The sequence below is a fragment of the Fictibacillus barbaricus genome, assembly GCF_031457135.1.
In the GTDB taxonomy this organism is placed as follows: Bacteria; Bacillota; Bacilli; order Bacillales; family Fictibacillaceae; genus Fictibacillus; species Fictibacillus barbaricus_A.
The window spans coordinates 230,686-288,356 of record NZ_JAVDWA010000001.1 but is presented as its reverse complement, the minus strand read 5'-3'; the positions used below and the strand labels follow the sequence as shown (position 1 = coordinate 288,356).

General features: G+C 38.5%; 59 protein-coding genes, 1 tRNA gene, 3 pseudogenes and 1 riboswitch (2 of these 64 only partly in view). Of the genes and pseudogenes, 22 read left to right on the top strand and 41 right to left on the bottom strand.

Going from position 1 to position 57,671, the window contains the following annotated elements; genetic code table 11:
- On the top strand, positions 1 to 84 hold the final stretch of the coding sequence (locus J2X07_RS01490; RefSeq protein ID WP_310255849.1) for a TIGR03943 family putative permease subunit. The gene continues 774 nt to the left of window position 1, outside the view; 84 of the gene's 858 nt are visible here — the last part of the coding sequence; its start codon lies off the left edge, out of view; it ends in the stop codon at positions 82 to 84.
- Positions 85 to 129: 45 nt separating this feature from the next.
- Here J2X07_RS01490 and J2X07_RS01485 read toward each other — a convergent pair whose 3' ends face one another.
- The gene (locus J2X07_RS01485) at positions 130 to 840 is read right to left on the bottom strand and encodes a vanadium-dependent haloperoxidase (protein WP_310255847.1); all 711 of its coding nucleotides are present in this window, start codon (positions 838 to 840) and stop codon (positions 130 to 132) included.
- 231 nt (positions 841 to 1,071) lie between these two features.
- Here J2X07_RS01485 and J2X07_RS01480 point away from each other — a divergent pair, with 231 nt between their 5' ends.
- From J2X07_RS01480 to J2X07_RS01470, 3 genes are all read left to right on the top strand, one after another.
- The gene (locus J2X07_RS01480) at positions 1,072 to 1,863 is read left to right on the top strand and encodes an FkbM family methyltransferase (RefSeq protein ID WP_310255845.1); all 792 of its coding nucleotides are present in this window, start codon (positions 1,072 to 1,074) and stop codon (positions 1,861 to 1,863) included.
- Positions 1,864 to 1,981: 118 nt separating this feature from the next.
- A complete protein-coding gene (locus J2X07_RS01475) occupies positions 1,982 to 2,683 on the top strand; it encodes an rRNA adenine N-6-methyltransferase family protein (RefSeq protein ID WP_310255843.1) in 702 nt (233 codons plus the stop codon).
- 526 nt (positions 2,684 to 3,209) lie between these two features.
- Positions 3,210 to 3,332 carry a hypothetical protein gene (locus J2X07_RS01470; RefSeq protein ID WP_310255841.1) on the top strand — a complete coding sequence of 41 codons (123 nt, stop codon included), beginning with the start codon at positions 3,210 to 3,212 and terminating at the stop codon, positions 3,330 to 3,332.
- Between the two features lie 96 nt (positions 3,333 to 3,428).
- On the opposite strand, the gene J2X07_RS01465 is transcribed toward J2X07_RS01470, so the two are convergent.
- On the bottom strand, positions 3,429 to 3,863 hold the full coding sequence (locus J2X07_RS01465; protein ID WP_310255840.1) for a MarR family winged helix-turn-helix transcriptional regulator: 435 nt from the start codon (positions 3,861 to 3,863) through the stop codon (positions 3,429 to 3,431).
- A 283-nt stretch (positions 3,864 to 4,146) separates the two neighbouring features.
- Between J2X07_RS01465 and J2X07_RS01460 the strand changes: the two genes are divergently transcribed.
- Positions 4,147 to 4,374: an XRE family transcriptional regulator gene (locus J2X07_RS01460; RefSeq protein ID WP_310255839.1), complete on the top strand. Its 228-nt coding sequence runs from the start codon at positions 4,147 to 4,149 to the stop codon at positions 4,372 to 4,374.
- A 42-nt stretch (positions 4,375 to 4,416) separates the two neighbouring features.
- Here the strand turns inward: J2X07_RS01460 and J2X07_RS01455 are convergent.
- The 8 genes from J2X07_RS01455 to J2X07_RS01420 form a co-directional block, all read right to left on the bottom strand.
- A tRNA-Arg gene (locus J2X07_RS01455) sits at positions 4,417 to 4,492 on the bottom strand.
- Between the two features lie 61 nt (positions 4,493 to 4,553).
- Complete coding sequence (locus tag J2X07_RS01450) at positions 4,554 to 5,048, bottom strand: hypothetical protein (protein WP_310255836.1); 495 nt, start codon at positions 5,046 to 5,048, stop codon at positions 4,554 to 4,556.
- 145 nt (positions 5,049 to 5,193) lie between these two features.
- Positions 5,194 to 6,216, bottom strand: a complete 1,023-nt coding sequence (locus J2X07_RS01445) for a fatty acid desaturase (protein WP_310255834.1) — start codon at positions 6,214 to 6,216, stop codon at positions 5,194 to 5,196.
- 289 nt (positions 6,217 to 6,505) lie between these two features.
- On the bottom strand, positions 6,506 to 10,843 hold the full coding sequence (locus J2X07_RS01440) for a S8 family serine peptidase (protein ID WP_310255832.1): 4,338 nt from the start codon (positions 10,841 to 10,843) through the stop codon (positions 6,506 to 6,508).
- Between the two features lie 612 nt (positions 10,844 to 11,455).
- Positions 11,456 to 12,067: a flavin reductase family protein gene (locus J2X07_RS01435; RefSeq protein WP_310257359.1), complete on the bottom strand. Its 612-nt coding sequence runs from the start codon at positions 12,065 to 12,067 to the stop codon at positions 11,456 to 11,458.
- A gap of 14 nt (positions 12,068 to 12,081) precedes the next feature.
- Positions 12,082 to 12,690 (bottom strand): alpha/beta hydrolase, encoded by a 609-nt coding sequence (locus tag J2X07_RS01430; RefSeq protein WP_310255830.1) that lies wholly within the window; start codon positions 12,688 to 12,690, stop codon positions 12,082 to 12,084.
- Positions 12,691 to 13,632 (bottom strand): ring-cleaving dioxygenase, encoded by a 942-nt coding sequence (locus tag J2X07_RS01425; protein ID WP_396193556.1) that lies wholly within the window; start codon positions 13,630 to 13,632, stop codon positions 12,691 to 12,693.
- Between the two features lie 414 nt (positions 13,633 to 14,046).
- Complete coding sequence (locus tag J2X07_RS01420; RefSeq protein WP_396193555.1) at positions 14,047 to 14,883, bottom strand: aldo/keto reductase; 837 nt, start codon at positions 14,881 to 14,883, stop codon at positions 14,047 to 14,049.
- Positions 14,884 to 15,035: 152 nt separating this feature from the next.
- Between J2X07_RS01420 and J2X07_RS01415 the strand changes: the two genes are divergently transcribed.
- Positions 15,036 to 15,230, top strand: a complete 195-nt coding sequence (locus tag J2X07_RS01415; protein WP_310255824.1) for a hypothetical protein — start codon at positions 15,036 to 15,038, stop codon at positions 15,228 to 15,230.
- Here the strand turns inward: J2X07_RS01415 and J2X07_RS01410 are convergent, their stop codons facing one another.
- Both J2X07_RS01410 and J2X07_RS01405 read right to left on the bottom strand, forming a co-directional pair.
- Positions 15,231 to 15,401 (bottom strand): aspartyl-phosphate phosphatase Spo0E family protein, encoded by a 171-nt coding sequence (locus J2X07_RS01410; protein ID WP_310255822.1) that lies wholly within the window; start codon positions 15,399 to 15,401, stop codon positions 15,231 to 15,233.
- A gap of 294 nt (positions 15,402 to 15,695) precedes the next feature.
- Positions 15,696 to 15,989 (bottom strand): hypothetical protein, encoded by a 294-nt coding sequence (locus tag J2X07_RS01405; protein ID WP_310255820.1) that lies wholly within the window; start codon positions 15,987 to 15,989, stop codon positions 15,696 to 15,698.
- A 228-nt stretch (positions 15,990 to 16,217) separates the two neighbouring features.
- Between J2X07_RS01405 and J2X07_RS01400 the strand changes: the two genes are divergently transcribed.
- Entirely contained in the window at positions 16,218 to 16,373 is a 156-nt protein-coding gene (locus tag J2X07_RS01400; protein ID WP_396193572.1) for a YjcZ family sporulation protein, read from the top strand.
- A 54-nt stretch (positions 16,374 to 16,427) separates the two neighbouring features.
- On the opposite strand, the gene J2X07_RS01395 is transcribed toward J2X07_RS01400, so the two are convergent.
- Both J2X07_RS01395 and J2X07_RS01390 read right to left on the bottom strand, forming a co-directional pair.
- Positions 16,428 to 17,018, bottom strand: a complete 591-nt coding sequence (locus J2X07_RS01395; protein WP_310255818.1) for a YitT family protein — start codon at positions 17,016 to 17,018, stop codon at positions 16,428 to 16,430.
- Positions 17,019 to 17,379: 361 nt separating this feature from the next.
- On the bottom strand, positions 17,380 to 17,631 hold the full coding sequence (locus J2X07_RS01390; RefSeq protein ID WP_310255815.1) for an HPr family phosphocarrier protein: 252 nt from the start codon (positions 17,629 to 17,631) through the stop codon (positions 17,380 to 17,382).
- A 187-nt stretch (positions 17,632 to 17,818) separates the two neighbouring features.
- Between J2X07_RS01390 and J2X07_RS01385 the strand changes: the two genes are divergently transcribed.
- A complete protein-coding gene (locus J2X07_RS01385; protein WP_310255814.1) occupies positions 17,819 to 18,070 on the top strand; it encodes a hypothetical protein in 252 nt (83 codons plus the stop codon).
- A gap of 76 nt (positions 18,071 to 18,146) precedes the next feature.
- Here the strand turns inward: J2X07_RS01385 and J2X07_RS01380 are convergent, their stop codons facing one another.
- The 4 genes from J2X07_RS01380 to J2X07_RS01365 form a co-directional block, all read right to left on the bottom strand.
- Entirely contained in the window at positions 18,147 to 18,308 is a 162-nt protein-coding gene (locus J2X07_RS01380; RefSeq protein WP_310255812.1) for a tRNA U-34 5-methylaminomethyl-2-thiouridine biosynthesis protein, read from the bottom strand.
- Between the two features lie 44 nt (positions 18,309 to 18,352).
- The gene (locus J2X07_RS01375; RefSeq protein WP_310255810.1) at positions 18,353 to 18,691 is read right to left on the bottom strand and encodes a VOC family protein; all 339 of its coding nucleotides are present in this window, start codon (positions 18,689 to 18,691) and stop codon (positions 18,353 to 18,355) included.
- 489 nt (positions 18,692 to 19,180) lie between these two features.
- Complete coding sequence (locus J2X07_RS01370; RefSeq protein ID WP_310255808.1) at positions 19,181 to 19,474, bottom strand: hypothetical protein; 294 nt, start codon at positions 19,472 to 19,474, stop codon at positions 19,181 to 19,183.
- A gap of 346 nt (positions 19,475 to 19,820) precedes the next feature.
- Positions 19,821 to 22,226, bottom strand: coding sequence for a penicillin acylase family protein (locus tag J2X07_RS01365; protein WP_310255806.1), 2,406 nt, complete (start codon positions 22,224 to 22,226; stop codon positions 19,821 to 19,823).
- Between the two features lie 209 nt (positions 22,227 to 22,435).
- Here J2X07_RS01365 and J2X07_RS01360 point away from each other — a divergent pair, with 209 nt between their 5' ends.
- Positions 22,436 to 22,621 (top strand): hypothetical protein, encoded by a 186-nt coding sequence (locus J2X07_RS01360; RefSeq protein ID WP_310255805.1) that lies wholly within the window; start codon positions 22,436 to 22,438, stop codon positions 22,619 to 22,621.
- Between the two features lie 253 nt (positions 22,622 to 22,874).
- Here the strand turns inward: J2X07_RS01360 and J2X07_RS01355 are convergent, their stop codons facing one another.
- Positions 22,875 to 23,507, bottom strand: coding sequence for a hypothetical protein (locus J2X07_RS01355; RefSeq protein ID WP_310255802.1), 633 nt, complete (start codon positions 23,505 to 23,507; stop codon positions 22,875 to 22,877).
- 420 nt (positions 23,508 to 23,927) lie between these two features.
- Here J2X07_RS01355 and J2X07_RS19945 point away from each other — a divergent pair, with 420 nt between their 5' ends.
- Positions 23,928 to 24,011 carry a putative holin-like toxin gene (locus J2X07_RS19945; RefSeq protein ID WP_226536613.1) on the top strand — a complete coding sequence of 28 codons (84 nt, stop codon included), beginning with the start codon at positions 23,928 to 23,930 and terminating at the stop codon, positions 24,009 to 24,011.
- A 446-nt stretch (positions 24,012 to 24,457) separates the two neighbouring features.
- On the opposite strand, the gene J2X07_RS01350 is transcribed toward J2X07_RS19945, so the two are convergent.
- Both J2X07_RS01350 and J2X07_RS01345 read right to left on the bottom strand, forming a co-directional pair.
- Positions 24,458 to 26,599 (bottom strand): ATP-dependent Clp protease ATP-binding subunit, encoded by a 2,142-nt coding sequence (locus J2X07_RS01350; RefSeq protein WP_310255800.1) that lies wholly within the window; start codon positions 26,597 to 26,599, stop codon positions 24,458 to 24,460.
- Positions 26,600 to 27,073: 474 nt separating this feature from the next.
- Positions 27,074 to 27,625 carry a BsuPI-related putative proteinase inhibitor gene (locus J2X07_RS01345; RefSeq protein ID WP_310255798.1) on the bottom strand — a complete coding sequence of 184 codons (552 nt, stop codon included), beginning with the start codon at positions 27,623 to 27,625 and terminating at the stop codon, positions 27,074 to 27,076.
- A gap of 149 nt (positions 27,626 to 27,774) precedes the next feature.
- Here J2X07_RS01345 and J2X07_RS01340 point away from each other — a divergent pair, with 149 nt between their 5' ends.
- The 3 genes from J2X07_RS01340 to J2X07_RS01330 all read left to right on the top strand — a co-directional run bounded on the left by J2X07_RS01340 (position 27,775) and on the right by J2X07_RS01330 (position 29,740).
- Positions 27,775 to 29,118 carry an FAD-binding oxidoreductase gene (locus J2X07_RS01340; protein ID WP_310257355.1) on the top strand — a complete coding sequence of 448 codons (1,344 nt, stop codon included), beginning with the start codon at positions 27,775 to 27,777 and terminating at the stop codon, positions 29,116 to 29,118.
- A gap of 71 nt (positions 29,119 to 29,189) precedes the next feature.
- Positions 29,190 to 29,510 (top strand): YbjQ family protein, encoded by a 321-nt coding sequence (locus J2X07_RS01335; RefSeq protein ID WP_310257353.1) that lies wholly within the window; start codon positions 29,190 to 29,192, stop codon positions 29,508 to 29,510.
- The gene (locus J2X07_RS01330; RefSeq protein WP_310255797.1) at positions 29,507 to 29,740 is read left to right on the top strand and encodes a hypothetical protein; all 234 of its coding nucleotides are present in this window, start codon (positions 29,507 to 29,509) and stop codon (positions 29,738 to 29,740) included. The genes J2X07_RS01335 and J2X07_RS01330 overlap by 4 nt, the downstream gene beginning before the upstream one ends.
- Positions 29,741 to 29,937: 197 nt before the next feature.
- Here the strand turns inward: J2X07_RS01330 and J2X07_RS01325 are convergent, their stop codons facing one another.
- The 12 genes from J2X07_RS01325 to J2X07_RS01270 all read right to left on the bottom strand — a co-directional run bounded on the left by J2X07_RS01325 (position 29,938) and on the right by J2X07_RS01270 (position 44,491).
- Entirely contained in the window at positions 29,938 to 31,626 is a 1,689-nt protein-coding gene (locus tag J2X07_RS01325) for a methyl-accepting chemotaxis protein (RefSeq protein WP_310255796.1), read from the bottom strand.
- A 13-nt stretch (positions 31,627 to 31,639) separates the two neighbouring features.
- Positions 31,640 to 32,077 (bottom strand): chemotaxis protein CheW, encoded by a 438-nt coding sequence (locus tag J2X07_RS01320; protein ID WP_310255794.1) that lies wholly within the window; start codon positions 32,075 to 32,077, stop codon positions 31,640 to 31,642.
- A 166-nt stretch (positions 32,078 to 32,243) separates the two neighbouring features.
- The gene (locus J2X07_RS01315) at positions 32,244 to 34,004 is read right to left on the bottom strand and encodes a metallophosphoesterase family protein (RefSeq protein WP_310255792.1); all 1,761 of its coding nucleotides are present in this window, start codon (positions 34,002 to 34,004) and stop codon (positions 32,244 to 32,246) included.
- A gap of 119 nt (positions 34,005 to 34,123) precedes the next feature.
- A complete protein-coding gene (locus J2X07_RS01310; protein ID WP_310255790.1) occupies positions 34,124 to 34,567 on the bottom strand; it encodes a helix-turn-helix transcriptional regulator in 444 nt (147 codons plus the stop codon).
- Between the two features lie 72 nt (positions 34,568 to 34,639).
- Positions 34,640 to 34,888, bottom strand: coding sequence for a hypothetical protein (locus tag J2X07_RS01305; RefSeq protein WP_310255788.1), 249 nt, complete (start codon positions 34,886 to 34,888; stop codon positions 34,640 to 34,642).
- Positions 34,889 to 34,935: 47 nt separating this feature from the next.
- Positions 34,936 to 36,780, bottom strand: coding sequence for a PAS domain S-box protein (locus J2X07_RS01300; RefSeq protein ID WP_310255786.1), 1,845 nt, complete (start codon positions 36,778 to 36,780; stop codon positions 34,936 to 34,938).
- A 169-nt stretch (positions 36,781 to 36,949) separates the two neighbouring features.
- Positions 36,950 to 37,228 carry an HU family DNA-binding protein gene (locus J2X07_RS01295; protein WP_066286854.1) on the bottom strand — a complete coding sequence of 93 codons (279 nt, stop codon included), beginning with the start codon at positions 37,226 to 37,228 and terminating at the stop codon, positions 36,950 to 36,952.
- A gap of 407 nt (positions 37,229 to 37,635) precedes the next feature.
- On the bottom strand, positions 37,636 to 38,406 hold the full coding sequence (locus J2X07_RS01290; protein ID WP_310255783.1) for an SDR family NAD(P)-dependent oxidoreductase: 771 nt from the start codon (positions 38,404 to 38,406) through the stop codon (positions 37,636 to 37,638).
- 33 nt (positions 38,407 to 38,439) lie between these two features.
- A complete protein-coding gene (locus J2X07_RS01285) occupies positions 38,440 to 39,372 on the bottom strand; it encodes a hypothetical protein (RefSeq protein ID WP_310255780.1) in 933 nt (310 codons plus the stop codon).
- Between the two features lie 32 nt (positions 39,373 to 39,404).
- A complete protein-coding gene (locus tag J2X07_RS01280) occupies positions 39,405 to 40,091 on the bottom strand; it encodes a hypothetical protein (RefSeq protein WP_310255779.1) in 687 nt (228 codons plus the stop codon).
- Between the two features lie 315 nt (positions 40,092 to 40,406).
- Positions 40,407 to 43,190 (bottom strand): DEAD/DEAH box helicase, encoded by a 2,784-nt coding sequence (locus tag J2X07_RS01275; RefSeq protein ID WP_310255777.1) that lies wholly within the window; start codon positions 43,188 to 43,190, stop codon positions 40,407 to 40,409.
- A complete protein-coding gene (locus tag J2X07_RS01270) occupies positions 43,187 to 44,491 on the bottom strand; it encodes a hypothetical protein (protein WP_310255775.1) in 1,305 nt (434 codons plus the stop codon). The genes J2X07_RS01275 and J2X07_RS01270 overlap by 4 nt, the downstream gene beginning before the upstream one ends.
- 242 nt (positions 44,492 to 44,733) lie before the next feature.
- Positions 44,734 to 44,820: riboswitch (cyclic di-GMP riboswitch) on the top strand.
- A 41-nt stretch (positions 44,821 to 44,861) separates the two neighbouring features.
- Here J2X07_RS01270 and J2X07_RS01265 point away from each other — a divergent pair.
- Entirely contained in the window at positions 44,862 to 45,023 is a 162-nt protein-coding gene (locus tag J2X07_RS01265) for an aspartyl-phosphate phosphatase Spo0E family protein (RefSeq protein WP_310255773.1), read from the top strand.
- Between the two features lie 106 nt (positions 45,024 to 45,129).
- Here the strand turns inward: J2X07_RS01265 and J2X07_RS01260 are convergent, their stop codons facing one another.
- Entirely contained in the window at positions 45,130 to 46,707 is a 1,578-nt protein-coding gene (locus J2X07_RS01260) for a cation:proton antiporter (protein ID WP_310255771.1), read from the bottom strand.
- 221 nt (positions 46,708 to 46,928) lie between these two features.
- Here J2X07_RS01260 and J2X07_RS01255 point away from each other — a divergent pair.
- The 7 genes and pseudogenes from J2X07_RS01255 to J2X07_RS01225 all read left to right on the top strand — a co-directional run.
- Positions 46,929 to 47,048, top strand: a pseudogene (locus J2X07_RS01255) (aspartyl-phosphate phosphatase Spo0E family protein); the annotation flags it as partial.
- 263 nt (positions 47,049 to 47,311) lie between these two features.
- Positions 47,312 to 47,575, top strand: a pseudogene (locus J2X07_RS20015) (peptidoglycan-binding domain-containing protein); the annotation flags it as partial.
- A 36-nt stretch (positions 47,576 to 47,611) separates the two neighbouring features.
- A pseudogene (locus J2X07_RS20010) lies at positions 47,612 to 47,899 on the top strand (3D domain-containing protein); the annotation flags it as partial.
- 152 nt (positions 47,900 to 48,051) lie between these two features.
- On the top strand, positions 48,052 to 48,999 hold the full coding sequence (locus J2X07_RS01240) for an AAA family ATPase (protein ID WP_310255769.1): 948 nt from the start codon (positions 48,052 to 48,054) through the stop codon (positions 48,997 to 48,999).
- Between the two features lie 2 nt (positions 49,000 to 49,001).
- Complete coding sequence (locus tag J2X07_RS01235; protein ID WP_310255767.1) at positions 49,002 to 50,225, top strand: DUF58 domain-containing protein; 1,224 nt, start codon at positions 49,002 to 49,004, stop codon at positions 50,223 to 50,225.
- The gene (locus J2X07_RS01230) at positions 50,219 to 51,442 is read left to right on the top strand and encodes a hypothetical protein (RefSeq protein ID WP_310255765.1); all 1,224 of its coding nucleotides are present in this window, start codon (positions 50,219 to 50,221) and stop codon (positions 51,440 to 51,442) included. The genes J2X07_RS01235 and J2X07_RS01230 overlap by 7 nt, the downstream gene beginning before the upstream one ends.
- A gap of 94 nt (positions 51,443 to 51,536) precedes the next feature.
- Complete coding sequence (locus J2X07_RS01225) at positions 51,537 to 52,469, top strand: ATP-grasp domain-containing protein (protein ID WP_310255763.1); 933 nt, start codon at positions 51,537 to 51,539, stop codon at positions 52,467 to 52,469.
- A 287-nt stretch (positions 52,470 to 52,756) separates the two neighbouring features.
- On the opposite strand, the gene J2X07_RS01220 is transcribed toward J2X07_RS01225, so the two are convergent.
- The 7 genes from J2X07_RS01220 to J2X07_RS01190 form a co-directional block, all read right to left on the bottom strand.
- Positions 52,757 to 53,680 carry a DNA-3-methyladenine glycosylase family protein gene (locus tag J2X07_RS01220; RefSeq protein WP_310255761.1) on the bottom strand — a complete coding sequence of 308 codons (924 nt, stop codon included), beginning with the start codon at positions 53,678 to 53,680 and terminating at the stop codon, positions 52,757 to 52,759.
- Between the two features lie 32 nt (positions 53,681 to 53,712).
- Positions 53,713 to 53,898, bottom strand: coding sequence for a YtzI protein (gene ytzI, locus J2X07_RS01215; protein WP_310255759.1), 186 nt, complete (start codon positions 53,896 to 53,898; stop codon positions 53,713 to 53,715).
- A 111-nt stretch (positions 53,899 to 54,009) separates the two neighbouring features.
- Positions 54,010 to 54,621 (bottom strand): nitroreductase family protein, encoded by a 612-nt coding sequence (locus J2X07_RS01210; RefSeq protein ID WP_310255757.1) that lies wholly within the window; start codon positions 54,619 to 54,621, stop codon positions 54,010 to 54,012.
- A 94-nt stretch (positions 54,622 to 54,715) separates the two neighbouring features.
- Positions 54,716 to 55,360, bottom strand: a complete 645-nt coding sequence (locus tag J2X07_RS01205) for an FMN-dependent NADH-azoreductase (RefSeq protein WP_310255755.1) — start codon at positions 55,358 to 55,360, stop codon at positions 54,716 to 54,718.
- A 215-nt stretch (positions 55,361 to 55,575) separates the two neighbouring features.
- Positions 55,576 to 56,133: a DJ-1/PfpI family protein gene (locus J2X07_RS01200; protein ID WP_310255753.1), complete on the bottom strand. Its 558-nt coding sequence runs from the start codon at positions 56,131 to 56,133 to the stop codon at positions 55,576 to 55,578.
- A 261-nt stretch (positions 56,134 to 56,394) separates the two neighbouring features.
- A complete protein-coding gene (locus J2X07_RS01195; protein WP_310255751.1) occupies positions 56,395 to 56,604 on the bottom strand; it encodes a hypothetical protein in 210 nt (69 codons plus the stop codon).
- Between the two features lie 381 nt (positions 56,605 to 56,985).
- A complete protein-coding gene (locus J2X07_RS01190; protein ID WP_310255749.1) occupies positions 56,986 to 57,210 on the bottom strand; it encodes a hypothetical protein in 225 nt (74 codons plus the stop codon).
- Between the two features lie 320 nt (positions 57,211 to 57,530).
- On the opposite strand from J2X07_RS01190, the gene J2X07_RS01185 reads away from it, so the two are divergent.
- Positions 57,531 to 57,671, top strand: partial view of a phosphatase PAP2 family protein gene (locus tag J2X07_RS01185; RefSeq protein WP_310255747.1) — the start only. It continues 531 nt past the right edge of the window; only the first 141 of its 672 coding nucleotides appear in the window; the start codon lies at positions 57,531 to 57,533; its stop codon lies off the right edge, out of view.

The window sequence follows — 57,671 nt, the reverse complement described above, 5'->3', positions numbered from 1 at the left end:
AAATCAAACATCCCATATGTTAAGGTAAAAAGCTGGAAAGCCATAGATAAACCAAAAGAAGAATACGTCTATAGAAAAAACTAAGAAAACCGGATGCTTTTGTCCGGTTTTTTATTTGATTCAAATGATTTATTGAACATTTTGTTCTTTAATTAGCGCAACGACGATTTCCCCGATCTGTCTGCCTAATGATAATCCTTCATCATTATCCACCTTAAAATGGACTCCTGCATACAAACGTGACAATGCGCATTCTTCCATGATTTGATGAATCCTCATACTCTCTTGCGGAAAATAATAACTCAATATTACTTCAGTGCAACCCGCCATCGTTGCATGTGCAGATGGATAACCGGGAAAGCGCGGTGTGAATAAAACGGTCTTCATGTTCCAGTCATATTGACACGGTCTGGCGACATCCCATAAATATTTAAAATACCAAGTGATTACAAAAACATCATTTATTGCTGCTTGATACATACCCATTAGTCTTGCAGCACTTGTTGATCCAATACCATACGTTTCCATTAAGTTATAAATGATCGGTGTGACCTTTCTGCTAACTTCTCCTGTTCCCCAATATTGCGCTATCTGTATTTGCTGCGGCGTTATATTACGCATTGTATTTTGAACAATAATGAGTTCGCTTGCCCAATCTATCAAGTTTGGGTTTCTGATTTTCCAATTGACCGGCTTTCCAAAAGGATCAAAGAACTTCTGACCTCTTCTCGTAAAAAAGAACATCGGCCAAGATCCAGCTTGAGGTGTAACTGGATTTAAAGGCGGATATTGTTCTCCCGCATATGGATGCTCAGACCATTTTAAATAATCCCTTTCCATGGCGGTCCCCCTTTTTCTTCGTATCCCACTCTCACATCATATGAAATAGAAGAAAAAGAATAGAACACATATATGAATAGGTTTATGGTTTAACCAACATTTTTTAAATTATCATCTGAATTAAACAAATAGCCGTTTCGGTAAGTAAAGAAGCTTCATAGTATAATGTAAAGTTGGCCAAGCATAACCGCTTATGGCTGGCTTTTTTTAAATGGAAGTTGGTGAACGATTTTGAAAAACGTTGTAAAGAATAATGTTACCTTTATCGTATCCTCCTCTGAACAGTTCGCATCATTTTGGAATATGATCTTTCCTAACCATTGGGAAAATTTCACCTTTGAGGTGCTGGATCATTACTTGCATCCTGAAAAAAATTATTTAGATATTGGGGCATGGATAGGTCCAACCGTTCTTTATGCTGCAAACAAAGCAAACCATACTTTTGCTATAGAACCTGATCCTATAGCCTTTCAAGAGCTAGATAAGAACATCAAATACAACTCCTCCACAGAAGAAAAAATCACGATTATTAACAAAGCTTTATCCCATAAATCAGGGACCAAAAAATTGTTTAAAAGAGTGCGTTTTGGAGATTCAAGCTCCAGCTTAATACCGACCTTATCAGAAGACTTTCATCATGTTTCTGTCTTTACGATGAAAGAATTAATAAGAGAATTCGGGGTAGCAAATCTTTCCTTAATTAAAATGGATATTGAAGGTGGAGAATATATTTTAGTTCCTGCAATAAGAAGCTATTTGAAGAAACACAAAGTTCCTCTCTATTTATCTCTTCATCCAAACTTCTTAAAAAGTTTCCTCGAAAAAAAATGCTCAAAAGAAAAAGAACGAAAAAAATCTTATCAAAAATTCATTAATCGATTTGTAAATAGTCTGGATATATATGAATTTATTTACGATTCCACCGGCAAGCAAATCGAAACCAAAAACATCCTGCAACTATTCATGAACCTTGAGGAACCAGCAGAGTTCCTTTTTACAACAACACAATGGAACAAAAAATAAGACAGGGGTCTGTCCCGGGTCAGACCCGGGACAGACCCCTGTAACATTTTACACTTTTCAATCCCTCTTCTATTTGGTATCATTTTCCTTAATTCTATTTGAGGGGTTGTTGTGACTTATGAGTTCTCTTAAACAATCGTTTAATAATGTCGCTTCTTCTTATGAAAAATATCGTCCATCCTATCCAAATGAAATGTTCACACATATTTTTAATTATGCGAATCTAAATAAAAATGACTCATTGCTGGAAATTGGCTGCGGAACAGGTAAAGCAACAGAAGGATTTTTAAACCATGGCTATGAACATATAACCTGTATTGAATATGGCGACAAATTAGCACAGCTTACAAAAGAAAAATTTTCAAGCTATTCTAATGTTCAAGTCATCCATTTGAAGATAGGGAATCTAACAAAAATCAGTACTCACTTGCTTTTTCCGGGACTGCTTTTCATTTTATGGTTTGTCCACATCCCTTCAAAAGAGCCTGTCTATGAAGATATAAACCTTCTTTACAAAAAGTACGCACCTTATCTGGATGACAGAGATGTTCCTGCATTAGAAAAGGAAATAGAAGAACGAAGCCGTCTAACAATGGAATCCGGCCACTTTCATCAATTAAAAGTACACACATACCATTGGGAACAAACATACAAACCCGAAGAATATATAGGATTACTCAACACCCATTCAGGTCATCAAGTTTTACAAGAAGAGCAAAAACAAGCATTATATCAAGGCATCGAGAAGGCTATTTTGAATCATGGAGGATACATAACAAAGCAGCACGCTGTCGCCCTTTATTTAGCACGAAAAAAATAGCCTAACAAACCAACCATCCATAACGTTTTGAACGTTTCGGTTGGTTTTTCTTTTATTTTTAGGCTCTTTTCTAATAGATTGTTGCTAATTATGAGATTTTGAAGTGTTCTTCTTTGAACAGTTAATGGAAGAGCGGAATGCTGACGAGACTCCTGCATACCAGCTACCTGAATATTCATCTAGAAAGGTATGGATATGCGACGAGGAAGCTAACTTCGGCAGGATTTTCTTGCAGACGCAGGAGCAGGATTCATTCATCCTCTAACAAGTGCTCACCGCACACCCCCAGGATAGCGAGTATCCTGGAGCGGAAATCAACCACTTTCAAGAGAAAAAAAGTTTACGAAAACAGCCAATTATTTTAACAGCCATTTAGCCATTAAAGATCTATCTATATCTTACGTCCCGTAAAGAAGCCTTACTACAAAAAACTAGGGAACGAGTACTATTGTTTCGACATTTAAGAGGGTTTTTATCGATTAAGCTAGAATTATGGAGAAAGCAAAAAAGAAAGGGGGAAAAGAAAATGAGTGAAGTGATAATCCGCAATTTAATAAAACGTCATTTCACCAAGAAAAACATTCATGATCCACAATTGCAGCAGCTGCTGGTTCACTTTCTTCTTTCAGTAAGGAAAGAAAAACATTAGCTGATAGATAGAATATTTTTTGCAATGATAAAATTATAATAATATGAATGACAGAGTACCTGGCTTGTCCAGTTACTCTTTTTATTTTTCCATCTATTATTGTGATGCATTTGGATGTCTCATCAGCTTTGTAACGATTTTCAACGAGTGAATGACCGTGCTCCGTTCAAATTCACTCAAATTCGAAAAATTTTCTGTTAAGCTCTCGTTCATGAGGTGGTCGATTTTTTCTGCAGTTTGCAGCCCTTTTTCGGTCAATGATAAAAAATAAATCCTTTTGTCCTCAGGATTTGCACTTTTCTTCACGAGATCCATTTTTATTAAGGTCTGAATTTGCCTGCTGAAAGTTGTTATATCCACTCCGATTAAATCTGCTATTTGCTGCATCGACGGCTGACTATGATGGTGCAGCTCATATAAAATCTGACTATGTACTAGAGAAATATCCTCCTCAACTTCTCTGCAATGTTTTTTCAACAATAAATTATATTTTCTATTGATACCATGCAAAAGATTTCTAACCTCTTCCATACACCCACCTCTTTTCCATTACTATAAAATAGATAATTGCAAAATTCAAATAATATTGAAGTGATTTAATTTATATTACAAAAACGTTTTATTTCTTCTTCCCATAAAGTGTTTTAGGTATTTACTCCTAATAAAACCAAGGATTTCTTGAATTTTTTTAAGGAGTTCCAATTCCATTTAGTCCAAAAGATGTACGAATATGTATAATGAAACGTTTTAAAATTTTACAATAGGGTAATGAAAAATATAGAGAAAAAGGAATATGACTTGGGGGTATCACAATATGGAAAAAGTGGAGCAGAAACGCAGTAAGCTTGGCAGATGGCTCGAACGACATAATAGAGATACAGACTGGTTAATTCATGCTTCTGGAATTGAAAGAAAAACCGCTGAAGAACTTGCAAAAAACCCTTATAAAAACCCGCGAATGATTACCATTCGAAAAGTATTATCAGCTGTTAAACGAGTGGATCCATCAATAAAACTAAGTGATTTATGGGATATACAATAATCGTGTACCTTCAAATTTGAAGTGTACACTTTTTTTTGGATATGGCGGCCCCGAGAGGAATCGAACCTCCGACGCACGGTTTAGGAAACCGACGCTCTATCCGCTGAGCTACGGAGCCACTACCCTCTTCATTATATAAGTAATATGTAAAAACGCAAAAAACTGATTTCAATCGGAAATCAGTTTTCCTTTTTCTGAAGGTTTTTAACGAGTAATCTCATTGCATGTACGGCTGTTTTCTTATATTGAACGGCTACTAACAGAACCTTGATCTTTTGAAAATGGTTTAATTGATTAAAAGATGGTTCTTGTTTCAAAAACTTTCTTATGATGGACAAGCTTTGTGGGGTAATTCGCTCCATACTAGATGGATATTTGTTATGATTGATCGTCTGTAAATGAAACAATCTGCTCACCCAATATTTTATCTCTGTTTTGACTTTGTTCTCATCTATAATGCATGGTGCGAATTTATTTTTTGTATGTTTCTGAAGATATTCAAGGCGGTCCTCTCCGCTAATAATGGTATATTGACCGTTATTATTTTTTCTTACTACTAAAATGTGCATACAATCCCACATGATCCTTCTTAATTTTTTCACATGCTCAGTAACTTTAATGGAAAGGTCAGGTTTGATCTTGCTTAATGGTATATACTCCACATTTAACCTCATTCTCACCCTCCTAATTGTTTAAGGCTAAGCAGATGAATTCACTTTCTTGGTATTATATGTTTAAATATGGGCGTAAGGTGCAAACAAAAAGCCGCCTTCAGAGAAATGTTTACACAACACTTCTTAAAGACGACTGCAAAACCCATTATGCGGTTTTATTATTTCGAATAAAGTTTCGGATATCTCTGTTCCCGATAAATTTCTTGGATTGCTCACACCACAATTTAAAATTAAGTGATTTTAAGCTTGATAATAACGTCAATGTTGGTACATCTTGAAGTCTCGGATCACTTTTATGCGCTTTTTCCAGATGATAGTTTGGAACACGCGAATTCAAGTGATGAACATGATGAAATCCGATATTTCCTGTGAACCATTGCAGTACTTTTGGAAGCTTGTAGAAAGAACTTCCCTTCAAGGCTGCTTCAACATAGTTCCACTTCTCGTTATTTTCAAAGTAACCATCCTCAAACTGATGCTGTACATAAAAAAGCCATACGCCTGAGAATGTAGCAATATAGAAAATCGGTAATTCTACTAAAAGGAATGCTTTCCAGCCAATTGTAAATCCGACTGCCAAAACAATTGAAACTAACACAACGTTTGTGAACCAAACGTGGATTTTTTCTTTTTTTGAAGCATTTTTCGCATTAAAACGATATTCAATCAAAAAGATATATAATGGTCCAATTAAAAACAATACGATTGGGTTGCGATAAACGCGATATTGCAACCGTTTTAACCAGGATGCATCTGCATATTCCTGCAGTGTCATCGTCCAGACATCACCGACACCGCGTTTTTCCAGGTTTCCGTTAGTAGCATGGTGCGTCGCATGACTGTTCTTCCACTGCTCATAAGAACAAAATGTAAATAAACCAGTAAAGATGCCAACAATTTGATTCGTTCGGCGTTTCTTAAAGAACGAATAATGCGTACAATCATGAAAAATGATGAATGTGCGAACTAAAAAGCCAGCTGCCGGTACTGCACACAATAATGTTAACCAAAACGATATATTTAAACTCAGGTAGGCTAATACCCATAGTACCAGGAACGGTCCCACTGAATTAATCAACTGCCATACACTTGCTGATATACGCGGGCGTTCAAATGGCGCTAATTTCTTCTTCCACTCACGAATATCATACTTTGAATGTTCGCTCATTAAACCACTCTCCTTAATTTCACATCCTTAACATCATAACATAGATTATGTATCCGTTTTCCACATATTATGTCGATTAGATAACAATTAAAAAAGAAATATACGTCATTAAAGCCGTTTTGTAAGATCCTTTCAACTCGGCGATATAATCGAGTAATACGCGAAAATCTTAATGTTTCCGCGTCTGTAGCCAAGCTTTTGCATCACACTGCAAACAAGTTACGCATTCTAATCGAACAAAAAAAACCGGATACTTCCTCTTTCTAGGAAGATCCGGTCTTTATGTTTTTTATTTCTTAGCGTTAATGTATAATTTCCCTGCTGCTGTTTCGTGTGTTTCATTGCCAAAGTCATCTGAAGCAATAACTTCTACAACAGCTCCTGGCGCTTTTACGTTGGATGTTGCTGTGTAGTATCCTTCATAATGCCCTTCAGATGTTTCTCGCATCGGAAGTTCCGTAGCGTTTGCCGTAATACTCGCATTTGTCAGTGGCATGTGGATTACAAAGACCGCATCTAACCCTGGTTCACTGTCAAATTCAATCTTTACGGATTCACCGCTTTTCAGTTGTTTATCTGTATCAGGTTTCAAGTTTTGGACTACTGGAGTCTCGAACTTCGCATAAACCTTCACTGATTTAGAGTGGCGGTTTCCTGCTTTGTCCTGAGCTACAACTTTAATCACATTTTCTCCTTCATTTAAAAGCATACGATGACTAAAGTTGCCATCTGCATCTACCTTCGCTTTTTGTCCGTTTACTTTTACCCAATCCAAATTTGCTTCATTAACATTGCCCTTAACCGTTACGGATTCACGATTCGTCTTCATGCCATCAGTCGGCGAAGTAATCGTTACTCTTGGTTTTGTCTGGTCAAGTGTCACTGTTACAGGTGCAGATTCATCTGTTGATCCAGACTCTGTAACTGCTTTTGCTGTTAATCGGTTCGCTCCATCACTTAGGGTAAGATCAGCAGAGAATGTACCTTCATCAGTTGTTGCAGCACTTGCAACTTCTTCACCGTTATTAAAAATTTTGACAGTCGTAGTTGGTGCTGCTGTTCCTGATACTGTTACGTTCTCATCATTTGTAAATGATCCATCTGCCGGTGAAGTAATAACTGGTGCCGTTACTTCGTAGTTCACCGTTGCGCGAATCATATAGTTTCCTTCATCCTCAGGTGATGGCGACCATGCCCCTCCTACTAATTGATAGGATCTGCCTGCCCACTCACCATCTTCATCTGTTCCAAGTCCAGGGGTGTTTGGATTTGGCTGTGATTGAATGTAGACCATATAGAAGTCTCCGTTTACCATGATGCCATGCTCACTTAAATCTACATGTGTCCACTCACCATTGCGAAGTGCCGTCTCATTAAAAGGACCTGCAATTTTTTGTCCAGGTGTTCCGTCTGGACCGCTTGCATCATAGACGGCGACTTGGAAATCTGTCCCCCCTGGTATTGGCCATTCAGTATCCCAGAATCGGAATAGACCGCCAGTTACCATCGCTTTTTCATTTCCTGGTGCAAGTGACATTTTAACTGCCCAGCCATTACCCGCATCGTAAAACGCACGTGCGTTTTCAGCTGTACCATCATCATAGCCGATTTCACCAGGGTATCCGATGAATGGCTTCAATGCTACGTTTTGTTCAGTGGTATCTCCGCCGTTGATCGTAACTGAAACCTCTTGGCTATAGTAGGATGGTGCAACAATTTTTAATGTGTAATCTCCTTCGTAAGCAGTCATTTCATATGACCCGTCTGCAGCTGTTTCAACTGGTGCCACCGCCGCATCTTCCATAAGCATAACAGTAGCTCCTGCGACAGGTTCTCCAGTTACTTGATTTGTAACCGTACCTGAAACAGTACCTTTAGGGATTTCTTCCAGCGTGAAATTAGCAGTTGATGTACCATCGTCTTCAACCGTTACCGTTTGTGAAGCTGAACGGTAACCGTAAGCTTCAGCCATTACTGTGTAGGTTCCCGCGGCATGAGTCATACCGTACGATCCGTCTTGCGGATTCGTATATACGGATCTGCCTGTTTCAAGCACGCTTACTTCCGCTTGAATCGGCAATAACATCGGTGAAGCTCCATTTTCTTTTGCATCTTGTTTTTCATTGATCGGCTTAGCCGGTAAAATTTTAGCAGGATTTACTTTAGGCTTTGCCTCTAGGGAAGGTGATTTTTGTACAGCAGGTGCTGCAGTCACTTTCGCTTTTTGTGCTGTTGATAAAGGCTGATTGCTTAATTTCACATCATCCAAATACCAGCCAGCTTTTACAACAGAACCATCGGTCGTTACGTTAAATGCAATATACACACGCTGTCCTGCGTATTCGCTTAAGTTTACCTCTCCATCAATCCAACCGCCTGATGTAGAGTTAACCCGAAGTTTTTGTGTCCAGTTTTCCATGTCAGTTGAAACAAAGACATGTCCATAATCATAGTTGCGCTCCAGGTCATGCCACTGTTTGAATTGCAGGTAGCTGTCTCCTTCTTGAAGATCAACTGGAGGCATAACGAGTGTCATGTTGGCTTTATTATCGTAGTTCCCATCCAGGTTTGTAGCATATACATTCGCACCAGAGTTTGCTGCTCCTGGACCGCTAGTTGGTGCACCCTTTTCCCAGCTGTTGTTTGCTCCATAAGAAGTCCAACCTGTTGCATCTCCTTCAAAATCCTCTTCATATCCTACTGTGATGCCTGGAAGTAAAGATACCGTATAGTTTTCCGTTGAAGTTTCGTTTCCGCCGTAATCTGTTGCTTTCCATTTATAGACGATTTGATCGCCACTTAGAGCAGAACCAGGCAATGTTGCAGTGTACGTACCTGACTTGTAGTCTCCGCCCGTTCTTTCGGAAGCAGCGTCTGTCCAGCTTCCATCTTCATTTTGATAGCTTAATACAACTGACGTTACACTAATATCATCTGAAACTTGGGCTTCTAGATGAATAGGCATACCTTTATAAGATTGTGATGGTCCTTCATGTGTTATAGAAGGTCCTTCGTTATCTTCACCTTGTTTTGTAACGATTCCCTCAATTCTTCCTAAACCGGTAACAACAGAAGATACGGCTGTAAATGCATTTACTAGACCGTGTCCATACCCATTATTAGGGGATTGCGGGAATGTAGCATCTGTTAAAGGAGTTGCTGTGGTCATCAGAATTTCTTCCATCTCATCAACGGTTAGATTGGCGTCTGCTTGACGAAGCATTGCCGCAACCGCCGTTACGTGCGGTCCTGCCATCGATGTTCCGTTCCATCCACCTTCATAATTACTTCCTGGTACAGATGAGCGAATATTTACACCTGGTGCAGAAATTTCAGGTTTTGTTTCATTATATGGTGATGGACCTTGCAAGGAAAAGCTTGCAAGATGATTATTAATATCTGTTGCACCTGTTGCAAACGATTCAGGATAGTTTGCTGGATTCGCAACAGAGCCCGGGCCGCCAGGATTGCTTAGCGTTGTATTTCCTGCAGAAAACTCAGGGAAGATTTCAGCCGCACGCCATGCAGCTACCATCTCTCTATACCATTCATCTAATCCTGGCCCGCCGCCCCAAGAGTTGTTCACTACGTCAGGCGCTTTTTCTGGATGAGGATTTCCTTGTGCATCTTTTGGTGCTAAAATCCACTCTCCTGCTTCCAACAAATCAGCATCAGATCCGCCATTTGCAGAGAAGGCTTTTACCGCAATCCATTTCGCTCCTGGCGCAACACCGATTTGGTTTGCTCCATTCGGTTCAGATCCTACCATCGTCCCCATTGTATGAGAACCATGCCCTAAATCATCATATGGAGCAGCTTGTCCGCCAACTGCGTCAAACCAGTTGTACTGATTATCTGGAGCATCTGGGTTCTGAGGATTATACCCTCTATATTTTGTTTTTAAAGCCGGGTGATTCCATTGAACACCTGTATCAATTGAAGCAATAACAGTTCCAGAACCGTCGATGCCCATATTCCATACAGCAGGTGCTCCCACTTTTTCAATATTCCATTCTATGGATGATGTTTCACTTTTCGGCTCAACTTGCAAGGATGATTTTTTTTCAGGGAGTTTGACAGAGCTTACAGGCTGTATAAGCTGTCTTGTTTCATTCGGAAGAACTTTTTCAACTTCAGGGAAAGCTGCAATTTTTTCCATAACTTCTTTCGTAGCTGTAACAGCCATGCCGTTAACAACATAGAAAGATTGGATTTTTTCCGCTTTACCAGCCTTCTCTTGCATTTCTAAGTATTTTTTTACATGGTCTTGAGTTTCAAGCGCATTCGCGCGGAGTGAGGAAACAACTGTGGAACGTTTCATTAACCTCGCTTGTTTGGAAGTTAACTTTTGTGTTTTCGCTTCTTTAACAGCGTTTTTTGCTATCTTAGCTGTATCTACTTGTTTTTGAAACTTTATAAGGAAAGTTACTTTATCCTTCTCGTTGAATTGTTCTTTAAGTTTTGAGGAGACCTTACTTTTTCCTCCATCGACTATTGCTTTTCTAGCCGATGTGGAAGGTTTGTCTTTTGATACGGCATTTGCTTGAGACGGGAACATCATTGGTACGATCATTAAAAAAGTCAAAAATACGGATAACCATCTAACATTTCTCCGTTTTTTACTCACGTTGCTTTTCCCTCCCTATTCATTTTTGTCGTACAAAACAACCACCACTTAAAAGTAAATCCCTATCACACCTCCTGTTTATTTTTTGAAAATTTAGTAATTCTTTGTTGTTAAATAAACGATAACTGATAAATGCTGTAAATAAATGTTAGAATTTGTCGTTTTTAAATCCCATTTTTGTAAAATAATTCCTTCGAACGGGTCTGTCTGTTTATTTTTGTGACTATTTATACAGGAGGGAATTTCATCTATGCAAACTTTGTAGAAAATAATGTCTTTAGACTCAGTTCATAAGGACTTATATGATAAAAATTAAAGATAATTGTAAAAAAATGAGAAAACAGACTTAGCAAATCATTTAACTGGGTTATTTCCCAAGACTCGAATTAGACTAAATAAAGACTTTATTAAACATGCATAAATAAAAATTCAATTAACCACTGCACAGGACCTAGTGAATAATCCTAAAGACAAGAAGAATGACCTATTTTTAGGATTTATTTTTTTGAATAGAGTGTATTTCTACTGCAGCCTCCTTACTAAAATCCGTTCGTATTGTCGTTATTTGGCAAAATAAAAAATCTCACTCTATAAAAGAGAGAGATTTTCGAGTTATTCGGGACGGTTTAATGCAAAGGTTTCGCCGAGCTTGGTATAGTTGGTTCCTGCAAGTCTGCCAACAGGACGCAGCTTTTCAGCATTAATCCTTCCGTTTTCATATAGTTCACCTGAAATGTGATAGTGGACGACTCTCCCGATTAAGAGGTCGGTTGCAGGTTTTTCAGGTGTTCCCCCTAATGGAATAATCTGTTCAACCACACATTCCATTCGTATATTTGCTTCAGCAATTCCAGGAACTTTTACTTTTAAAGAATCAACAGGAGTTAATTTGGCAAGATCGACTTCACTTTCATCTGGCGGGAGATTAGCCGCCGTTTGGTTTACAGCCTCAATATAGGATTCATCAGGGATGTGTACAACGAATTCTCCTTTTGCTGCTGCGTTCCGAGATGTATCTTTTTGCACACCATCTTTCCTGCCAATCGAAATTGCGATAAGCGGCGGATTTGCTGTCAGTGCATTAAAATAGCTAAAAGGAGCCGCATTCAGCGTGCCCTCTTCTGATAAAGTGCTTACAAAGGCAATCGGTCTTGGAATAATGCTTCCGGTAAGAAATTTATAATTTTCCTTCAAGGAAAGCTTTTCTGGATCAATCGATATCAATAGAATCACCTGCTTTAATGAAAGTTTTTGTTGAACCAATCCGCTGCTGCTTCTACTTCTGATCTCGATAACTGATGCCCCATCATTTCCCATTTCAAATGAACAGCGGCACCCGCTTCTGTTAGCAGTTTATCAAGTTCTTCTGTTTCTTCGGGTGGACAAATAGGATCATTTTTCCCTGCTCCTATAAAAATCGGCAAGTTTGAAAGATCAGGCAGTTCAATACCTCTTCTTGGTACCATCGGATGATGAAGTATGGCTCCCTTTAAAGAATCTTCATAATGAAAGAGCAAACTGCCAGCGATATTCGCTCCGTTCGAGTATCCGACCGCAACGACATTGCTCCGGTCAAAATCATATTTCATCGCGGCATCATTTACAAATTCATGCAGTTCTTTCGTTCGGAAAATGAGGTCTTCTTCATCAAAAACTCCCTCTGACAAGCGACGGAAAAATCGGGGCATTCCGTTTTCAGAAACATTCCCTCGAACGCTCAAAACGGAAGATTCAGATGAAATCATATCCGCTAAAGTCAGCAGATCTTCTTCGTTTCCTCCAGTACCATGCAATAACAATAATACCGGCTTTGTTTCATTCGTTCCTTTTTTAAACAAATGCTTCATCTATTTGTCCTCCTCTAAAATTCTAGCCTCTGCTGGTAAGAGATGATCTTCTATCTGGGCGCGATTTGCTTCCAGCCAAGGCGGCAGCAATAATTTCTTTCCAAGTTCCTCTTCATTTTCATCACGTGTAAAACCAGGAGGATCAGTCGCAATTTCAAACAAAATGTGCCCTTCTTCACGAAAGTAGATCGCGTTAAAATATTGTCGGTCAATGATCTCGGTTACATGCAGATCTTTGGACTTCACATATTCTTGCCACTCTTTATGCTCTTCATAGTCTTTTGCTCTCCAAGCGATATGGTGAACTGTTCCTACTCCGCCAACTCCTCTTGCTTCTGGAGATAATTTAATATCGATAATGTTGCCAAGATCTCCTTTTGCTTTAAAACGAATATAATCTCCATCCTGACCAAGATTTTCAAGCCCCATAACATCTGTTAAAACTGCTGCAGTCTGCTGCGGAGCTGCTGAAAGCAAAATGGCTCCACCGAAGCCCTTTATCGCATGTTCTTGGCTGACACCGCCAAAACTCCATTCGCTTTTCTCAGCTTCACTTCTCGCTACGATTTCTAATCGTAATCCATGGGGGTCGCTGAATTGAATAAACTCTTCTTGGAATCGGGTTGTTTTTTTATATTCAATTTTAAACTGATGAAGCCTATTTTCCCAAAAAGAAAGGGTTCCTTCTGGTACAACAAAAGTAGTTGTTCCTACTTGCCCTGAACCGACTCTTCCCTGGTACGCATCCGGCCATGGAAAGAAAGTCATGATTGTCCCCGGTTTCCCTCCCTCATTTCCAAAGTATAAGTGGTATGTCCCTGGGTCATCAAAATTGACGGTTTTCTTAACGAGTCTAAGACCGAGTACTCCGGAATAAAAGTCTACATTCTCCTGAGGATTTCCTACAATAGCCGTGATATGGTGAATTCCTGCGGTTTTCATATAAAGATACATCCTTTCAAGTAAACGAACTTATTTTTCGTAAGCTAAGTGTAAATTATTTTACTTACTTTTGTCAAGTAACTATATTAAATTTAAAACCGCTTATTTCATGCTTACTACGTTCCATCGACTATATATAGCTTTTCCCTTATTAAAAGAGATGAAAACGAAAACGAAATCGAACAAAGATTTAGTACAATCAAGCAAAAATGACCACCCATTAAACAAAAACAAAACGTGAAAAAACAATTCTTCAATTTCCTAATGGACTATGTACACCTGAAAACAACACTTTCATTGTTATATAAAAAGACTGACCCTAACAAAGATACTTTGGGCCAGCCTTTAATATAAGTAAGTTATGTATTTGCAGGGGGTCTGTCCCCGGGACAGACCCCCTTAATTTAAAATCAATTAAAAATCAAAAGTATCTGGATCTGGTCCGATGCGGCGGTCTTCGTCTAATGCGTCGATTTTCGCCATATCATCAGCTGTAATTTCAAAATCAAAGATGTCTGCATTCTCAACAATACGGTGCTGTTTTACAGATTTCGGAATGGTAACCACTCCATTTTGCAGATCCCAGCGAAGAATAATCTGCGCAACCGATTTCCCATATTTGCCAGCAAGTTCAACAAGCGTTGGCTCGTCCAGCAATTCTCCTTGCATAAGCGGGCTCCATGCTTCCATTTGAATTTGATTTTCTTTACAGAATGCAAGCAATTCTTTCAATGCTAAACGCGGATGATATTCAACTTGATTCACCATCGGCTTCACTTCACAATCAGCCAAAATGTCTTCTAAATGGTGAATCTTAAAGTTTGAAACACCGATTGCTTTTACTTTACCGTCTTTATAAAGCTTTTCTAATGCACGCCAAGTTTCCTTGTACTTTCCTTTTACAGGCCAATGTACCAAGTACAAATCGAGGTATTCCAGACCAAGCTTTTCTAAACTTGTTTCGAAAGCAGCAAGTGTTGATTCATAGCCTTGATCTTTGTTCCATACCTTTGTCGTAATAAATAATTCCTCACGAGGTACACCAGATTCTTTTATGGCTTGTCCAACGCCTTCTTCATTTTTGTAAATCGCGGCTGTGTCGATACTTTTGTATCCAGCTTCAATTGCCCATTTAACGGAATTAATAACTTCTTGTCCTTCTTCGACTTTAAAAACACCAAGTCCAAACCATGGCATTTCCACTCCATTGTGCAGAACCGTAGTGTCTTGCAGTGTTCTAATTGCAGTCATTATCATTTCCTCCTACTCAACTTGGATGTTATTACCTATAAAATAATTCTGTCACATTCTGTTGTTGAAGGGAAACATTTCGACTTTTAGAAGGTATTAAAGTCCTTATATGGAAGTAGTATCCAACACAACTTTAAAAATGAGGTGTTCCTGTGAAGGATAATTTAATTTATTTTAGAGCAAAAACTGAATCAGCTAAGAACATCCCTGTCCAAGATCTTTCTCTTATCCAAGAAATTCGTGAACTCTTATCTGAGTTCCATGGCAACTATCCTCTCGTTACTAAAAAAGCCATTTTGTTGCGTATCGATCAGCTTACTGATGAATTAATCCTTAATAAAAGATAACTAATAGGAAGACTGTCTCTGAAAAACGTTCAATAGCACATCTAATTCCTGACTGCATTTCACTGTTTCGTAACTCGTCAGGCCGTTTTCATAAGCAAGTTCAACAAGCAATTCTTTTTTTTCTTTAATACATTCCATTAAAAGAGAGTTATCCCATTCTTTTTTTTCCACCAAGATCGGCTCCTCTTTGACAACATATTTATCCTATCGCTATTATGAACCGTTTTATGACACTTGAAAACAGTTTCCACAAAAGAAGAAGTAAAGTTACAATTATGGACAAATATTTACATGACTATCTCATCATATAGTCCCTATTCAAGGACCTTATCTCTCATTATCCGACTCCATTCTCCATATGAAAGCATGTCCCTTTCCCTATTTTCATTTCTAGTTTATTGAGAGATTTTCAAGCTAGGAGGAGGTAATTTATAAATAAAAAGGATGGAGTCTTCTCCATCCTTTTTATTGCTTCTTATCATTATAATAGTTGACTGAGTACATAGCTCCTTCATCAACCATTTTGTTGTCATCTACATCCATTGGATCAGGATGACCTGCTTTGTTAATCGGAAGCTGAGTGGCTTCAATTGCATGTGGTCTCACTTTTCTCTTCATATCTTTTAACTTCATCTTCGTTTTAATTCGATTTGGTTTAAAAGAGAGCCAGAACAATGCACCAGTACCAAGCCCGATTAATGCCCACGATTGAGTTTTAAATAATTTATTTGTTGTCTTTACAGCGCTTGCGGTTTGCATGAATAACGCCTCCTTTAATTACTAGTTACCCCAAATCCAACAAAAGATAACATCCAACTTTATTTCAAATACATTACTTCCGCCTAATTGTAATAATACTATGCATTTGTCCATACACGATTTTCACCTAATACATATACTGTATCGAAGTCGATAGATAAAATCGTAAGGAGGAATTTTAGAATGTATGCAAATTCACCGGTAAATGCTTCAATGGCTAATGCTCCAATGGCTAATGCTCCAATATATGGTGGCGGTTATGGAGGTTATGGAGGGTATTGTTGTGGTTACGGCGGAGCTGGAAAAGGCTTTGCGATCATTGTAGTTCTATTTATCCTTCTCATCATCGTAGGAGCGGCATGGGCGCATAAGGGAGATTGCTAATATAGTGCGCTGAACGGAAAAAGGGTGCCTGGTTTAACAACCGGCACCCCTTTTTTACATAAATTGCTTTGTTTTCTTTTTCATTTCAATGGAACGGACAAAATCAATTATCTTAGTTGATATCCACTGGCATATCAAAGCAAAAATAATAATTTCATATCCTTCTGCAAGCGCCGTGAGAAGCAATACCATGCTGTTAATCCAAAATAAGACGCTTCCTGGTTTTTTTCCTGTCCATTTGGCTAGAATCAATGCCACGATGTCCATCCCTCCTGAAGATGCACCAAACCGGAACAAAATTCCAACACCTGTTCCAAACAAAACAGCTCCGTAAAGAACATCTAGTAATACGATATTTACAGGAGTGTGTATTAGCGAGGAAAGCCAATCGACCGTAACAGATGTAACGGCCACACAATAGATGGTCCATAATGCCGTTTGCTTGCCTAACTTTTTGACAGCGAGTAAAAGTAAACCAAAATTGATAGCCCATAATGTAAGAGCGAGTGAAATATTAAAAAAATGCTCATTTAAAATAGCTAGTCCGGCTACTCCGCCTGATGGAATAAAATGAGGAAATAAAAAAACGGCCATCGCCATTCCTTGTAAAAAAGCTCCGAATGATAAAAAAAGTGCCTTCTGCAAACAATAATCCCTTCTTTGCTTCCGATTAACCATTCTAGGTTGTCTTATATATTTCTTCATTTTAGACCCTTCATCGGAAATTTCAAGTCTGTTTTTGAATTTAGTTGTTTTCGTATTCATTGTTGTCCTTGAAAATAGTAGTTGATTTCAGTTCTAGGTTGCTCGCTTTCCGCGGGTCAGGAGTCTCACACCTTCCACTTCATTCAACTGTCAAAGACGACAAATAAAAAACAACAATCTTTAAGAGAACAGCCTTAAATTTTAATTATTATCTTATATTGAATCGAAAGCAAAATGGCTGACGAGTATTCACCGTCAGCCTTCTCTCATTTAAAATTTATTATTTTTTTATCGAACTCAATTACGGAAGCAGCCTTGTGCCGATCGATCTTAATTGATCCACAGCATCCCGGCAATTTTCTCCGCTTGCATATACACAGCATAGACCATGCATGCCATTTAAGAGACTCATACTTAATTGACTCTTTGCATTGACTTTTAACGAATGACATTCTAAAAAAAATTCACAGTTTTCATATTCATTTGCCTTTCTAACCATTTCATGAATCCACTTCGGTTCAATTCTCTCCTGGACCATAAAATAACTCTTCATCTCCTCTTCCCTCATTTCACCCACATCATAAAAATCATACAGCCTGATTGTTAAGCCAGTTTTAATGACGAGTAAGTATTTTATGACTTACCGTTTCAATGTATGTTCAATTTTAAAAATAATGGTATGAAGAAAGGACTAAATTGCAACATTATTAGTACATAGCGTTTAAAGGAGTTTTTTATAGATGAGTTATTACATTGCATGTGATTATGATGAACCAGATCGTCAGAGCTACATAGGCATCGTAATTATTGACACTTTAACGAACCAAATTGCTCACCGGTTCTTTACAGGCGATTTTAATCAGGATTTTGAGGAATACCAAAGCTGGCTTGAAGATACATCTCCCTATTATTTTGAAGGCGAAAGTTTAATTAACTACATCGGAGATATGTATGAACCTCAAGCAAACGAGGACTTTGACTTTTATCATTAAAAACTAGCTGTATACAAATAAAAAGGTATACACGAATTGAGAACGTGTATACCTTTATGATTAATTTGAGAAGTATCTATTCTGATACCTCACTTTCTTTTTTATTAATACTATTACCGATTACAATACCCATAATTAGCATAGTTAGTGAATCTGAGTCGAAGTCTTTTGTGAAAAGTCCCCAAAGGAACCAGCCCGTTATAGCGCCTAAAATAGCTAATAGTAATCCCTTCAACAAACGCTGCCCCCTGAAAAATCATTTGCCCTTTCAAGCGAACTTGTTTAATCCTTATTCGTGAAATCAATGATTCGAATCGGGTTACCCGTTTCATCTTTATAGATTGCATATCTGCCAGGCGGTATAGAGCAAGGCATTTTAATAAAATTTAACCTTGTTTCATTTTCCTCATAAAAGTGATCCACACTGTCAACGAGGAAAACACCTCCTGGTCCTAAGTCATGTTCGTCTTCTTCAATCATCAGCTGTACTTCGCTTTCAGGCATTGTAAGACCCAGTACCTGATTGCCTTCCCGCCAAGCTTCAGTCATACCAAGTCCCTCATAATATTTTTGTGATTCTTGCAAGTCTTTAACCGGGTGAAACAAAAATGCCAGTTTCAATGATAAATCCCCCTTCGTTTGACTTTAAAAATCTTACTATAAGGCTGTTTTCGTAAACTCTGTTGCTTTTGAATGAGGTTAATTTCCGCTGCTGGACTCGCTTTCCTTAGTGTGTGCGGTGAGCCCCTCGAGGTCAAAAGTTAAATGGTTCTGAAGACAAAAAGCGTCTTCTTAACCCATTCTACTTTTGCTGGTCGGGGCTTACCAAACCGTCTCCGCTTTTCGAACTGCCCCACTAATCCTACAGGAGTCTCGCCATTCCGCTCCTATTAACTATTCAAAGAAGAACACTAAAAAATCTCATATTAGCAACAATCTTTTAGAAAAGAGCTGACTATAAAAAAAATATTGTCTTCTTAATTGATGTGTAATATTTACTTTCCATTTTTATGCACAGATTTCCTGCCAGTCTTATTTAAAATCATTTGATCTGAAAGAAAAAAAACCGAAAAAAAGCTTTCTCCCTATTTTAGGAGAAAACTTTTTTTATTAATATGGATATGGCCCATAACCCGGATAAGGAGGCGGTGGCGGATATACTGGATACGGATACGGCCGTGGGGCTAAAGCAAAGCCAGCAATCGCACCAAGTGTTAATCCTACAAGTGCTGGGACGAAAATAAAGCGTTCATCTTCATAAATTCCGTCTCTATATGGCAAGATATATACTTTATGTTCGTTAACGTGCTTTAATACACCGTGATACTTTTTTCCATCTGTACTGGTAATCAGTACTGATCTGCCAATATTACGTCGGCACAAATGATACATTTCGTAAGACAAAGGTTAAACCTCCTTGCATGTTATTCCCCTTCTCTATACGATATGTCCAACCTATCATTTTGACAGAGACAAGTGTCCGCCTTTTTTTATTTTGTCTTTTTTCTAAAGGCTGTTTTCGTATTCATTGTCGCTTTTGAAAGTAGTTGATTTCCGTTACAGGTTGCTCGCTTTCCGCGGGGCAGGCGGTGAGCCACATTCGGACGTTTCACTTGTAAGTGTCTCACCTGCCAGCCTGTCCCGCAGGAGTCTCACACCTTTCACTCCAATCAACCTATCATTTGAGTCAAATTACAAAACTGCCCCAGAAGCAACAATCTTTTAGTATAGAGCCTTTCTAATAGAATCTTTACCTTTGACTACCAGGCTTTAATACGAGAATACTTTTATCATCATAATCTTTAAGGATGGTATGTGTCTCATGATACTTTCCGGTCGCCCAGTCCTTTACTTGATCGCTGTACCACGTGCTTAAAACGTGCCCGGATTGACCTGGACCGACAACATGATAAGCGTTTGATGTGTCTGCCATATCAATGACATACTTCCATGCGCCGCCATGTGTAACAATACCACTCTCCCTGTCCCACCCTGCAACACCAACGGTAACCCTGCTTCCGCCCATATCTTCTGTCTGTGGATTAAATAAGAGATTCAAAGGCTTTATCGCTGATAATGGATGTTCAAACGTAATTTTATGGAAGGTGCCCCATTTCCACTTCGATACGTTATTTCCATATTGATCTGACAGTTCAGTTATTACATGTTCAAATGACTTATTTGTCACATCTACAAGACCTCCGTGTTCTTTTATCCAAGGTCCAGGTTTCCCTGCATAGGCTTTACGGATTAATTCATCAACCACTTGCTCGCGGCCATCAAACATTTTCAGCATTTCTACGCTAATTTCGTCTTTGAAAAGCTCATCGCTGAACGCTTCCATCCATTTATGAAAAATGAGCGGTGCAGCACTATTTTTGCTGTCTTTTAAGTTCCATTTCTTTAAAAGAGATACGGCTTCTTTTTCGCTTTTGCTCAAAGGCTGCTTTTCGACTTGCTCTATTAAAATCGGAAGCAGCTCCTCTGCCTGTTTATCATATTGATCAAATTGCAGTGCTTGCATATCCTTTGCTGTAAATTTCTTATTTTGTTCCAATACTTCTACGATACGCTCTTCTCTATAAGGCTGTGCGAACGAGTCAGTAATGTGATAAGGGTAAGTGTCATCTGTCACTTTATTGTTGGCCGTTGCAACAAAACCTTTTTCCGGATTCACCATGGTCGGCAGCTTATCCCAAGGAATGTAGCCATTCCATTCATATTCATCTGTCCATCCTGGTACTGGTAGAGAAGTGTATTTTTGCTTGCGGATCGGAATAAGTCCGTTAGCTTTATAAGCGATCGTACCATCCGTACTGGCAAAGACAAAGTTTTGGGCAGGAGTATGGAAGGACTGAAGAGCCTTTTCAAACTGTTCCCAGTTTTTTGACCGGTTCATCTGAATAACCGCTTCCAGCTCTTTAGATGGCTGAAGTGCTGTCCACTGTAAAGCAAGTGCCTCACCTGGTTTATCTTGATGGGCGAACTCAGAAATAACCGGACCATGTCTTGTTATTACCACCTCTTGATTTACATCAGGTTTGTCTTTTACTTTGATGACTTCATTTATAACGGTTGCTTTTTCCCAATTGGCCATGTATTGAAATTCATTTGGATTCTTCGGATTTCTTTTTTCTACATACAATTCTTGTACATCTGGACCAACATTTGTTACCCCCCATGCGATTGTGTCATTATGTCCAACGATAATGCCAGGGATCCCTGCAAAAATAACGCCGCTCACATTATAATCAGGGGCACTTAATTGGGTTTGGTACCAAATCGATGGTGTGCCGAGCTGCAGGTGCGGATCATTTGCTAAAAGTGGTTTTCCAGACTTTGTTTTACTCCCAGAAACAACCCAGTTATTGCTGCCATTACTAAAGTCGGGAATATAAGCATCAGCAAAACTTTTTTCAAAATTGATGCCGCTTTTCTTTAAATCATCTAAAATTGCAGGGGCATCTGCAGGATAACCAGGAAATAAATCAAGTGCTTTTTCTCTATTGAATTTTTCCATCAAATAATAACGAAACGCTTGTCCTTCCCAATGTCCGCCAAGATCAAACGCCATGTATTTACCGATTACAAGTGAATCTGAGGGTGTCCACTTCTTTGGCTCATAACCAACAAGCGTAAACTCGATCGGCAATGTATTGTTTTTCTTTGCTTTTTTGAGATAAGTATTCACACCATCTGCATACCATTGCAGATATTGCTTCGCTTCGGGTGAATATTCATTGTATGAGGCTTCTGCAGCTCTTCGCAGCCCAAGTGTTCTAAAAAAACGATCCCGCTGAACTGTTTTTTCTCCTATCACTTCACTTAACATACCAGATGCTTGACGCCGGCTTAAATCCATTTGAAACATTCTGTCTTGAGCTGTTACAAATCCTTGAGCCATAAACAGATCCTTCATATTCTTTGCTTCAATATGAGGAACGCCGTTAGTATCTCTTTGTACCTTCACTTCTGCATCTAGACCATTTAAAGAAATCGTTCCGCTAATTTGCGGCAAGCTTTTGTGTAATAGATAATAGGCTGTTCCTAATGCAGCTCCAACAAGCACAACAATAGCAATACTTATCATCAATAAACTCTTTTTCCACGTTAATCTTCTTCGTTTGCTTTTTTTCTGAAGAACGACATCCACCATTGATTCCCCCTAGAATTGTTCATCTGACATTCCTCCTATAAATTTCTCCATAAAAATGGAATAACCTGTGACTTACGGTATGCAAATGGAAAAAGTTGGCTCAATTCGATACTTTTCACCTGATTTCAAAGAAAACAGACATTTTTTTCAAAACTTTATCGAATATCTCAACAAACAAGCAAAAAGCCAAAATAAAAAGGAGAAAGCAGATGGCTAAAATTCTCGTCAACTTCCAGCTCAGCCATGGCCAGGACCATTTTACACAGGGTAATATTGTTGTAGATTTAGCACCTGGAAATTCAAATCTCCACGATCAAGTAAGACATATCATCGCCAGACAGTTTAATTGTCCTGAAACAATTATTTCAATTACTAAGCTTGAATTGAATGGATAAAAGTACAAAAAACTATCGAGGCTGAATATTGGGATCTCTAGATGCATCGGCTCGCCCGCTTTTAAAAAAGTGCATAAAAAAAAGAGGTGCTTCATCAAGTTGAATGCACCTCTATATGTATAGGGGACTTCATTATCTCACGAAAGATTAACAGCTTTAAAGTTCCATAAGTCATATACCGCTAGGCCTACATACATTCCGATAAACGGTAATGAGCCCCTTTTCCACTTCAACGCATAAACCTTTTGTCACATTAAAAGAGCGAACCAATGATGTTTGAAATTTCCGCTTCGTTCATATTGCCCTTTATACCCGGGGCATCAGCAAAATAATCTACAGCTTCTTCTTTTGTTAATCCGATTTGGCACAACCCTTTAGCAATCGTCATCATGTAAGGTACTGGCGGACTGTTTAAAGGCTGTTCATCTATATCAAGATTAGACGTAAAGGTAACCATTGGATAGCCTTCTTCTTCCCCCACATATACCATGCGGCCATACCAGCCGTCACCTTTCACATGGATAAATCCCTTTTCCTTTACTTCTTCCAAATCAGCTTCGATCTCTTCACAGCTGTTTTCTTGTGCCGTTACATCTAAAAACTGTTCAGAAGTCACCAAATATTTACGGCCAATGGTTTTATATTTTTCACTCTTTTCATGACCGATAAAAGCAACTCCGCCTTCTCCCCACTTTGTCCGATTTCCTGCAAAATATAAAGGATACGGTAAAACAGCTTTACCAATTTGCAACGGTTTCGCAGGATTTCGGCATCCTCTTTCTTTCAATGTTGATCCTTCTGGCTGCTCACCAAGTATATAGCATAAGAAACGGTGTTCCATTAAGTTTGAACCATAACTTACGTACCAAACATAAGAAGTATCCAATCTATATTCCTCCTAGAAATTTTTCTTAAATAATTGTCATGAAGCAACCTTTTTTTCTATACATTGAAATACACAAAAGGGGGAGTCAAAAAAATGGCTAGAAAATGGTTGCTGTTTTTATTTGGTTTATTCATCTTCCTATTTGCTCTATTACTTGCCACACCTGTTTTCGGAATAAGTAAATTGTATAATTAATAGGTCTATTTCACTATTATCGTTTCCTTGTAAAAATAAAATAACTTTTATGTAGAAAACATATTAGGAAAATAAACCCATTTACCTAAAATCTTTATTGAGAAATAGTCATTACGATTCTTGTTTCAAAACCACAATCGGGATAAAATGGAAATTATACAATAGTTTTCCTTCTCTAATTTCTGTACGAGTTATAGCATTTAATTTATTAAGGGGGGATTTTGTATGACAGTATTTGAAGCTATGTCGTTAATGATTGGTTTTTCAATGCTTGTTCTTACCATTATCCGCTCCAAAGACAACTCTTAAAGAACATAGAGATTTATTTTGTATTTATCCTGCCATGCAAGACGCATGGCATATTTTTTCGTTTATCCTATTGTATAGATGAACTCATATCTATGTAAAGAAATCTTGGTTTTCAATATAGATTTTTTCGCTCTGTTGCTCTTGAAAGAGATTGATTTCCGTTTCAGGATGCTCGCTTTCCTCGGGCCGTGCGTTAAGCCGACTCGTCACCTTAACGACATGGAATGGTCTCACCTGTCACACAGATCCCTCAGGACAAGGAAGGCAACGGCTGCAATATATCGCACGAAGAAAATGTAAAGTTCATTTTCGAGGAGTCTCACACCTTACTCCACTTAACTTGTCAATGAAGTCTCTTTACAAAATTGATCTAAAAATCTTTAAGAACAAAGTAATAAAATAAAAACCTTGCAGGAGATAACTCCCCCTGCAAGGTTTTATTGTATTTATGCTTTCTTAACAACAATCTCTCTATCCACTACATTCACCGCTAATTTTTCTAACGTTTCTTCATCTAACAAAACATCTGCGATTTTATCTTCAATCTGCTCTTGAATAATGCGGCGCAATGGTCTTGCCCCAAATGCAGGATGGTAGCCTAATTTCGCCAGCTTTTGTTTAGCTGCTGAAGTAACAGTGATTGAGATATTTTGTTCTTTTAGTTGTTCAGAAAGTTCCTCAAGCATAAGATCCACGATTTTCACTAAATGCTCTTCTTTTAATGACTGGAACTGAACGATGCTGTCAAAACGGTTCAAGAACTCTGGCTTAAAATAACCACCAAGCGAATCAAGAATTTGGGTTTCTTTTTCGACTTGATCTTGATTGAAGCCGAGCTTTTTCGTTTGTTTAGCACCCGCACCAGCATTACTTGTCATAATTATAACCGTATCTTTAAAGCTTACCGTACGGCCTTGGCTGTCAGTTAATCGTCCATCTTCCATGATTTGAAGGAACATATGCTGAACATCTGGGTGAGCCTTTTCGATTTCATCTAATAATAAAATGCTGTAAGGCTTACGGCGTACTTGTTCAGTCAGCTGTCCTGCTTCCTCATGCCCCACATAACCTGGAGGTGAACCAATCAGCTTGGACACGGCGTGTTTTTCCATATACTCACTCATGTCTAAGCGGATCATGCTTTCTTCATCACCGAAAAGTTCTTTTGCAAGAGTTTTCGTAAGTTCTGTTTTACCAACACCCGTTGGACCGACAAACAAGAAAGATCCAATTGGCCGTTTCTTTGCCTTTAGACCTGCACGGCTTCTGCGGATAGCTTTTGCTACCTTTTCAACCGCTTCTGTCTGGCCAATGACTTGTGCGGATAATTTTGCAGCTAGTTCTTTCATTTTAGATTGTTCATCATGCTGCAATTTACGGACCGGAATGCCCGTTTTCGTTTCAACAATATTTTGAATGTCTTCTACGTGAACAATCGCAGCTTCTTTATCATTTTCTTGAGATTTTAATTTTTCTTCCAGTACAAGTTCTTCTTGGCGAAGTTTTGCTGCAAGTTCATAGTTTTCATCAGTTGCAGCTTGCTCTTTTTCTTTTACAATCTGTTCTAAACGATCTTCTACAGATGATTTTTCAATCGTAATGTGTTTAAGGTTGCTCTTTGATCCAGCTTCATCCATCAAATCGATCGCTTTGTCAGGCAAGAAACGATCTTGAATGTATCGATGCGATAACTGTACACATGCTTTCAAAGCCTCTTCTGTAAACTTCACCTGATGATACTCTTCGTATCGCGGAGCAAGCCCTTTTAATATCTCAAATGCTTCATCCGCAGTTGGTTCGTTTACAATAACCGGCTGGAAGCGTCTTTCAAGTGCTGCATCTTTTTCAATCTGGCGGTATTCTTTTAATGTAGTTGCGCCAACCATTTGCAGTTCACCACGAGCCAAAGCCGGTTTTAAAATATTTCCTGCATCCATTGAGCCTTCAGCAGATCCTGCTCCCACAATCTGGTGGACTTCATCTACAAAAAGAATAACGTTTTTTCGCTTTTGAAGCTCTGCAATCAGCTGCTTCATTCGTTCCTCGAACTGACCTCTTACACCAGTATCTGCAACGAGTGATGCTACATCCAGCAAGTATACTTCTTTATTTAACAGTTTAGCTGGTACATTGCCCTCAACAATCTTCGTTGCTAATCCTTCTGCAATCGCTGTTTTACCTACACCTGGTTCCCCGATTAAGACCGGGTTGTTTTTCGTACGTCTGTTTAAAATTTCAATCACTCTTCGAATTTCGTCATCTCTGCCGATGACTGGATCAATAATTCCTGCTTTTGCAGCGTCTGATAAGTTACGTCCAAATTTATCTAAAAAGCCTCCGCTGCGTTTTCCTTTTTGAGTTTGTTCCTGCTTTTCAATGTGCTGGTCATTAAATGCTTGACCATTCATCATTTGTTGGAATATATCATCGAAAGAAGAAAAGTTCATGTTTACTCCTCCTCCGCTGTTCATTTCTTGTTTTACTTTATGATAGCAATTAGAGCAAAGTACAAATTGCTTCTTTTCTTTATTCATGGAAATACTCATTTGGATCGTAGCAGGATTAACTTCACATTGTTCACAACGCATATTTGTAACCCCCTAATATAATTTTTTATTTCAACTTACTATAAGCGTTGAATTTCTTCGTCGACTTTGTCGTCTCGCTTTTCGTAACTTGTAACAAGATTATCTGATCAAGAGTTTGACTTTGACTTTCTTTGACCATTAACCTTTATCCATATTATACTTTGACCTTTTTTGACTTTCAAGTATTTTGTTTCTGATGAAAAAAAAGGCTGTTTTCGCAAACTTTGTTGCTCTTGAATGGGGTTAATCTCCATTGCACGACTCGCTTTCCGCAGGGTGTGCGGTGAGCCCAATCGCCGCTTAGCGACATTGATCGGTCTCACCTGTCCCACTCATCCTGCTGGAGTCTCGCCATTCCTCTCCGATTAACTTTCCAATGAAGAGGTCTCTTAAAATCTCTCAGTAGCAACAACCTTCTAGAAAAGAGCCAATAAAAAAAGAAAAGATAAGCTCTTAACTCATCTTTTCCCTATTTTACTGCCATTTAAAAGTGATTTTTTGTCGATAATCTTCTGTTTCTCCTTTTGGTGTTAACCAAACTTCCAATTCATATGATCCTGGTTTTAAATCTTTCACTAATAGATCTTGTTTAAACGTATCTCCTTGCTTCAACCTTAATGAAGATAAGACTTGCATGAACATATGATTCTTTGAATATTGATAGACCACTTTACCGCTGCTGTCTTTGATCACATAATCAAATTTTTGACTTGTTGAAAATTGAAATTGTTTTTCTTTTTCCGTTTGATTTTTTAATGTATAGCGAAAAAGGATGCCCTTCGCATTCTGAGTTTCCTGAAGCTTCAATGCAGACTCAATCTGCCCTGCTGCAATTCCATTTTGTTGCTGTTCTGGACGCTTTTGTTCTTCACTCTTATGATTTTCACTCTTTTTCCCATCACCCATGACCGGTTCTTCTCTCCCCTCAGATTGGTTTGAGCTGTTCTTCATTCCACAGCCCGAAATGGCTATTGTGATACATACTGCTAAAAGTATACCATGCAATAAATTTGTTCGTTTTAACACCGTTCATCACCTCAATCCTTAGTTTAGGCATTTTTGTCGATTTTCATGTTATTTAAAGGATTTTTGATTACTTGTATGTAAAGTATACCTATACCCCAAAAAAGGAGTGTGTGTTCTTGAAAACTGCACAAATTGATTTATTACTTGAAATGAAAAAACGCACATCTGAAAAACGAGCTACACAAAATGAAACAATCCTACAGCAGCATAGCCGTGATGAGTCGTATCATACACCCGTCTCACCTGATGTAGTTGTATACCCTTCTTCGACTGAAGAAATTTCTTCTATTATGTCATTCGCAAACGAACATGGAATTCCTGTCGTGCCTTTTGGAGCAGGCTCGAGTCTCGAAGGTCATTGCATCCCGGTAAAAGGCGGAATCTCGTTAAATTTTCAAGAAATGAACCAAGTTCTCGAAGTCCGTCCCGAAGACTTTTTAGTGAAAGTTCAGCCTGGGGTAACTCGAACTCAGCTAAACCTGGCTTTAAAGAAATACGGTTTATTCTTCCCAGTTGATCCAGGTGCAGACGCAACGATCGGCGGTATGGCAGCCACAAATGCGAGTGGAACAACGAGTGTAAAATACGGGATCATGCGTGATCAAGTACGTAATTTAAAAGTTGTTTTAGCAGATGGTAAAGTAATCAACACTGGCGGATTAGCTGCAAAGTCTTCTGCAGGCTACCATCTTACAGGTATGTTTGTTGGATCTGAAGGTACACTTGGTGTGTTTTCAGAAATCACACTAAAAGTTTACGGCATTCCCGAAGCGATACTTGCTGCCCGTTGTACATTCGATTCTGTACAATCCGCTGTTGAAGCGGCTGCTTCCGTTCTTGGTTCAGGAACAGGAATAGCAAGAATGGAGCTTGTAGATGAACGTTCGATTGTACAAGTAAACAAAAACAGTGATACATCCTACACCGAGGCTCCTACACTGTTCTTGGAGTTCCAGGGCAATCCTGCAAGTGTTCCTTATGAAGCTACTTTGACAAAAGAATTGCTGGAAAGCTTTGGTGGTCTCGAATGGGTTGAGGAGCATGACTCCTTAGCACGGGCAAAACTTTGGGAAGCACGCCACCATTTGGCGTATGCCTTCAAACACGGTTACCCTGGAAAATCGATGATGTTCACAGATGTTTGTCTTCCTTTATCTGAATTATCGGGAGCCATTGTGTATGCAAGAGAAGTGATGGATACAGTCGGTGTTCCTGGTGCCGTTTTAGGTCATGTTGGTGATGGAAACTTCCATGCAATTCTGATGTACGATCAAAATGATTTGCAGGAGCGTGAAAAAGCGGATAAAGTAAATGCTGAAATCGTAAACTACGCTCTTCAAAAGGGGGGGACATGTACAGGTGAACACGGTATCGGCATCGGAAAAGCTAAATATTTAGCAGAAGAACATGCGGATACATTGCCGATCATGAGTGGAATCAAAAAACAATTGGATCCAAATAACATATTGAATCCGGGCAAAATCATACTATAGTAATGAAACAGAAAGCTTGTTTCATTCGTATTCGTATGAATGAGTAGAAAAATGATAGGGGGTTCCTTTTGATGATCGTTGTCACTACGGAAAATATTAAAGGATATGAAATTAAAGAAGTAAAAGGTTCGACGTTTGGTGTTGTTGTCCGTGCAAGGGGCATAGGCGGGGATATCATGGCAGGACTTCGCGGAATTTTAGGCGGAGAGATTAAAGAGTACACTTCCATGCTAGAAGATGCACGTAAACAAGCGATCGATCGCATGGTAAAAAACGCTTCTGAAATGGGTGCTAATGCAATCATTATGATGCGCTTCGACTCCGGGGAAATGGGCAACAATATGAGCGAGATCGTCGCTTACGGAACGGCTGTTGTTGCAGAAAAAGAATGACGGCACTTAACCTTTTTATCGGCTGGCAAGTCCTTTGTTTTGTCGCACTTATCATTTTAGCTATTCTTTCATGGGTCTATTACGATAAACGTTATAAGAAAAACAATATATCCAAAGTACCTTCGGGCTATATTTGGACAGATGAAATTTCGATCGATCCAACCACCGGCAAAAAAGAACGGGTTTATTATAATCCTGATACTGGCGACCGGTTTTATAAACAAGAATAGCCATATAATGAGCACACGGTGAAAATCCCGTGTGTTTTTGTTTTTGAACCCATTTTGTCTGGGTTTGTTGGATCACCGCCTTTGTTTGTTGGATTACCGTCTTTGTTTGTTGGATTACCCCCTTCATTTGTTTGATCGTGTTAAAACACGCCATAAAAATACCGCCAACTACTGATCGTCAGGTTGGCGGCTACCATTTATACTTTAAATTTATTAATCGTTTCATTCATCTCTTCGGCTAATTGTGACAATGCATTAGAGGATGATGAAATTTCTTCCATACTTGCCAGTTGTTCCTCTGCTGATGCTGATACTTCTTGTGTTGATGAAGCTGCCGTTTCAGCCATATGTGAAATCACTTCGATCGATTCCACTACTTGCTCAGTGCTAGCAGACATTTGCTGTGTTGCGGCAGAAATTTCACCTACTTGATTGGATACTTCTGCAACGCTCTCAAACAAGCTTTGGAATGCCTCACCAGATTGATGAACGAGATTTCTTCCGCTCGTTACCTCTTTTGTTCCGCTTTCCATCGCGTTAACAGCTTGTTCAGTTAATTCTTGAATACTCGTGATCAATTGGCCGATTTGCTGTGCAGAAGCTGACGATTGTTCAGCAAGTTTTCTTACTTCATCTGCAACAACTGCAAACCCTCTTCCTTGCTCCCCGGCACGGGCTGCTTCAATGGCAGCATTTAGCGCCAGCAAATTTGTTTGACCTGAAATTTCGGTAATGACATCCACAATGTTCGTAATCTCTTCAGATTGTTCACCTAAATTTTTAACGACTTGAGACGTATTTGTAATCGACGTATGAATCGCGTCCATCTGTCCGATTGTTTTACGAATTGTCGCGTTGCCGCCTTCAGCTACCTGAAGTGATTTTGATGATGACTCTGACATGGTTTGCATGCTGACTGCAATCTGTTGAATACCTGCTGAAAGCTGATTCATTGCTTCAACAATACTTTCAACTGTTCTGACTTGATCTTGAGAGCCGCCGGCCACTGCTCCAATCGTCGCTGCAATTTGTTCCGTCGCCAAACTTGTTTGATCAGCACTGGCGGATAATTGTTCAGATGAAGCTGCTACCTGTTCTGCTGTAACTCTTATTTGTCTGATCAATGCTGCAAGGTTTGTCCCCATATGGTTGATTCCATTCGCCAACAAACCAATTTCATCCTTGTTTTTGACCTGAATGGGATCCATCGTCAAATCCCCGTCTGCGATGTCATTCAGCATATCAGACATTCTTACCACTGGTCTGGAGATCATTCTTGAGATGATGATTCCAATTACAATTGCGGCAATAACAATAACGATGCCCAATATGGTTATAAGGGTAACCACGAACGATTCTGCTTCATGGACTCCTACTTTCCCTTCATCCATGAGATTTGATTGCCGGTTAGACATTTCCCTCGTAATTTTGCTCATCTCATCCCCTAAAGGAAAAAGGGTAGACTTCGCATACTCATTGGCCGCTTCCATATTGCTTATAGAATTCTGTAATACTCTATTGGACTCATTTTTATAGTCATTGTTTAAATAATAAATTCTTTCTAGTTTTTTTTGATCTGCCTTATTCTTAACAAGTTTCATCATTTCTGCAGTCAATACATCTATCTTGTCAGTCGAATCCAACAGCCTAGATTTGCTGCTTGAAGATTGTTCAAGTAAATATTCGCGTACACTGTTGCTTTGGATTGTTGTCTGAAGCTCTATTTGAGAAGCTTTTTGAGAAATGACTGCTCTTCTATCAAGAAGATCATTATATGTATTTTGCATATCTTTTAAAAAGTAAAAGAAAACACCGCATGTTGCTGCAAATAGTACAGCAATCGTTAAAAATGAACCAATCAATTTTCTGCTTAAACTTAATTTCATACGTCACCTCTTCTTATGCATTTGTTTTTTTGAAAATAAACGGACAGTTCAAAACCATGATTAGCTGTTCTTTATGTTTAGCTACCCCTTGAATGATTGATTCCTCATTTTGCGAAATTCCTGGTGACTGAATTGCTTCTGTTTGCAAATCAATGACATCTGTTGCGGCTTCTGTTAAAAGTCCAATAAATCCCTGTTCATTTTGTAAAACAACTATTCTGGAGTGGTCTGTAACAGTTATTTTTTCCGTTCCAATCAATTGACCAAAATCTATGATTGGGATGATATTGCCTCTTAGATGAATAACCCCTAATATTTCTGCAGGCAGATCAGGCATAGCTGTAATTTCCGAAACACGTTCAATCGATGCAACGTGGTCGATATTCAAGCAGTATTGTTCATCTCCATATGTAACCATTACCATTTTCAAAGATTGAGTGCTAAGTGACATTTCACTTGCTCCTTTTCTAGGTATTTCGAAGTGATCCTAAAATCTCGTGTTCCTTTCTTTTTATCGGTTTCATCTGGAACTTCTTTTAGCTTCAAATATGAAAACATATTCAAGAAATTTATCTATACAAAAAAACCACCCAAGCGCTATGCCTGGGTGGTGTTCCTTATCGATTCAATTCTATTGTTTGGGTTGAATGAGCTGGTATCGAAACTTTTACTTCCACATATTGTTTTGTTCCGTAAAGCTGTGATTCAATGACTTCACCCTTTGAAGGAGTATAGCTGCCTTGTGTCATATAAAACGGCATGCTTATTGTTATCGGTTTATTTAATCGATTGGTTACCGTTGCAGTTTGAGTGGATTGTGAGCCATCGTTGGGCAATTTAAAATTATTTTCAAAAGAAACAACTCCAGCTGATGTGTTTCCATTTTCATATACTGGCATTGATTTATCAGGACCTTCGTAAACATACGAATTAAATTTTTTGTTTGCAGGGTCTTTCTCAAACAATCGATAACCTACCCATGGTTTTCCTGTTAATTCGATTGAGGACGTTGTTGAATACAGAATGCCATCCTGTTCAGTAATATTATCAACGTGTGTATGTCCATGAAGAGAGATATCCACATTGTTTTGCTTCATCACATCAATCAGTTCATGAGCCCCTTCGCCATGCCATTGCTGATCATAGGTATTTCCGATCTTTTCACCTTTTATCAATGTTGTAAGGTTTTGCGGGTTATGCTTGGCGTCATATTCTTTCCAATAATCTACAACCTCAGGGTCTGAAGTTGGCCAGATGTCGCGATCCCGCCAAATCGGGTTATGGTGTGAGAACAGTCCTTTGATTTGTTCAGCACTAGCTGTCGCCTTATTTTCTGCTAAATCTTTTTTAATCCAGTCCATTTGCTGTTCGCGAACCTGCCCACCCCACGTAGGCACAGAAACTGTTCCATGTCCCTGTCGGTCAAACTTATCCCAGTCAAAAGAATTATATCCAATCATATGTGCATAAGGACCGTAATCAAACGAGAAGTACTGCGGCCCAAAATATTGCTCCCAATATTTAGCCCCATCTGCTAATGTAGCGTCCTGAGCGTAGTAATCATGATTTCCTGGCACGATATAGACAGGCACATTAAACTGCTTCAGAATTCTGTATGTTTCTTCATATTCATAAATGTACTCTTTCGGATTCATCTGCCCGAACATGAGATCACCTGTTAAAACAACAAAATCTGGTTTTAATAAATTCACTTGTCTGATCGTTTTTTGAAGATACAGCCAGCGTTTTTTCAAGTCTGGATCCCACATTCCCGCTTCTGTTGCATTGTTAGGATCTGAAACGTTTCTTGGAGAACCAACATGAATATCTGTTAAATGAATAAATGTAAAATCCTTTTTAAATTCTTTAATGATTTTCACTGAGTTTGGTTCATCATCTGTGATCCGGGAACCGTCACCAGTATAAGCCACCTGCAAATCAAACAGTTCTTCAGGTACATCATCCGGTATTGAAACCGTTACTTCATAAATGGATGAGCTTTCTTTCCAATAGGAAGATCCTTTTTTTACGCTTTTCACCGGCAAATTAAAAGATCCGTCTACTTTTGCGTCTTCCACAGGATTCAAAGAAATATTCCAGCCTGCGGGCTCTTTGCCTTTCGTATCAACTTTAACCGTAAGTTCAGAGCCATTTTTCTTTATAGCTGGTGTCGCCATAAGGGGGTAAATAATATTATCAATTTTCGGATCGAGAGCAATATTAGGAACTTCGTCTAAATAATGAGTCGTATTCCCCATGCCTCCATCTTGCTTCTCTATTCCTGAAAAATAAGCAGATGCTTGTCCTGCTGGCAGTGTCATTGCTAAAGCAATAATAAAAGCCGTTAATTTTGTTTTCCATCTATAGGGTCTTTTCATGTGTGTTACTCCCTTCAGTGTTGTAAAACAGCTTACACTCCAAAAGTAACAGCACATTGTTAATTTCGTATTACAAAAATATAAATACAGTTTAAATATTACACAAGTGTGAAAAATTTTTATATTTCTTTCAAGCGGTTTAAAGCCTCTTCCTTATCGTAAGAACTATAGATTCGATAATCATTTTCATCAAGAATGCGAAAATGTTTACTGATCATATTTTGTTGAAGCTTGTATCCGTTTTGTGAAATCACTTCTTTCCACCAGACATTGCCGCCCCATGTTTTTTCTTTAGGATTTGCTACATAATCATGAACAACGACCTCCATAACGTCTAGAGGGTCACCGCCTAATGAATGATATAAAATTTCAGAATTTCGAAAAAGCGCACATAAGGCAACAATAACTGTCCAGCTTGCCTTTACTCTTTCTTTTTCAATTTGCACCAGCGTCTTCTTAGATATTCCCAATATATCCGCCATTTTATCTTGTGTATAACCAAGTTCTGTCCGTACGAGTTTAATTTTATTTGTCAACAGGTTAATAACTTCAATCTGTGTCATCCATGTTCTCCTTTTTTTCCTTTTAGGAACATTTTACACAAAAAAACTCCTTCCTACAAAAAGGAAAGGAGTCTAATGATACGTGTAAGGTTCCCATTGAGCCAAATCATACACACCTGTATTGATGCGGCTGCTTTCCATCTCCAGTACAGAGAGCAAATCGTCCGGAAGCTGATGATAATGACTGGTAAGATCAACTTGATCTCTTGGTGAAGAAATCATCACCGTAAATAATTTCTTCTCATCCATATTCATACCGTGAACATGAATATAGTTTAAATCTTTTATCCGATAGACAAAAAATATCCTGTATTTCCCCATTTTTTCCACACTCCCTTTACAAACAGTGTGGACTGATTTTTCAATGATTAAACTCCTTGAACAGGAATTGTCGGCACTTCGATTTCTACCTTTGTTCCTTGCCCTTCAACGGACGAGAATCGGATCTCACCGCCATGTTCTTCTATGATTTTAAAACAAACCATCAAACCAAGACCCGTGCCTTTCTCTTTCGTCGTATAAAAAGGCTCTCCTAATGTTTTAAGCCGTTCAGGCGGAATACCGCAGCCCTGATCCATTATCATGATTACGATGGAGTGATTTCGGTTCTCAATTTTAATGTGTATTTCACCTTCTGCATCCATGCTTTCTATTGCGTTTTTTAATAGATTGATAAAAAGCTGCTTTAACTGGTTTTCCACTCCATATACAGGAGGGATCTTATCTTGAATATTGACCCAGATTTGAATGTTTTTGATGATTGCTTGTGTTTCTAAAAGTCTTACAACACTATAGATTAAATCTTTAATATTCGTATATTCAAAACTGACTGCCTGTGGTTTCGCTACTAGCATTAACTCACTTACTATGTCGTTGATCCGGTTGAGCTCTGACTCCATAATTCGTAAATATTCTTGCCGGATTCCATCGTCCGCATCCGATAACAGTTTCGTAAACCCTTTTAAGGAAGTAAGGGGATTCCTAATTTCATGCGCAACACCAGCAGCCAGTTCCCCCAGCACAGAAAGCTTTTCTGATTTCAGCATAAGCTCTTCAGTCTGTTTTGCTTTCGTTACATCTCTCGCAAAGGTTACTAAACTTTCTACCTGCCCTTCTTTTGTCAGAACAGGGACACCGCTCACTTCAATTAACATCCAACTTCCATTACGGTGGCATAGCCTGAATTCCGTTTGAAACATTTCTTTATCCCTAATGGACTTTATAAATTGCTCTGATAGATTTTCTAAATCATCAGGGTGTATAAGATCAAGAATCGAGCCTTTAATTTCACCTTCTTCATAGCCGAGAACTGCAAAGTGAGATGGCGATACGTATTGGACAGACCCGTCCGTATCAATAACGGTAATCAAATCAGTAGAGTTCTCCGCTATCAAACGATACTTCGCTTCACTTTCACGCAATGCTCTCTCCACTTTTTTCTGGGATGTTATATCTCTATAAACGATAACAAACCCCATGATTTTCCCTTTCATATCACAGATATTTGAAAAAGAAGCAGATACATCAAAAATGGTCCCATCTTTATGAATTCTTTGCGTTTCATGCAGAGGAACAGACTGTCCTTGTTTGAGAAGCTGTATGATTTCATTCGATTCTTCTTGTAAATAGTCTGGTGTGATGACAGGCTGTAAAGGGTTATCTTCTGCAAAATCTTCTTCAGCCCATCCGAACATCTGTACAAAAGCATCATTAACTTTAATGACTTCTTGTCTTGTATTCAAAATTAGAATAGCATCTGTTGTACCTTTTAGAACAGACTCTAACAAATCTAATGCAACGCTCAGCTCTTCTTCCTTTTGCTTATGTGACGTAATATCTCTTCCCGTCACAACCAGCAAATGAGGTTTTCCGTCTTCTGTATAGGTTGGATGTTTAATGAGTTCCAGCATAACTGACCGGCCGTTTTCCAAAATGATTTTTTCCATTGTTTTAATATTCTTGCCGGTGCTCCATGCTTTTTGATCGGATAATTTACACCGTTCGATCATTTCTAGTGGAAGTCTTGTTGGGAGATCCTCCAGTTTTTTTCCTTTGTACGACTCTTCATATATTCCATAAATATTTAACGCAAAGCGATTTGCTTCTGCCCATGTTCCATTCGGATTTTTTAAACACACAAATTCAGGAAGTACGTCAATCATTTCTTTAAACGTACTTACTGAAGGAAGTTCGTCGTGTTCCAATATGTTCATTCTTCTCACCCTTTTTTACTAGAACTTCTTATTGTGTACTATTTAAAGATAGAAAGCCCGTTTCCTTCTTCATATTTTTTAATTCGAACGTCAAATCCCAACTTTTTTCGTCATAAAATGACAAAAAGGCCCTTTCAATTTAGAAGGGACCTTTAGTAGTTTATGACGATTATACGGCTTTTACCGCTTCTTTTAGCGATTTTCCTGGCTTAAATGCAGGAACATTGCTTGCCTGAATCATGATTTCTTCACCAGTTAAAGGATTGCGGCCTTTTCTTGCGTTGCGGTTGCGGGTTTCAAATGTTCCAAATCCGATGAGCTGAACACTTTCACCATTTTTTAAAGCATCTGTAATTGCATTTAATACTGCATCAACCGCAAGTGCTGATTCTTTTTTGTTCATGCTTGTTGCATTACGTACTGCATCTACTAAATCCATTTTTTTCATTATAAATATCCTCCTTCAAACATTAAGAATTATTGCTTGTGTAGCTCCATTATTAACGAAAAAAGAAGTTTTCATACAGGAAGATACAAAATTCCGAAAAATATTTCAGTAGATTGCTATATCGGTTGTTTTTGTAAGTGGTTGATCTCTGTTTCAGGATGTTCGCTTTCCGCGAGGGGTAAGGTGAGCTCATTCGTCGCCTTGCGACATTGAATGGTCTCTCCTGTCCCACTGATCCCGCAGGACAAGGAAGGCTTCGGCAGCTTTACATCGCACGAAGAAAATGTGATTTTCATTTTCGAGGAGTCTCACACCTTACACTTCAATCAACTTTTCAATGATGAGATTCTCCAAAAAAATCTCTCAATTGAAACAACTCTTACATAAGAGCTTTTAGAAAAAAGAAATTAAAAACCTTGAATCGTCATTCCGCCATCTACAAACAGCGTCTGCCCATTCACATAATTTGATGCTTCACTTGCCAAAAAGACAGCCGGTCCAACAAGATCTGGCAATTCTCCTACTCTCTTTTGAGGAGTTACAGCTAAAATATCATTTAAGTACTCTTGATCAGCGAGCAATTTTTCCGTTAGCGGTGTCTTGAAGTACCATGGACCGATGCTGTTGACATTGATTCCGAACTGTCCCCATTCTAATGCAAGATTCTTTGTCATCTGAATGATAGCAGCCTTTGTTGAGGCATAGACTACACCTGTTCTGAGCGCGACATGACCGGCAACAGATGAAATGGTAAGAATTTTTCCTCCGCCATTCTTCTTCATACGTTCACCTGCTTTTTGCGAGAACCAGAAGGCAGACCGAAGATTCGTATTCATAATTGTATCCCATTCTTCATCAGACACATCGAGTGCTTTTGAACGGATATTCGTACCAGCATTATTGATTAAAATATCGACGCTGACCTGCTGTGAATCGAGCTCACTAAAAATGGATTCAACATGGCTTTTATTCGTCACATCCGCTTCATGGATGAAGGCAGTTCTTCCTAACTCCCTAATATGTCCTGCAACTTCTTCCATATCAGCCTGAGTTCGAGACACGAGGACAACATCAGCTCCCGCTTCAGCAAATCCGATCGCAATCGCACGTCCGATTCCTCTTCCTGCTCCTGTAACGAGAGCTGTTTTTCCGTTTAAAGAGAATGATGGTAAATACACGTTTATAGCCTCCTATTTTTACAATCTATTAAATTATTCATAAAGGTCAGGGGAAATGGAGAAGTAATCATATCGATCTCCTGTGTAGCCTGTTTCTTGTGTACCTTTCATGGTTGTAATACTTATTTGATATGGCAACCCAGGCTCATGCTCTTCTTCTTTTCCATCGTCATGTGCAGCAGCATCTATTGCATGTTCTTTAATACCTGTAGTTTGTATATCCCATAGCTTAGCTTTTTCCTGTTCAGGAGAGAATTCCTCACTGCTTGCAAAAGCCACATGATAGAAATCTCCTTTTGGTATCATCTTCTTTAGACCGGTTTGATCAAGTACATGAAAATAGATAGACGGAGAAGAAATATAATTCATTCCCTCCAGCACCATAGCGGACTCATTTTCTTGCTGAATGGAAGGAGCAATCTTATATGTACCTTTAACTTGCTGAACCCATGCCGTCATATTTTTTCCATCTTTCACATAAAGCGCGTTATAGTTGAATTCCTGTATCTTTCCGCTTTTTTTGAACGATAGTTCCAGGTTAGTAATCACTAGATCACCGTTAGCATTCAAAGCATCTTTAATTTTTTCATAGTCTTTGGAAAAATTCATCTCAAATGCATTTGCAGAAGATGCCTTTACCGAAAAATTCCGTTCGTAATAAGCATTTACTGAATGTGTAATGACAATGCCCGATAAAAAAGATATTACACCTAAACCAGCAGCCCATTTTTTGGCTGTCTTATTTTGAGAGAGCTTAGGCAGGAAATAAAGCAAAAATACAAAAATACCGACAGGAAGCACCCAGTCTTGCAAGTGGAATGTAAAGGTGCCAAGAAAATAGTAGAAAATCATTTTCCAGCCAGCGTATTTCTCATCTCGATCCGTCTTTTTTATGAAAATTACGATTAATACTAGTAAAAATAGTATGGACATACCCCACCTTAATGTCGGTTCAAACCATCCCACTTACACTACCTCCATTTTATCGGATTAAGAATTCATGATTCACCATATTCCGCCTGAATTGTTGTTACGATCGCATTAATGATTTGACCTTTTAATGAGTCAGGTACAGATTCACCAGTAGGATATGAAAAGCTGGCAATGCCTGTTTCCTCCTTATACGTAAAGCCAAAATTAATCAGCTTCTGCTTAAGCAATTCAGGCAGTTCTGCGGAACCTGACTTTGCTTTGTTTAATTCTGTCTTACCAGCGTCCAGTGAGCTATCATCATTACTTGTATGGATATAGAATAAGTCGAGGTCACTGTGAGTAATCCATTGTCCTTTGGAGAAAATGGATAATCTGGAGTTCTCGAGGCTTGATATACCGTCCAGATTTACTCCGAAAATTTGATTAATTAACAATCTGGTCTCAGTACAAGAAAGCGAATATTCGTGAACTTCAATATATCTGTCCATCACTTCCGCTTTTGGCATATTCATAATTTTTCCGTCTAAATCTAGTGATTCCGGATCAATGTTTAAGGATACCCTGACACTTTTCATAATAGGTTCCGGATACACATTTAGCTTGATTCCGTATTTGTTTTTAGAAATCGCATCTAAATCGATACGAAAGGTTTCAAATACAGCTCTGCGCACATCCTGACCTTTCACTTGTTTACCTAAGGATTCAAGGTAGTTATCCATTGCTGTTACTTTTGATAGTAAAAGAGTTGCCATGATTTACTTCCTCCATTTTTTGGATATTAATTGTAGTGTATCAGATTCTTCCTTGTGCTGCGGGTTTTATTTTTGGTGATGTTGGGACGGGTGAAAATTTTGTCGTTCGATGAAGCCCCGTGGTTATTTCATTAAAAAGTCTTGGTAAAAGGAACAAATTTGTGGGATCAGCATCATTTTCTCTCGGATTATAAGTTAGAAGTCTGGGAATGCGCTCAAAAAGTCTGGGATTAGGTGTTTTTCCATTAAATTTAGCATCTACATCCTCATATAAAAACCAAAAACAGACATACCACAATTGGCATGTCTGTTTTATTATGTCTCTACCCATTCTTTTCGAAGGGTGAATAAATCCTTTAATTCGTCAGTGGATAATTCAGTAATCCAGTTCTCACTTTGAATTACCTTCTCTGAAAGCTCTTTCTTACTTTCAAGCATCATATCGATTTTCTCTTCTAGTGTCCCAAGCGTTATCATTTTGTGGACGGTAACAAATTTTTTCTGACCTATGCGATGTGCACGATCGGTTGCTTGATTCTCGACCGCAGGATTCCACCAACGGTCATAATGAATGACATGGTTTGCTTCCGTTAAATTAAGACCCGTTCCGCCCGCTTTTAACGACAAAACAAAAACGGCATTTTCTCCATTTTGAAAGCTGTCAATCATTTCGTCACGCTTCTGTTTCGTTAAACTGCCATGCAGAAACAAAACAGGCTTTCCAAACTTCTTTTCCACGTACCTTTTGATCATATCTCCCATAAAAATGAACTGAGTAAAGATCAGACACTTTTCATCTTTTTCTAAGATGGCATCTAGCAGCTCGATCATTTTTGAAAACTTTGCTGACTGATCCTCAGCCTTGGTAAGCTTATCATTTTTTGTATAGAGGTATGGATGATCACAAATTTGTTTAAGCTTGCCGAGCATGGCGAGAAGCAGTCCCCGCCGCTGTATGCCTGTTACTTTTTCAAGCTGCTCAAACGTATCCTGTACAAGTCTTTCATATAGGGAAGCCTGATCCTTTGTTAACGGACAATATTCCTTAATTTCCTGTTTTTCAGGCAGATTAAGCTGAACAGCCGGGTCCATCTTAGTCCGGCGCAGCAAGAAAGGCTGAACGAGCTTTTTTAGTTGGCTCAGCCGTTCATTATCATTTTCCTTTTCCACAGGCAGTACAAACTTTTTCTGAAATGAAGGCTCACTGCCAAGATAGCCTGGGTTGAGGAAATCGAATATGGCCCAAAGCTCCAATAAGCGATTTTCAACAGGTGTTCCAGTAAGACCTATCTTATGACGCCCATTTAGCTTTCGAATACTTCTCGATTGTTTTGTATAGCTGTTCTTAATATTTTGAGCTTCATCCAATACGATGGCTTCCCAAAGCACCTCACCAATTTCGTTATGATCAAGCTGGCTCGTCGTATATGATGTGATCACTACATCAAATTGCTTATACCATTCGTGAAACTCCTCACCCTTTTTCCTGTTCGCTCCATAATGGAGACCAACTTTCAACAAAGGTGAAAAATGCTCCAGTTCTTTTTGCCAGTTTCCAATAACGGAGGTCGGACATATGAGCAAAAATGTCCCTTCCTGCTCCCCTTTTTCTTTCACTTTTAAGAAATAATCAATGGTTTGTACTGTTTTACCAAGTCCCATATCATCAGCAAGACAAGCGCCAAGACCATATCTTCGCAGAAAATACATCCACGAGCTTCCTGTGATCTGATAATCTCTTAATGTCCCATGAAGATTTTCAGCTTTTGGTTCCACAGGGATTGTTTTCACTTCGGATAATTGATCCATCCACAAGTTAAGAGGGTCATCCCATTCTATATCAAGCATCGGACCGTCAGCATCCATATCGAAAACATCATCAGCAGGATTCGTCTCCATGTTTAAAAGATGCTGTTCTAACACATCTTTCAGCTGGATACCTGATCGGTCTACATTTTTTATAAGACTTCGGACTTGTTTCATCCATTCCGGATCTACACGGTACCATTGACCATTTCTTCTCACAAGCCTTCTGCTGCCATCAACAAGCCTTCTAAACTCTTCTTCGGAAAGCTCCTCATCGCCAGTAGATAATCGCCAGTCAAATTGCATGATTGCGTTTAAACCAAGAAAGGATGGAGCTGTTCCGCTTGTTTGCGGCTTTGTTTTAATTTTCGCTTTTACCTTTGGCTGCATATCTTGTACTGTTTGCCACCATTCAGGTAATGTAACCGAAATGCCAATCTGCCTCAAAAGGTCGCTCTTGCCAGTTAAGAAATCCCAAGCTTCCTTTTCAGAAATTTCTTCTTTGATCTCCTTTTTGCTACCGATTTTCAGCCAGGAAATCAGTTTTGATGCAAGGTCTATCTCTTGCTCAACAGCTTCTTTATAGGATTTCCAATCATCCGGGTACAGTGTGCTTTTCCCTTTGTAAGGGACACGGATTCCTTCTCCTTTTTCTTGTAAAAAAGCATGGATCATCCATTCATCCTTATCTACACCTTCAAGTGGCTCATTAAGTTCAAAAATGATGGAAAACGGTTTTGGATCCTTCCTCCAGCCTATTTTAATCAGCCATTCCTCTTCATTCAAGTTCTTCAATGCCGATATGACCGGCCTTGAAATTCCCTTTACTAGATCTCCGCGAAAAGAAGCAGGTACGACTTCAGAACCGCTTTCTGGAAGTGAGGCGAGCGCTTCATTGATCCAAGCCGTTTCTATCCGTTGACCATCAGCTTTCCATGACCAGACCCCATCCTTCCATGCCTCGAAATCAGGAATAACACGCTCTTTTTTCATTAGTCTAAAAATCTCATTTGCTTCTTGGACAGTTTCCAATGATTCTGTATCCCAATTATGTTTTGCGATAAAAAAATCTGGATAGCGATTGAACAACAAAAACGCATCTCCGGCATTTAAATAAACATTTTGCTGTTCATCAGATTCGAGCATCGTCCCGTAAAAGGAAGACTGATGCCATGTGAATAACAAAGGTTTCCAGTCGCTGACATGCACTCTTTTTTCTTGTCTCGTCGCCCACAAGACCATATTGCCTTGCAGCCATTTTGTATGAAGTAAAAGATTGCTTGTATCGATCATGAAATAAACTTCCCTTTCCTTAGCTCTTCCTTAAAAGCTCTTAACCGGCCGTACACAGATGCGATTTGATTAATATATTTTGTAAAACGATCTTCTTCTCCTAAATCGAAATAGATGGACCGCAGTGTTTTTAAGTGTTTAATAGCTGATTGATAGGATTTCCTTGTTCGTTCATTGATCAGCCGGTCAATCGTTTGATGATAAATAGGCAGTACAGATTCTTTATTTAGTGAAATTACCTCTTTTAAATCTTTTCTTTGTATAAGTTCCGGCGAGTAACCCATAATTACTTGAAGCTCTACCCATCTCTCATATTCACCGATTACCATCAGATATTCACCGTATTCATAAAAAGTGATCGGCAAGAACTCGATCAGCATCTCTTCATACTGTTCTTCATCACCGGTATGCTGTGCATATTTCCAGAAATAATTCAGGTATTCATGAAAAAATTCACGGGCATTCGAGTGATAATAGTACGTATTTACTCCCTCTAAAAAGGTAGGTTTTAAATAAAGAAGCCAGGATAAGAGCCTATTCCACTCTTGCTTCTCAACTAAAAGCTTCATCCAGACTAAAAAATGTACCATTTCAATCTTTTTTTCATTCTTTTCAATACGCTGAAAAGCGAGTTCATCCTTTTTTCGCGCAAACGCAAAATGAACAAGCGCCAATTCAAGCATCTGAGTTGTTTTACCTGACTCTTTTTCTTCTAAAAGCTGTTTTTCATATTTTTCTAGCCACACATCATCTCTATATAAAAGGGACCAGCTGACCTGAAAGAGAAAAAATAATAAATACCCCCATTTAGGAGGAATTTCATACAGAATTTGAAAATTTCTTAGACTTTCTTCAATAAGCTTTTTATTCTCACTCAGCAATTTTTCACTGTTCATCTGTTTCAATGTCAAGTACATCTGGTCAGAAAGTTTATCAACTGTCGCCGTGAAGTTCGCTTGCATATAAGGGACAATTCCATATTGTGCTTCAAATGAAAAAAGACGAATCAACGTCTCAATCTGCACATGAAATTTGTAAAGCAAAGCAATATCTTCATCAAAAAATTGTCCTGCATTTAAAAGTGCAGGATAGTAATCCCGATAAATATGAACAAACGTATAACTCGTATCTTTACCGTCCGCCATGTCACGAAAGGAGACGGTTTGCATTTTACGTTTTTCAAAAGTTTCAAACCGATCAGAAAAGTATTCACGCCATAACTGAATGGAGTGCGTGTTTTGGACCTTTTTTTCAGGTGAATCATAATGATTTGTGTTTGTCTGGTCATTCATACGATCCATACCCGTCTCCCTCCTTGCGCTCTATTACCAATTATAGCAAATTATTTATTCCCTCATTCATGCATATCATTTCTATTTTAAAGGAAACTCCCTCAAATGACCAAAAATTGCTCTGATTCCTATTTAAAATTAATTCATTTCATCCGATAATAGATCTAGAGTGAAACTATTAAGGGTAAAGATTGTCTATTTATGTAATTTTTTGTAAACATTTCTGAATAAATATGTTATACTATGGAAAATCGACGAAAAGGCAAACTTTTCGAAAGAGAAGGACGCAAAGCTAAAGGGACTAAGTCTATGATAAGATATGTCAGCCAGTTGCCGAATGACTCCTTCGTCGTAAATATTTAGTAAGGGAGATATATATATGAAGGAGAAGACAATGCTCGACCGCATTACTTTCCTAAGAGAAGAACTTTATAAAACCTCATCTATGCTAAATCATGAATTGGCACACCCAAAGTTAGTTCAGGTTAGCCAGCAGCTTGATAAATTGCTTAATCAATACAACAGTGTAGTACAAAAATAAAATGAATAAACGAACAAGGCTGACGTTCCGATGTATCCGTCAGCCTTAGTTAACCTTTTGTTTACAGACCATTTATCTGTTAATGTATGGATAAAAAAACACTTTTTCATGCCTGCTCTTCCTCACCTTCCCTTTTATTCTTCTCAATTTCATCTATAATCCGCTCGATCTCTTCTTCAGCTAATTGACTCGAAATCATTTCTTTACGCAAAAGCCTTTCAACTGCTTCATGTTCTGCATAAAGCAATTCAATCTTAGCCAATCTTTCTTGTGATTCCTTCCATTCAGGATGTGATTCATACATGTCATCCAGCTTTTTCTTTTCTTCTTCTCTTTTAAATTCATACAGTTTATTCATCCGATCAAAAACCACAGTTGAAATGACCGCTTCATTTTTGAGTTTCTGCAGTCTCTTAATTGCATAGTCATACCGATGAACGGCAGTAAACGTAACATCGTATTCCGACTTTTCTTTCGTGTGTCCTTTTATGTTTAACCGTTTTATGAGTGAAGGGATCGTTAAACCTTGGACAAGCAGTGAAAAGAAAACAATACTGAATGAAAGGACAATAATATTTTCTCTCCCAGGAAAATCACCTGGCAAACTAAGAGCAAGAGCGATGGACAATGATCCTTTTAACCCGCCCCAATTCAAAATATGCTTCCATTTGGACGGAATTCCTTTAATGGGAACAAGTGATACATAAACAGCAATTGTTCTCGCTGCCAAAACGATTAAAATAGCACTGATGATAAGACCCAGCTTATTCTCAATATCTATATAAGCGATTTCTAATCCTACTAATAAAAAGACAAGAGAATTTGCAAAGAGTGACAATACATTCCAAAAAGAATGGATATTCACTTTTGTAGTCGGACTCATTCCGATCTTTGCGCCATAATTACCAAAAATCAACCCTGCTACTACTACAGCAATAACACCCGAAACATGAATGGACTCAGCTATTGAAAAGCTACCGTAAAATAATAAGAGTGAAAAAAGAATTTCTAAAGGATAATCATCATACCAGCTTGTAATCTTTGAAAAAACATAACCCAATGCACCTCCAACGAGCGCACCCCCAAAAGCGACTTTCACTAATATAATAATCGTAGCCGCTATACCCCCGGCTCCCATCTGTATGTATGAAGGAAGATATACGGAAGTAATCATGAACAGCACCACAGCTACACCATCATTAAACAGACTTTCACCTTCAATAATGGTCGACAATCTCCGGTTTACACCAAGAGATTTAAAAATACTTAATACAGAAACCGGATCTGTTGCACTCATTAAAGCCGCAAAAACAAATGCTGTTTGTATACCCATACCTAATCCAAAATAAGAAGCTGTTCCAACAATAATAAAAGTGACGAATGTTCCGCCAAAGGCTAAAGCAAAAATGGATTTTGTATGATTACGCAAATGGCTGAAAGGCAATTTTAAACTCGCTTCACCAAGCAAGGTAGGCAACAATAACGATATGATAATGAATTGAAAGGTATATCCTTCTTCTATTATTCCTTTTACAGGTTCCAATGTGGGAACCGGCACCAGACCGATAATGCCCCCGACTATAACAAGAGCAATCGGATAAGGTTTGTTCCATTTTTTTGCTAGCGCCGTCACCCCAACTGCTACTGCTAATAATAGTAAGGCTATATTTAATGAGTGATGCATATTCTTCTCCTCTCAGACTGCTATCTATTCTTTCTATTTTTTCCTCTCCTGCACATCCTCAAACGAAAAGGCTAAAAATAAATGGATTTGTTCGACATACATATACAGGTTTTGAAGCTTTTTGTAATATTTTCACTATTTTCCACGAAACCCTTTTTCTTTTTCAGAAAATATTGCATACTTTTTGAGACAAAATCTTTCAAGAAAGTTGTGGATGGTACATGTTGCTACAATTAATTGAAGAAAAAAGAGAAGTACTTCTTTGTCTTGGAAAAACATTTGGTCTTACCGCAAAAGAGACAATCAATTGCAGCCAGGAACTGGACCAGCTGTTAAATCGGTTAGATGCTGATGTAACAGATTCACAAAAAAATAGTAACCTTTGTCTATTTCCTGGGAAATTTGTCGAGATAACCTTCTTTAATCGCAGCCACTCTTTCACTCTTCCCTACCTTTCTGCTAATTCCTATTTTTACCTATTACTATATGAAAATAATATTGTAATCTCTTTGTTACCTTCTACTAACGAGACTGTCACATAGTGCTTGTATAATTGGAAACCGAGGCGCATTTAACCAATTATACATACTAGGAGGAATTACATATGATAAAAAAATGGGTAATTACAGGGGCATTAGCGTTCGGTTTACTAATTTCTTTACCATTAAGCGGACAAGCAGCAATGGGGGATCATACTCTTCGTCCTGGCGTATGGGACCAAGATGTTCATGAGCTTCAAGCAAAACTCAAAGCAATGGGATTCTTTGATTTCCCTATTACGACTGGATATTATGGTCCGGTTACTAAACAGTCAGTACTAGATTTTCAGCGTACAAAAGGTATTTCAGTCGATGGAATCGCAGGAAACCAAACATTCAGCACGATAAAAAACAATTTACAATCAAAAAGCATGACCGTTTCAGCAACAGCTTACACAAGTGAATGTGAAGGTTGCAGCGGTGTAACAGCAAGCGGAACAAGTCTAATAGAATATCCTTACGCAAAAGTTATCGCGGTTGATCCTAAAGTCATTCCTATGGGTACAGTTGTTTATGTACCTGGATATGGATATGCAGTGGCAGCTGATACTGGCGGAGGTATTAAAGGTAATGAGATTGATGTATATATGAAAGATTATTCAAAAGCCGTTAACTGGGGCAGAAAAACACTAAATATCTCAATCTTGCACTAATCAAAATGTAATTTAATAGCGTTTTTAAATAAATGATTGATTGAGTCAGACCTGATTGGGTCTGACTTTTTTCAATTTTATTCCATTTTATATTTTCTAAATATTGTAATAATGGTATGTTTATATTACTTACTTTAGAAAGGAAGTTACATATGAACATACTTAACCAAGTTTCTATACTTAAAAATTCTGTCGGACAAGTTTTAACAGGTAAGGATGAACTTGTAGAGCTCACAATGATTGCTCTTGTAAATAAAGGACATCTTTTACTGGAAGATGTCCCTGGTACAGGGAAAACTGTTCTGGCAAAAAGTCTAGCTCGATTAATCGGGGGAGATTTCAAAAGGATACAATTCACACCAGATATCCTGCCTGCTGATATTACTGGAATCCAATTTTTTCATCCGAAGCATCAAGAATTCGAGATGAGACCGGGTCCCGTTATGACGAATATTTTGTTAGCTGACGAAATTAACCGTGCTACACCAAGAGCCCAATCAAGCCTTTTAGAAGTAATGGAAGAACGTCAAGTCACGATCGACGGGGAAACACTTAAGCTCCCTTCCCCATTTTTAGTTATTGCGACACAAAATCCGATTGAATCTCATGGAACATTCCCGCTGCCAGAAGCACAGCTTGACCGTTTTTTCATGAAGCTGCCATCCGGGTATCCTAATATGAGTCAAGAGAAAGCCATGATGCAAATGTACCGCCAGCAAAATCCTCAAAATTATCTCGAACCCGTATTTTCGCTTGAAGATATCATAAAAATGCAGGAAGAAGTTCAACAGATCTTTGTCAGTGATGAGATTGAGAATTACTTGCTATCCATTATTCATGCTACGCGTCATCATGAGTTTATTGAAACAGGTGTATCACCGCGCGGAACACTTGCGTTCATGAAAGCAGCTCAAGGAGCAGCTTATGTAAAAGGAAGAGATTTTGTTACTCCTGATGACGTTCAGCTTGTTGCTCCATATGTTCTTTCACACAGACTCGTTCTATCTATGGAAGGAACAATGAGAAAAACAAAAGAACAAGTATTAAGAGAAATCCTTGATTCTACTGAAGTACCGGTAGAATCTGAGGCAGGAAGATAACGATGCAATGGAACAGTGAAGTTTGGATAAATGGGATATTTAAATCTCTTGTTTTATTTAGTCCCTTAATTCTTCTCATTGGTTTTTATAAGGATATAACCTTTCTTTTTGCAGTCGGCTTTCTAATTATGCTTATTTATGGAGCGACTCTTTTACAGTTTAAATCCGCTGCAAAAACCTTAGATGTGGAAAAATCAAAGCAAACGTACCGCCTCTTTCCCGGAGATACCGATCAATTTTATGTACAGCTGCTTCATAAGGGAAAATGGCCATCTTTTAGCGGTGAAATGTCTTTTACACATCGAGATGTTATATCGGAGACCGGTGGTTCTGAAGGAAATGAAGGCGCGCAAGGAAGGATCGAAATATCACGTCCATTTGCTGTCTCTCGTAACACTGCCTATAAGCAAGCCATTCCTTTTAAAGCAAATAGACGCGGAACTACGAGAATTTCAAATCTTACCGTGCGTGTTCAAGATCCTCTTCAAGCAGGAGGACTTCTATTATCCTATCAGCAGCTTTTTCCGGCAGAGGTTATCGTTTATCCTGAACTCTTGCCTGTGTATGGAATCGAACAGCTTTATTATCAAGGTATTGGAGAAGCAGCACGTCCTTTTGCTCTCTATGAAAATGATTCCCTTCCGGCTGGAACACGCAACTATACATCAGGCGATTCATTTCATAAAATCCATTGGAAAGCGACTGCTAAAACAGGTGCTCTTCAAACAAAGGTTTTTGAAAAGACGGTTGTTTATCATTGGACGTTTATCTATACAATTCAGCTTGATCACAAGAAAAAAAGCAATAAATCCACAGATGAGATTGAAAAAGAGATCAGTTATTTGGCGTACATGTGCAAGTTTGCAGCAGAAAAGGGAATTCCATTTGAGGTTTATATCAACTTTAAAGTACCGGGTCAGCTAGGTGTTTACCATATCTCTTCAGGAAGCGGATCACAGCATCTTATGAAAATTTTAGAAGGACTTGCGAGGATCGACCGTACGAGTATGACGGTAAAACCAGCAGTCATGTGGAAAAAAATTGACCGCAATTTTATAGGGTCTGTCCCTTTCGTTATCTTGCTTGGATCCATACCGAACGATGCAGAATCAAGCGTTTTATTGCAGAAATGGAGAAAATCAGGCGGCAGAATTTTTGCCGTGAATCAAAATGGGAATGAGAGCTATTTGATGCCCTACACTTCTAAGGAGGAGATTTCATGCTGACCTTTGAACGAAATCTCCTTTACGCATTGAATATGATATTTGACAGCCTGCTCCTCTTCCTCATTTTCGCTCTATTTTTTAAAGGCTCCACATGGCAGGATTTAGGCTTGTTCATCCTATCTACTCTAGCTGTCGTTGCATTAAGTGCCGTTTTTTTTAACCTTAAACCAAATCTAATACGGTTAAATCTTGTAATTTCATTCGTTCTAGCAGCGGGTCTATTTTGGATGCTTTGTTCATCGGCTGCCCTTTCCTTATTACTCGGACTTATTATCGCCTGGAGAACAACGGTTAACTGGGAAGATCCATTAAAGCCAGATACGGAAGCTATTATTACAATTAGCGCATTATTTGCAGGCGGTCTTTCTCTGTTTCAAAATGAGGGATATGGTGTTTTGTTTGGTGCAGTCTTTATCCAATTTATTTTCATGTTAGGAATGAAAATCTTTCTTCATTATCTTAAAAACAAAACATCGCGTGATAAGGTGCGGCAAGATTTCTACCCGGTTCTTGTCATTGCCGGACTTGGCTTAATCATGCTTGTTGTGATGGGTCCGCTTAAAGCCGTAATACTTTGGTTTTTTGATGGGATACTTTTCGTACTTTATTATGTACTTGCCATACCTCTATGGAAGTTTTTTTCTCTGTTTTCTGGAACTGTACAATATTTACTTAGATTATTAAAAAAGGAAGATATTAAAAGTAAACTAGGTGATAGTGCTCCGACCGATGACTTACTCAAACAAAAGTGGAATAAAAACTTATTCGATCACGATTATTCTCCCCTTATCTGGAGTCTTGCGGCAGTTCTCATTCTATTGATTGCTATTTACATCTGGAAAAAGGGATTGTTCAAGCAGCTAAAACCTGATGCATTATTAGCGGGAACCGTAACATCTTTAAACAGTTCAGATCTAGATGATTCCTTTTTCATAAATCGGAGATGGCTTCACGCGAAAGACCGTACACGAAAGAGGTTTTCTCAGTTTGAAAAAACGATGTTTAAGCATGGATTTCCCAGGTTGCCTGGCGAATCCGCTCCAGTGTGGTTTGAGCGGTTGAAGCTTTCAGGCTCTGAAGCAGAAACTGTGCTGAACAGCTATGAAAAAGTCCGCTATGGAGATCATTCTCTATCAAATGAAGAATTTATTGCTTACTCCAAAGCATTAAAAAAACTAGAAAAAATCGAACATTTACAGAAAAAGAAGTCGAAATAAGGCTTCTTTTTTTTGCGTTTACCTGTTCAATCACAGCTATCTATAATAGACTAAGTTTGTAAGAGTAGTCGGATTTGATGTGAGGAGGATACCCATGGACAAAAAAATATACGTCATTCATGAGAACAGTGAGTGGACTGCCCCATTATTCCAGCGTTTTGACGAATTAGGTCTTCCCTATGAAGATTGGCATATGGCTAAAGGGCATATTGATTTAGCCGCTGCACCGCCGGAGGGTATTTTTTATAATCGGATGAGTGCTTCATCCCATACAAGAGGACATCGTTATTCACCGGAATACACATCTGCGGTCCTCGCATGGCTTGAGAGCTGCGGCAGAAAAGTTTTCAATGATAGCAGGGCTTTGCAGCTCGAGATCAGTAAGGTAAACCAATATAGTGCATTAAAAAATTTCGATATTCCAACACCTCGAACAATCGCGGCATATGGAAAAGAGGAACTATTAAAAGCAGCCGATCATTTTAATGGACCGTTTATAACGAAACCTAACCGAGCTGGTAAAGGACTTGGCGTTCAGCTTTTTCAATCAAAATCAGCTTTGGAATCTTACGTGAACGGTGATCAGTTTGATGATTCAATCGACGGAATCACTTTGCTGCAGGATTATATTGAAGCACCTGAACCGTTCATCGTTCGCTGTGAATTCGTTGGCGGAAAATTTTTGTACGCTGTACGAGTAGATACGTCTGAAGGATTTGAATTGTGTCCTGCTGACGCTTGCCAGATCGGCGATCAATTTTGTCCGATTACGGAAGAGCCAGCTGAGCAAACACCTAAGTTCAAGATTTTAGAAGATTTCACACTTCCTCTTCAATCCCATTATGAAGCGTTCTTAAAGGCGAATGGGATTACGTTTGCTGGAATTGAGATCATTACAGATAAAAATGGAAACGTGTTTACGTATGACGTAAACACGAATACCAACTATAATCGCGACGCTGAAGAAGCTGCAGGCATTTATGGAATGAAAGCCATTGCGGAATTTTTAGGGAAAGAGCTAAGGTAAACCCGAATGTGGGTTTACCTCTTTTTTTGCATTTTACCCATGTCGATTTATAGCTGTTTTTGTCGACTCTCGAGTATATTCAAAAATCCGCGAGATTCTTGTCGAGAGAATTTAAATGTTTTTCGCGAGATTATCACTAAAATCCGCGAGATTGTTGCCGGATAATCATCCTTCGAAGTCCAATTCTTATATTATTCAGCTACTTTCCAGTACTGGAAAGCTTCAAATCGCAATTCGTCGTCTAGTTTGACATGAAAATAAATAAAAAATTCCTTTAATTGGCATTTTCACGTTTGATCCACAACATTTGGTGTTTGATTCAGACTTTCCCATAGATAGTAGGTGATATATGTGCGCCAAGGTTTCCAATCTTCCGCAAGCTGGCGTACTTCTTCTTCAGATGGCTGGCTGTTTAAATGCCATACATTTCGAACGGCGTTTCTAAGGCCAATATCCGCTGCCGGCAAAATATCTGGACGGCCCATACCAAATATTAAAAGGCACTCAATTGTCCATTTTCCAATGCCCCTTAATGGAAGCAGTTGTTTCATTATCACTTCATCCGTTCGATCCCATAAACCTTCTAAATCAAGAGTCCCACCTGCGATCAAACGCGCAAGATCAATAATGTATTCTGCTTTTCTTTGGCTAAATTGCAATTCACGCAAATCTTCGTATGTTAACTTCGCTATCCTTTCTGGTGCAGGAAACACTTGAAATATGGAACCTTCAACATCTATCTCTTTCCCGGCAAGTTTGATTAAGCGGTCTGTCAGCGTACCAGCAAACGTTAAATTTACTTGCTGACCGAGTATGATTTTTACGATCGATTCAAATAAATCTGTTTCCGTTAAAAGCTTTAAACCTTTAAAACGCTCTAAAACAGGTCTTAATTTTTCATGACTCTTAAAATGTTCATATAAAGGATAAAGATCCAGATCCGTTGAAAAAAGCTGCTGCACTTTATTCATTGCCTCTTTTTCACTAATTTCGCCTTGGATGGGTATAACCCGGCAATTCAAAACCGGATGATCGACTGTCCCTATAGAAGTGACACCTAAATAGCAAGCCTGATCCTGGATACGTACCATTTTCTCATACGTTGTCAGTTCTTCATTTAGTTTTAAGACATGCGTTTTTCCTGTAACCGTCAAACGCTGCATCATTTTTTGAAAATCAAATGGTGGTTTTGGGCTGATCGTAAATTCCATTTCTGCTCTTCTTCCCTTCCAGGTTCATCAAATTATTCGTTTTTTTCGTTTTCTACCGCTCCGCTTTTTTCGTTTTCGTCCTTTAAATACGGATTATCTTCTAACGTATCAACTGTATGTTTGTACGAATAGCCTTTTGTGATTGCAGCTGCAAAAATGATAATGACAAATATAATAATGACAAGTGAAGCGAGTAAAGAGATGGTTAAAGTACTCATGAAAAAGCCCCTTTATGTATTGATATTACATAAATAATAGCATATTTACCCAAACAAAAAGCAGCCTGTTTCACAGACGTGAAACGAGACTGCTCTTATTAGGATTAGGCATTAAAAGTTATCTTCAAACTTTTCGTGCATGACAAGTCGCTTAATATCAAAACGGTCAGTTGGCTTTGCAGGCCCATCTGCATATCCAAGTGTAATCATCATAACTGGAATAAATCTTTCCGGGATGCCAAATGCAGGGATAATCGCCTCGTGATCAAAGCCAGACATTGGACAAGAATCAATGCCTAATGCTTTAGCAGCAAGCATTAACTGCATTGCTCCTAATGAAGCATTTTTTAGTGCTTCTTTTTCCCCTAATGGCCGTCCTTGAGAGTATGCACTATTAATGTTGTTCAATAACATTTTCCGTGCTTCCTCAGGTGCTTTTTCAAAAACTTCCGGAGCTACTTTATCTGCCTCAGTATCCCCTAAGATGATGACAACTGCAGAAGCATCCAGCACATGCTTTTGATTATAAGCAATCGGGAACAGCTTTTCTTTTTGTTCTTTAGCTGTTACAACAAGGAAGCGCCAATGCTGAAGGTTCCATGCTGAAGGTGCCTTTCCTGCCATTTCTAAAATTTTATACAATGTCTCATTCGGAATTTCTTTATCTTTTTGATAGAGACGTACTGCTGATCGTTCTTCCATGACTTTGAAAATTTCGTTCATGCCTCTCCACTCCTTTTGAATATTTAATAAAAATATAAAAAGGTGCTGATTTTCACAGTCACCTTTTTACTATTCCACTTTTAGCGGATCCTTATTAAGCGTTGCTTTTAGCTGATGCTAAAACTTTTGCTAATTCAGAAGCTTTTTCGCTTGCATCAGATAAAATTTCTTCTGCACGATTTGGCTCAGCAGCCATACCTTCTGTAAATACATGATGATAATCAGTGATTCCGATAAACGCCATTACACCTTGTAAGTAACCATTCGTAAATTCAAACGCTTGAGCAGGTCCTTCAGAATAAACACCGCCGCGTGATTGAATGTGAACAGCCGTTTTTCCTCCAAGCAATCCTGCTGGTCCGTTTTCTGTATATTTGAATGTTTTACCAGCCATTACGATGTTATCGATATATGCCTTTAACATTGGCGGATAGCTTAAGTTCCACATTGGTGTGTTAAACACATATAAATCAGCAGCTAAAAATTGATTTAAAATTTCGCCCATTCGAGTTGTTTTTTCAATTTGCGATGGTGATAGTTCTTGTCCAGCTGCAGCTTTTCCCCAAGCATCGAGAACGTCCGCATCGATCAATGGAATATTTTCTTCGTATAAATTAACAGTTTCGATTTCTACATTTTCATTTTGGTTAGATAGTTCATTAAGAAAATGTCTGCCTAGACGCAATCCAAAAGATTGTTCCATCGGTTTTGGGTTAGAATTGATATAAAGTACTTTCATTTGAAAATCTCTCCTTTAATATGTGTAATTTTGTAAGTTATTTCAATTAACTTCTTTTTTGTTAGTTAATACTTTTATATAATAATACCGTCACTTACTTTTGTCAAGCGATGAACTAAAAGTTATTAAACTGACTTTTTGTTAGTTATTTCCAAGTGTAAAAAAACGTTCTCCAGCATAAGCCAGAGAACGTAAGGGGGAGCGTCATTAATTCCTTAAAAGGAACTGGTACCTTTATAAAAGTTATATTCCTCAAGGCCGTCAAAGCATTTCAAACGGTCCCCGATCGTTAATCCAAAATCAATATAAGCATGACTTTGGGCAGTAAGAATATTCTTATCTTCAACCAATTGTTTAGAAGAGAAATTTCCATTCAGCCAATTACCGGCTTTTGAGAATTCATCTTCTTTCAAGGAAACGGTATAAGAACGATTGTTCAATACACCTGCTCTTCCTAAAATCGCAGCACCATTTCCAATTGCCGCAATCTTAATTCCTTCACGATTAAACACTTGGATTAAATGCATAAGTCTTGTGTTTCCTTGAGTGAAAACTTGTTTGCCGCCGGGTATGATTAACATTTCATAATCGATAGGACTAATGTTCTTCATCTTTATCACAGGCTGCATCATTAATCCGCATTCACTCGTAACAGTTCCTGGCAATAGTGAAAAAGGCAATACCTCATATTTTTTGCCGACTATAGACAAAGTTGTCATAATCTCTACTTCTCTAAATTGAGGATATAAATAAACCAATACTTTCTTTTTCACACCATTCACCCATCCTGTTACTTTTTTACCCGCCTTTCATACAGATCGTTGGGATACTCTTATTGTAACAAGGCAGGTGATTCCTGTGTATTGGGAAAATTGAACGGGAACATGTGCTTTCTTTTTAGTATAAAGCATGCAGTTTTCCCAAGTTAACTGGTAAGAAATGACGGTTATTCTCTTTTTACATAAAAAAAAGAGATCACCTTTTATATGGTGGTCTCTTAGTTTTCGTTATTTTTACATATTCAATAGAGGATATTACCTAAACCCTTTTCCTTTCGTGAGGTGGCAAGCTACGCCTTTGCCGAATGCACCTGGTTCACTCATTCGATCAATGTATTCCAAGCCTCTTGCACACTGCGTTTTACACGCTATACACGTTTCGCTTGTTACCATTTTCATTGTGTGCTGATATTTGTTTACTTGGCTGTCATATTTATTATTTTTCTTTGCATTCTTTTTTGCCATTTTTTTGCACTCCCCTACCCTAAACTCTAAACACAGTGTATGTAGGGAGAATGACTTTTGACATAAAAAAGGCTATTTTCGTAAACTTTGTTTCTTTTGTATGGGGTTAATTTTCGCTGCAAAACTTGCTTCAATTAACTTTTCAAAGAAGTACTTTTCAGCATCAATCTTATTTTATTGTCTTCTTAGACAGTTGATCGGAATGGAAGGTGTGAGACTCCTGCGGGACAGGCTGGCAGTTGAGACACTTAAAAGTGAAACGTACAAATGTGGCTCACCGCCTGCCCCGCGGAAAGCGAGCAACCTGGAAAGGAGATCAATTACTTTCAAAAGCAACATTGAATACGAAAACAACTTTAAGTAAAGAACCTAAAAAAAAGACTACCCGATATGCAGGTAATCTTCGTCATGTTCTAGTTTTAATTCAATGGACTGGATAACTGCCAGTGAATAAATATAATCACTGTCAAATTTGTCATAAGACGACATAAACTCATTAAGCGGCATGTTATATTTATTCCATACCACTTCCATTAGCCAATCATGGCTAATTTCAAAATACTCTCCGTCATAGCGGCTAACTTTAATGGTATTGCCTACATACATCCATAACACTCCTTTCAAAAGAGGTTAATTATGCATTAGGTCACAAAGTTGTACTTTCATTATATGCTATTTATCAGAAAAGTCAAAAAAAAATTTTGTTGCTATTTGATATTATTACTACTTGTCTCAAATAGTGCCAGCCCTTTTAAAAAAATACTTGGGAACAATAAAGAAACGAACATCAAAAAAAATTTTATTTGAAATTGAGGATTTATTGAATGACACATCATCCACAATATGGTAATTTTTAAGGATACGTGTATATCTTCACAAAACGGGTATAGAAATGAAAATGACAATAGATAAAGGAGTAGTTCGTAGTGCGATTAATAAAAGAGAATATTTTAGCATTATGTCTTCTCCTCTCTATCCCTTTACTAAGTATTATTTATGGAGTGTTAAACGATGGGGAGCGTGGAGCAAGACAACTCATAACTGCAGTAGATCACAAAATCCCTTTC

What these genes read in the sequence shown, in the direction of transcription:
- J2X07_RS01485 (WP_310255847.1), bottom strand. Translation starts at nt 840, where the DNA reads ATGGAAAGGGATTATTTAAAATGGTCTGAGCATCCATATGCGGGAGAA.
- J2X07_RS01475 (WP_310255843.1), top strand. Translation starts at nt 1,982, where the DNA reads ATGAGTTCTCTTAAACAATCGTTTAATAATGTCGCTTCTTCTTATGAA.
- J2X07_RS01470 (WP_310255841.1), top strand. Translation starts at nt 3,210, where the DNA reads ATGAGTGAAGTGATAATCCGCAATTTAATAAAACGTCATTTCACCAAG.
- J2X07_RS01465 (WP_310255840.1), bottom strand. Translation starts at nt 3,863, where the DNA reads ATGGAAGAGGTTAGAAATCTTTTGCATGGTATCAATAGAAAATATAAT.
- J2X07_RS01460 (WP_310255839.1), top strand. Translation starts at nt 4,147, where the DNA reads ATGGAAAAAGTGGAGCAGAAACGCAGTAAGCTTGGCAGATGGCTCGAA.
- J2X07_RS01450 (WP_310255836.1), bottom strand. Translation starts at nt 5,048, where the DNA reads ATGAGGTTAAATGTGGAGTATATACCATTAAGCAAGATCAAACCTGAC.
- J2X07_RS01445 (WP_310255834.1), bottom strand. Translation starts at nt 6,216, where the DNA reads ATGAGCGAACATTCAAAGTATGATATTCGTGAGTGGAAGAAGAAATTA.
- J2X07_RS01430 (WP_310255830.1), bottom strand. Translation starts at nt 12,690, where the DNA reads ATGAAGCATTTGTTTAAAAAAGGAACGAATGAAACAAAGCCGGTATTA.
- J2X07_RS01425 (WP_396193556.1), bottom strand. Translation starts at nt 13,632, where the DNA reads ATGAAAACCGCAGGAATTCACCATATCACGGCTATTGTAGGAAATCCT.
- J2X07_RS01420 (WP_396193555.1), bottom strand. Translation starts at nt 14,883, where the DNA reads ATGACTGCAATTAGAACACTGCAAGACACTACGGTTCTGCACAATGGA.
- J2X07_RS01405 (WP_310255820.1), bottom strand. Translation starts at nt 15,989, where the DNA reads ATGCAAACCGCAAGCGCTGTAAAGACAACAAATAAATTATTTAAAACT.
- J2X07_RS01400 (WP_396193572.1), top strand. Translation starts at nt 16,218, where the DNA reads ATGGCTAATGCTCCAATATATGGTGGCGGTTATGGAGGTTATGGAGGG.
- J2X07_RS01390 (WP_310255815.1), bottom strand. Translation starts at nt 17,631, where the DNA reads ATGAAGAGTTATTTTATGGTCCAGGAGAGAATTGAACCGAAGTGGATT.
- J2X07_RS01385 (WP_310255814.1), top strand. Translation starts at nt 17,819, where the DNA reads ATGAGTTATTACATTGCATGTGATTATGATGAACCAGATCGTCAGAGC.
- J2X07_RS01365 (WP_310255806.1), bottom strand. Translation starts at nt 22,226, where the DNA reads ATGGTGGATGTCGTTCTTCAGAAAAAAAGCAAACGAAGAAGATTAACG.
- J2X07_RS01360 (WP_310255805.1), top strand. Translation starts at nt 22,436, where the DNA reads ATGGCTAAAATTCTCGTCAACTTCCAGCTCAGCCATGGCCAGGACCAT.
- J2X07_RS19945 (WP_226536613.1), top strand. Translation starts at nt 23,928, where the DNA reads ATGACAGTATTTGAAGCTATGTCGTTAATGATTGGTTTTTCAATGCTT.
- J2X07_RS01350 (WP_310255800.1), bottom strand. Translation starts at nt 26,599, where the DNA reads ATGCGTTGTGAACAATGTGAAGTTAATCCTGCTACGATCCAAATGAGT.
- J2X07_RS01340 (WP_310257355.1), top strand. Translation starts at nt 27,775, where the DNA reads ATGAAAAAACGCACATCTGAAAAACGAGCTACACAAAATGAAACAATC.
- J2X07_RS01335 (WP_310257353.1), top strand. Translation starts at nt 29,190, where the DNA reads ATGATCGTTGTCACTACGGAAAATATTAAAGGATATGAAATTAAAGAA.
- J2X07_RS01330 (WP_310255797.1), top strand. Translation starts at nt 29,507, where the DNA reads ATGACGGCACTTAACCTTTTTATCGGCTGGCAAGTCCTTTGTTTTGTC.
- J2X07_RS01325 (WP_310255796.1), bottom strand. Translation starts at nt 31,626, where the DNA reads ATGAAATTAAGTTTAAGCAGAAAATTGATTGGTTCATTTTTAACGATT.
- J2X07_RS01320 (WP_310255794.1), bottom strand. Translation starts at nt 32,077, where the DNA reads ATGTCACTTAGCACTCAATCTTTGAAAATGGTAATGGTTACATATGGA.
- J2X07_RS01315 (WP_310255792.1), bottom strand. Translation starts at nt 34,004, where the DNA reads ATGAAAAGACCCTATAGATGGAAAACAAAATTAACGGCTTTTATTATT.
- J2X07_RS01310 (WP_310255790.1), bottom strand. Translation starts at nt 34,567, where the DNA reads ATGACACAGATTGAAGTTATTAACCTGTTGACAAATAAAATTAAACTC.
- J2X07_RS01305 (WP_310255788.1), bottom strand. Translation starts at nt 34,888, where the DNA reads ATGGGGAAATACAGGATATTTTTTGTCTATCGGATAAAAGATTTAAAC.
- J2X07_RS01300 (WP_310255786.1), bottom strand. Translation starts at nt 36,780, where the DNA reads ATGAACATATTGGAACACGACGAACTTCCTTCAGTAAGTACGTTTAAA.
- J2X07_RS01295 (WP_066286854.1), bottom strand. Translation starts at nt 37,228, where the DNA reads ATGAAAAAAATGGATTTAGTAGATGCAGTACGTAATGCAACAAGCATG.
- J2X07_RS01280 (WP_310255779.1), bottom strand. Translation starts at nt 40,091, where the DNA reads ATGGCAACTCTTTTACTATCAAAAGTAACAGCAATGGATAACTACCTT.
- J2X07_RS01275 (WP_310255777.1), bottom strand. Translation starts at nt 43,190, where the DNA reads ATGATCGATACAAGCAATCTTTTACTTCATACAAAATGGCTGCAAGGC.
- J2X07_RS01270 (WP_310255775.1), bottom strand. Translation starts at nt 44,491, where the DNA reads ATGGATCGTATGAATGACCAGACAAACACAAATCATTATGATTCACCT.
- J2X07_RS01265 (WP_310255773.1), top strand. Translation starts at nt 44,862, where the DNA reads ATGAAGGAGAAGACAATGCTCGACCGCATTACTTTCCTAAGAGAAGAA.
- J2X07_RS01260 (WP_310255771.1), bottom strand. Translation starts at nt 46,707, where the DNA reads ATGCATCACTCATTAAATATAGCCTTACTATTATTAGCAGTAGCAGTT.
- J2X07_RS01240 (WP_310255769.1), top strand. Translation starts at nt 48,052, where the DNA reads ATGAACATACTTAACCAAGTTTCTATACTTAAAAATTCTGTCGGACAA.
- J2X07_RS01235 (WP_310255767.1), top strand. Translation starts at nt 49,002, where the DNA reads ATGCAATGGAACAGTGAAGTTTGGATAAATGGGATATTTAAATCTCTT.
- J2X07_RS01230 (WP_310255765.1), top strand. Translation starts at nt 50,219, where the DNA reads ATGCTGACCTTTGAACGAAATCTCCTTTACGCATTGAATATGATATTT.
- J2X07_RS01225 (WP_310255763.1), top strand. Translation starts at nt 51,537, where the DNA reads ATGGACAAAAAAATATACGTCATTCATGAGAACAGTGAGTGGACTGCC.
- J2X07_RS01220 (WP_310255761.1), bottom strand. Translation starts at nt 53,680, where the DNA reads ATGGAATTTACGATCAGCCCAAAACCACCATTTGATTTTCAAAAAATG.
- ytzI (WP_310255759.1), bottom strand. Translation starts at nt 53,898, where the DNA reads ATGAGTACTTTAACCATCTCTTTACTCGCTTCACTTGTCATTATTATA.
- J2X07_RS01210 (WP_310255757.1), bottom strand. Translation starts at nt 54,621, where the DNA reads ATGAACGAAATTTTCAAAGTCATGGAAGAACGATCAGCAGTACGTCTC.
- J2X07_RS01205 (WP_310255755.1), bottom strand. Translation starts at nt 55,360, where the DNA reads ATGAAAGTACTTTATATCAATTCTAACCCAAAACCGATGGAACAATCT.
- J2X07_RS01195 (WP_310255751.1), bottom strand. Translation starts at nt 56,604, where the DNA reads ATGGCAAAAAAGAATGCAAAGAAAAATAATAAATATGACAGCCAAGTA.
- J2X07_RS01190 (WP_310255749.1), bottom strand. Translation starts at nt 57,210, where the DNA reads ATGTATGTAGGCAATACCATTAAAGTTAGCCGCTATGACGGAGAGTAT.